57 protein-coding genes (1 of these 57 only partly in view) are annotated in these 57,671 nt (G+C 41.7%); 12 read left to right on the top strand and 45 right to left on the bottom strand.

The genetic code is table 11. The features are described 5' to 3' along the window. A protein-coding gene (locus AC4QJR_RS02045) for a proline racemase family protein (RefSeq protein ID WP_496525100.1) crosses the window boundary here: on the bottom strand, positions 1-73 show its start. It extends 965 nt beyond the left edge of the window; 73 of the gene's 1,038 nt are visible here — the first part of the coding sequence; its start codon is at positions 71-73; its stop codon lies off the left edge, out of view. Then, positions 73-1,248, bottom strand: coding sequence for an NAD(P)/FAD-dependent oxidoreductase (locus tag AC4QJR_RS02040; protein WP_098571046.1), 1,176 nt, complete (start codon positions 1,246-1,248; stop codon positions 73-75). Before AC4QJR_RS02040 ends, AC4QJR_RS02045 begins: the two co-directional genes overlap by 1 nt. Before the next feature lie 214 nt (positions 1,249-1,462). Here AC4QJR_RS02040 and AC4QJR_RS02035 point away from each other — a divergent pair, with 214 nt between their 5' ends. The 4 genes from AC4QJR_RS02035 to AC4QJR_RS02020 all read left to right on the top strand — a co-directional run bounded on the left by AC4QJR_RS02035 (position 1,463) and on the right by AC4QJR_RS02020 (position 4,989). Then, positions 1,463-3,076: a sigma-54 interaction domain-containing protein gene (locus AC4QJR_RS02035; protein ID WP_496525099.1), complete on the top strand. Its 1,614-nt coding sequence runs from the start codon at positions 1,463-1,465 to the stop codon at positions 3,074-3,076. A gap of 77 nt (positions 3,077-3,153) precedes the next feature. Beyond that, positions 3,154-3,429, top strand: coding sequence for a (2Fe-2S)-binding protein (locus AC4QJR_RS02030; RefSeq protein WP_251461294.1), 276 nt, complete (start codon positions 3,154-3,156; stop codon positions 3,427-3,429). Beyond that, positions 3,422-3,754: a (2Fe-2S)-binding protein gene (locus AC4QJR_RS02025; protein WP_375377283.1), complete on the top strand. Its 333-nt coding sequence runs from the start codon at positions 3,422-3,424 to the stop codon at positions 3,752-3,754. Before AC4QJR_RS02030 ends, AC4QJR_RS02025 begins: the two co-directional genes overlap by 8 nt. Continuing rightward, positions 3,751-4,989, top strand: a complete 1,239-nt coding sequence (locus AC4QJR_RS02020; protein ID WP_496525098.1) for an NAD(P)/FAD-dependent oxidoreductase — start codon at positions 3,751-3,753, stop codon at positions 4,987-4,989. The genes AC4QJR_RS02025 and AC4QJR_RS02020 overlap by 4 nt, the downstream gene beginning before the upstream one ends. A gap of 173 nt (positions 4,990-5,162) precedes the next feature. Here the strand turns inward: AC4QJR_RS02020 and AC4QJR_RS02015 are convergent, their stop codons facing one another. From AC4QJR_RS02015 to AC4QJR_RS01985, 7 genes are all read right to left on the bottom strand, one after another. Then, on the bottom strand, positions 5,163-6,050 hold the full coding sequence (locus AC4QJR_RS02015; RefSeq protein WP_496525097.1) for a cysteine hydrolase family protein: 888 nt from the start codon (positions 6,048-6,050) through the stop codon (positions 5,163-5,165). Positions 6,051-6,254: 204 nt separating this feature from the next. Further along, positions 6,255-7,196 (bottom strand): diacylglycerol kinase, encoded by a 942-nt coding sequence (locus AC4QJR_RS02010; protein WP_098571052.1) that lies wholly within the window; start codon positions 7,194-7,196, stop codon positions 6,255-6,257. 183 nt (positions 7,197-7,379) lie between these two features. Beyond that, a complete protein-coding gene (locus AC4QJR_RS02005) occupies positions 7,380-8,300 on the bottom strand; it encodes a hypothetical protein (RefSeq protein WP_098571053.1) in 921 nt (306 codons plus the stop codon). Positions 8,301-8,384: 84 nt separating this feature from the next. Next, a complete protein-coding gene (locus tag AC4QJR_RS02000; protein ID WP_496525096.1) occupies positions 8,385-9,464 on the bottom strand; it encodes a hypothetical protein in 1,080 nt (359 codons plus the stop codon). After that, entirely contained in the window at positions 9,461-9,970 is a 510-nt protein-coding gene (locus tag AC4QJR_RS01995; protein ID WP_496525095.1) for an anti-sigma factor, read from the bottom strand. Before AC4QJR_RS01995 ends, AC4QJR_RS02000 begins: the two co-directional genes overlap by 4 nt. Continuing rightward, positions 9,967-10,617, bottom strand: coding sequence for an RNA polymerase sigma factor (locus AC4QJR_RS01990; RefSeq protein ID WP_257148360.1), 651 nt, complete (start codon positions 10,615-10,617; stop codon positions 9,967-9,969). The genes AC4QJR_RS01995 and AC4QJR_RS01990 overlap by 4 nt, the downstream gene beginning before the upstream one ends. A gap of 67 nt (positions 10,618-10,684) precedes the next feature. Then, positions 10,685-11,332 carry a pentapeptide repeat-containing protein gene (locus tag AC4QJR_RS01985; protein ID WP_098571104.1) on the bottom strand — a complete coding sequence of 216 codons (648 nt, stop codon included), beginning with the start codon at positions 11,330-11,332 and terminating at the stop codon, positions 10,685-10,687. Between the two features lie 248 nt (positions 11,333-11,580). On the opposite strand from AC4QJR_RS01985, the gene plsY reads away from it, so the two are divergent. Next, a complete protein-coding gene (gene plsY, locus AC4QJR_RS01980; protein ID WP_375377289.1) occupies positions 11,581-12,207 on the top strand; it encodes a glycerol-3-phosphate 1-O-acyltransferase PlsY in 627 nt (208 codons plus the stop codon). Between the two features lie 50 nt (positions 12,208-12,257). On the opposite strand, the gene AC4QJR_RS01975 is transcribed toward plsY, so the two are convergent. Beyond that, positions 12,258-12,812, bottom strand: a complete 555-nt coding sequence (locus AC4QJR_RS01975; protein ID WP_098571057.1) for a thioredoxin family protein — start codon at positions 12,810-12,812, stop codon at positions 12,258-12,260. 226 nt (positions 12,813-13,038) lie between these two features. Here AC4QJR_RS01975 and putP point away from each other — a divergent pair, with 226 nt between their 5' ends. Next, positions 13,039-14,520, top strand: coding sequence for a sodium/proline symporter PutP (gene putP, locus AC4QJR_RS01970; protein ID WP_496525094.1), 1,482 nt, complete (start codon positions 13,039-13,041; stop codon positions 14,518-14,520). Between the two features lie 33 nt (positions 14,521-14,553). Here putP and AC4QJR_RS01965 read toward each other — a convergent pair whose 3' ends face one another. Beyond that, entirely contained in the window at positions 14,554-15,087 is a 534-nt protein-coding gene (locus AC4QJR_RS01965; RefSeq protein WP_496525093.1) for a DUF1697 domain-containing protein, read from the bottom strand. Positions 15,088-15,239: 152 nt separating this feature from the next. Here AC4QJR_RS01965 and AC4QJR_RS01960 point away from each other — a divergent pair, with 152 nt between their 5' ends. Continuing rightward, complete coding sequence (locus AC4QJR_RS01960) at positions 15,240-15,671, top strand: VOC family protein (RefSeq protein ID WP_496525092.1); 432 nt, start codon at positions 15,240-15,242, stop codon at positions 15,669-15,671. A gap of 236 nt (positions 15,672-15,907) precedes the next feature. On the opposite strand, the gene gatB is transcribed toward AC4QJR_RS01960, so the two are convergent. Genes gatB through gatC form a run of 3 tightly spaced genes read right to left on the bottom strand, consistent with a single transcriptional unit; the run spans position 15,908 to position 19,108 of the window. Then, entirely contained in the window at positions 15,908-17,335 is a 1,428-nt protein-coding gene (gatB, locus tag AC4QJR_RS01955) for an Asp-tRNA(Asn)/Glu-tRNA(Gln) amidotransferase subunit GatB (RefSeq protein WP_496525091.1), read from the bottom strand. A 12-nt stretch (positions 17,336-17,347) separates the two neighbouring features. Further along, positions 17,348-18,805 (bottom strand): Asp-tRNA(Asn)/Glu-tRNA(Gln) amidotransferase subunit GatA, encoded by a 1,458-nt coding sequence (gatA, locus tag AC4QJR_RS01950; protein ID WP_496525090.1) that lies wholly within the window; start codon positions 18,803-18,805, stop codon positions 17,348-17,350. A 3-nt stretch (positions 18,806-18,808) separates the two neighbouring features. Next, the gene (gene gatC, locus AC4QJR_RS01945; protein ID WP_026564693.1) at positions 18,809-19,108 is read right to left on the bottom strand and encodes an Asp-tRNA(Asn)/Glu-tRNA(Gln) amidotransferase subunit GatC; all 300 of its coding nucleotides are present in this window, start codon (positions 19,106-19,108) and stop codon (positions 18,809-18,811) included. A 233-nt stretch (positions 19,109-19,341) separates the two neighbouring features. Here gatC and AC4QJR_RS01940 point away from each other — a divergent pair, with 233 nt between their 5' ends. Continuing rightward, positions 19,342-19,998 carry a lysozyme family protein gene (locus AC4QJR_RS01940; RefSeq protein ID WP_098571062.1) on the top strand — a complete coding sequence of 219 codons (657 nt, stop codon included), beginning with the start codon at positions 19,342-19,344 and terminating at the stop codon, positions 19,996-19,998. An 18-nt stretch (positions 19,999-20,016) separates the two neighbouring features. Here AC4QJR_RS01940 and AC4QJR_RS01935 read toward each other — a convergent pair whose 3' ends face one another. Next, a complete protein-coding gene (locus AC4QJR_RS01935) occupies positions 20,017-20,511 on the bottom strand; it encodes a VanZ family protein (RefSeq protein ID WP_251463341.1) in 495 nt (164 codons plus the stop codon). A 91-nt stretch (positions 20,512-20,602) separates the two neighbouring features. Here AC4QJR_RS01935 and AC4QJR_RS01930 point away from each other — a divergent pair, with 91 nt between their 5' ends. After that, positions 20,603-21,055 (top strand): OsmC family protein, encoded by a 453-nt coding sequence (locus AC4QJR_RS01930; protein ID WP_098571064.1) that lies wholly within the window; start codon positions 20,603-20,605, stop codon positions 21,053-21,055. An 80-nt stretch (positions 21,056-21,135) separates the two neighbouring features. Here AC4QJR_RS01930 and AC4QJR_RS01925 read toward each other — a convergent pair whose 3' ends face one another. The 10 genes from AC4QJR_RS01925 to AC4QJR_RS01880 all read right to left on the bottom strand — a co-directional run bounded on the left by AC4QJR_RS01925 (position 21,136) and on the right by AC4QJR_RS01880 (position 31,317). Beyond that, on the bottom strand, positions 21,136-21,573 hold the full coding sequence (locus tag AC4QJR_RS01925) for a YueI family protein (protein ID WP_496525089.1): 438 nt from the start codon (positions 21,571-21,573) through the stop codon (positions 21,136-21,138). Positions 21,574-21,605: 32 nt separating this feature from the next. Continuing rightward, positions 21,606-21,857 carry a hypothetical protein gene (locus tag AC4QJR_RS01920; protein WP_496525088.1) on the bottom strand — a complete coding sequence of 84 codons (252 nt, stop codon included), beginning with the start codon at positions 21,855-21,857 and terminating at the stop codon, positions 21,606-21,608. Between the two features lie 66 nt (positions 21,858-21,923). After that, positions 21,924-23,207, bottom strand: a complete 1,284-nt coding sequence (aceA, locus tag AC4QJR_RS01915) for an isocitrate lyase (protein ID WP_098571066.1) — start codon at positions 23,205-23,207, stop codon at positions 21,924-21,926. Positions 23,208-23,249: 42 nt separating this feature from the next. Beyond that, positions 23,250-24,842 (bottom strand): malate synthase A, encoded by a 1,593-nt coding sequence (gene aceB / locus AC4QJR_RS01910; RefSeq protein ID WP_496525087.1) that lies wholly within the window; start codon positions 24,840-24,842, stop codon positions 23,250-23,252. Positions 24,843-25,021: 179 nt separating this feature from the next. Next, on the bottom strand, positions 25,022-25,663 hold the full coding sequence (locus AC4QJR_RS01905) for a precorrin-2 dehydrogenase/sirohydrochlorin ferrochelatase family protein (RefSeq protein ID WP_251463344.1): 642 nt from the start codon (positions 25,661-25,663) through the stop codon (positions 25,022-25,024). Then, positions 25,664-27,112 (bottom strand): uroporphyrinogen-III C-methyltransferase, encoded by a 1,449-nt coding sequence (cobA, locus tag AC4QJR_RS01900; RefSeq protein ID WP_496525086.1) that lies wholly within the window; start codon positions 27,110-27,112, stop codon positions 25,664-25,666. It abuts the gene before it with no gap. Between the two features lie 27 nt (positions 27,113-27,139). Beyond that, positions 27,140-27,460 (bottom strand): nitrite reductase small subunit NirD, encoded by a 321-nt coding sequence (nirD, locus tag AC4QJR_RS01895; RefSeq protein ID WP_251463345.1) that lies wholly within the window; start codon positions 27,458-27,460, stop codon positions 27,140-27,142. Positions 27,461-27,466: 6 nt separating this feature from the next. After that, complete coding sequence (gene nirB, locus AC4QJR_RS01890) at positions 27,467-29,881, bottom strand: nitrite reductase large subunit NirB (protein ID WP_496525085.1); 2,415 nt, start codon at positions 29,879-29,881, stop codon at positions 27,467-27,469. Positions 29,882-30,079: 198 nt separating this feature from the next. Beyond that, entirely contained in the window at positions 30,080-31,066 is a 987-nt protein-coding gene (locus AC4QJR_RS01885) for a hypothetical protein (protein WP_496525084.1), read from the bottom strand. 23 nt (positions 31,067-31,089) lie between these two features. Further along, the gene (locus AC4QJR_RS01880; RefSeq protein ID WP_098571072.1) at positions 31,090-31,317 is read right to left on the bottom strand and encodes a hypothetical protein; all 228 of its coding nucleotides are present in this window, start codon (positions 31,315-31,317) and stop codon (positions 31,090-31,092) included. Between the two features lie 143 nt (positions 31,318-31,460). Between AC4QJR_RS01880 and AC4QJR_RS01875 the strand changes: the two genes are divergently transcribed. Beyond that, complete coding sequence (locus AC4QJR_RS01875; RefSeq protein WP_257148364.1) at positions 31,461-32,291, top strand: DUF8832 domain-containing protein; 831 nt, start codon at positions 31,461-31,463, stop codon at positions 32,289-32,291. A 45-nt stretch (positions 32,292-32,336) separates the two neighbouring features. Here AC4QJR_RS01875 and pruA read toward each other — a convergent pair whose 3' ends face one another. From pruA to AC4QJR_RS01835, 8 genes are all read right to left on the bottom strand, one after another. Then, positions 32,337-33,884 carry an L-glutamate gamma-semialdehyde dehydrogenase gene (gene pruA / locus AC4QJR_RS01870; protein WP_375377304.1) on the bottom strand — a complete coding sequence of 516 codons (1,548 nt, stop codon included), beginning with the start codon at positions 33,882-33,884 and terminating at the stop codon, positions 32,337-32,339. A 413-nt stretch (positions 33,885-34,297) separates the two neighbouring features. Then, on the bottom strand, positions 34,298-35,455 hold the full coding sequence (locus tag AC4QJR_RS01865) for a CamS family sex pheromone protein (protein WP_496525083.1): 1,158 nt from the start codon (positions 35,453-35,455) through the stop codon (positions 34,298-34,300). Between the two features lie 13 nt (positions 35,456-35,468). Continuing rightward, positions 35,469-37,478, bottom strand: a complete 2,010-nt coding sequence (gene ligA / locus AC4QJR_RS01860; RefSeq protein ID WP_098571107.1) for an NAD-dependent DNA ligase LigA — start codon at positions 37,476-37,478, stop codon at positions 35,469-35,471. 71 nt (positions 37,479-37,549) lie between these two features. After that, entirely contained in the window at positions 37,550-39,826 is a 2,277-nt protein-coding gene (gene pcrA / locus AC4QJR_RS01855; RefSeq protein WP_496525082.1) for a DNA helicase PcrA, read from the bottom strand. A 71-nt stretch (positions 39,827-39,897) separates the two neighbouring features. Beyond that, positions 39,898-40,581 carry a heptaprenylglyceryl phosphate synthase gene (gene pcrB, locus AC4QJR_RS01850; protein ID WP_098571076.1) on the bottom strand — a complete coding sequence of 228 codons (684 nt, stop codon included), beginning with the start codon at positions 40,579-40,581 and terminating at the stop codon, positions 39,898-39,900. A 199-nt stretch (positions 40,582-40,780) separates the two neighbouring features. Then, positions 40,781-41,095 carry a YerC/YecD family TrpR-related protein gene (locus tag AC4QJR_RS01845; RefSeq protein ID WP_098571077.1) on the bottom strand — a complete coding sequence of 105 codons (315 nt, stop codon included), beginning with the start codon at positions 41,093-41,095 and terminating at the stop codon, positions 40,781-40,783. A 119-nt stretch (positions 41,096-41,214) separates the two neighbouring features. Then, positions 41,215-42,267: a DUF3048 domain-containing protein gene (locus tag AC4QJR_RS01840; RefSeq protein WP_098571108.1), complete on the bottom strand. Its 1,053-nt coding sequence runs from the start codon at positions 42,265-42,267 to the stop codon at positions 41,215-41,217. A gap of 65 nt (positions 42,268-42,332) precedes the next feature. Next, on the bottom strand, positions 42,333-44,078 hold the full coding sequence (locus AC4QJR_RS01835; protein WP_496525081.1) for an adenine deaminase C-terminal domain-containing protein: 1,746 nt from the start codon (positions 44,076-44,078) through the stop codon (positions 42,333-42,335). Positions 44,079-44,249: 171 nt separating this feature from the next. On the opposite strand from AC4QJR_RS01835, the gene AC4QJR_RS01830 reads away from it, so the two are divergent. Both AC4QJR_RS01830 and AC4QJR_RS01825 read left to right on the top strand, forming a co-directional pair. Then, positions 44,250-44,555: a YgaP family membrane protein gene (locus AC4QJR_RS01830; protein WP_496525080.1), complete on the top strand. Its 306-nt coding sequence runs from the start codon at positions 44,250-44,252 to the stop codon at positions 44,553-44,555. A 67-nt stretch (positions 44,556-44,622) separates the two neighbouring features. Then, positions 44,623-44,736, top strand: coding sequence for an EYxxD motif small membrane protein (locus AC4QJR_RS01825; protein ID WP_410895745.1), 114 nt, complete (start codon positions 44,623-44,625; stop codon positions 44,734-44,736). Here AC4QJR_RS01825 and purD read toward each other — a convergent pair. The 12 genes from purD to purE all read right to left on the bottom strand — a co-directional run bounded on the left by purD (position 44,733) and on the right by purE (position 57,545). Next, positions 44,733-46,007: a phosphoribosylamine--glycine ligase gene (purD, locus tag AC4QJR_RS01820; RefSeq protein ID WP_251463353.1), complete on the bottom strand. Its 1,275-nt coding sequence runs from the start codon at positions 46,005-46,007 to the stop codon at positions 44,733-44,735. The genes AC4QJR_RS01825 and purD overlap by 4 nt on opposite strands. Positions 46,008-46,026: 19 nt before the next feature. Further along, entirely contained in the window at positions 46,027-47,565 is a 1,539-nt protein-coding gene (gene purH / locus AC4QJR_RS01815) for a bifunctional phosphoribosylaminoimidazolecarboxamide formyltransferase/IMP cyclohydrolase (RefSeq protein WP_251463354.1), read from the bottom strand. After that, complete coding sequence (purN, locus tag AC4QJR_RS01810; protein WP_098571082.1) at positions 47,540-48,142, bottom strand: phosphoribosylglycinamide formyltransferase; 603 nt, start codon at positions 48,140-48,142, stop codon at positions 47,540-47,542. Before purN ends, purH begins: the two co-directional genes overlap by 26 nt. After that, positions 48,139-49,173 (bottom strand): phosphoribosylformylglycinamidine cyclo-ligase, encoded by a 1,035-nt coding sequence (purM, locus tag AC4QJR_RS01805; protein ID WP_098571083.1) that lies wholly within the window; start codon positions 49,171-49,173, stop codon positions 48,139-48,141. The genes purN and purM overlap by 4 nt, the downstream gene beginning before the upstream one ends. Positions 49,174-49,188: 15 nt before the next feature. After that, positions 49,189-50,592 (bottom strand): amidophosphoribosyltransferase, encoded by a 1,404-nt coding sequence (gene purF, locus AC4QJR_RS01800; protein ID WP_098571084.1) that lies wholly within the window; start codon positions 50,590-50,592, stop codon positions 49,189-49,191. Next, positions 50,568-52,793: a phosphoribosylformylglycinamidine synthase subunit PurL gene (purL, locus tag AC4QJR_RS01795; RefSeq protein ID WP_098571085.1), complete on the bottom strand. Its 2,226-nt coding sequence runs from the start codon at positions 52,791-52,793 to the stop codon at positions 50,568-50,570. Before purL ends, purF begins: the two co-directional genes overlap by 25 nt. Next, a complete protein-coding gene (gene purQ, locus AC4QJR_RS01790; protein ID WP_098571086.1) occupies positions 52,777-53,460 on the bottom strand; it encodes a phosphoribosylformylglycinamidine synthase subunit PurQ in 684 nt (227 codons plus the stop codon). The genes purL and purQ overlap by 17 nt, the downstream gene beginning before the upstream one ends. Then, positions 53,457-53,711 (bottom strand): phosphoribosylformylglycinamidine synthase subunit PurS, encoded by a 255-nt coding sequence (purS, locus tag AC4QJR_RS01785; protein WP_098571087.1) that lies wholly within the window; start codon positions 53,709-53,711, stop codon positions 53,457-53,459. The genes purQ and purS overlap by 4 nt, the downstream gene beginning before the upstream one ends. Beyond that, positions 53,704-54,417 (bottom strand): phosphoribosylaminoimidazolesuccinocarboxamide synthase, encoded by a 714-nt coding sequence (gene purC, locus AC4QJR_RS01780; RefSeq protein ID WP_098571088.1) that lies wholly within the window; start codon positions 54,415-54,417, stop codon positions 53,704-53,706. The genes purS and purC overlap by 8 nt, the downstream gene beginning before the upstream one ends. A 196-nt stretch (positions 54,418-54,613) precedes the next feature. Further along, the gene (gene purB, locus AC4QJR_RS01775) at positions 54,614-55,912 is read right to left on the bottom strand and encodes an adenylosuccinate lyase (protein WP_496525079.1); all 1,299 of its coding nucleotides are present in this window, start codon (positions 55,910-55,912) and stop codon (positions 54,614-54,616) included. Positions 55,913-55,915: 3 nt separating this feature from the next. Next, positions 55,916-57,064 carry a 5-(carboxyamino)imidazole ribonucleotide synthase gene (purK, locus tag AC4QJR_RS01770; protein WP_496525078.1) on the bottom strand — a complete coding sequence of 383 codons (1,149 nt, stop codon included), beginning with the start codon at positions 57,062-57,064 and terminating at the stop codon, positions 55,916-55,918. Next, complete coding sequence (gene purE, locus AC4QJR_RS01765) at positions 57,057-57,545, bottom strand: 5-(carboxyamino)imidazole ribonucleotide mutase (protein WP_375377319.1); 489 nt, start codon at positions 57,543-57,545, stop codon at positions 57,057-57,059. The genes purK and purE overlap by 8 nt, the downstream gene beginning before the upstream one ends. Positions 57,546-57,671 lie beyond the last annotated feature (126 nt).

Raw genomic sequence — 57,671 nt, 5'->3', positions numbered from 1 at the left:
CACTAATTAATGTCCTTGTCGGATTTCCACCCGTGTGTGTATCAATCGTTGTAAAAACTCGTTTTGCTTTCATCAGCTCAGCACCCTTTCCTTAAATCGGGAAAATTTTAGCGGTTCAATTGGGATGCAAGTCTCCTTTTTATTCAGCATTTCCTCTATGACTTTACCAGTTACAGCAGCAAGACTAATTCCGTCTCCTTCATGACCGGCTGCAATGTAATAATTTGGAACCCCTTCAACTTCTGACACAATCGGTAAATGATCCTCCGTCCAGGGGCGTAAACCTGCATAGGACCGTATAACCATCATGTCAGCCATTTTCGGATAAAATCGTATGGCACGATTGGCAATGCATTTAATAATTTCATTGTTGACTTTTGTATTAAATCCAACAAATTCACGGCTGCTTCCAATCAAGAAGTTTTGACTTTCTGTTGGTTCGAAAACAAGGGCCACGCCATATTTTTCAGTAATCGGATCCACCTGGCGCTTACCGCCAAATTTTGATATTAAATAGCCAAATTCCATCACTTTTCTTGGCCCGACAAATTCCTGGCGTGATGCGACAATGATGTGGCCTTTTCTTGGTTTAATTGGAATGGACAGATCCAGCATCTCGCCAATATATGGAGCCCATACACCTGCAGCATTAATAACATGGTTAGCGGTAAAAACTCCATTAGATGTTTCGACAGTAAATGTACCGTCCGGCTCCCTTCTCATTCCAGTAACCTCAGTTTGTTTATGGGCTTTAGCACCCATTTTCTTTGCACCATCTAGAAGGTTAAAGGCAAGAAGATATGGGTTAACTGTTGAATCTGTTGCACACTCTAAACCGCCTAATAAATCATCAGCAAAATACTTTGAATCTTGGCGGATGTCCTGACGATCCAACATCCTGAACGGCAAACCGGCCTCTTTCTGACGGTCAACCCATTTTTGCGCGGCTTCCATTTCTTCTTCTGTTTCACAGACAAGGATGCTTCCAGGCGCGCGGTAATCAAAAGGTTGTTTCAATTCTCTGCTTAATTCATCTACTAATTTCTGGCTGACAAGTGACATTTGACTGTCAAACCCAGGATCTTTATCAATTGCTAAAATATTTCCATCACAGCGGGATGAAGTCCCACTGACAAATTCTCCTTTTTCTATAACGGTTACATCTCGTCCAGATTTAGAAGTATAATAGGCAATTGCACAGCCAATGATTCCCCCGCCTATAACCAGAACATCACAATGATGTCTCACAATACCAACCTCCCTTCGTCTCTATACATGATTTTATTAATGCAAATTGCGTGCCAACTTTTGTAAATGTTTAAAAACAACAAAACCCAAGCTGTTTTTACAATTATTCGGAATATTTACTTTGTATCCGTTTGCAAATGTCAAATTTATTGATAAACTAGTGTATAAAATATTAAACAGTGTAAAAATATTTTTACACTTCAAGGAGACTGCTATGTTTGAATTACCGTCAGTCAAAGAAATAATTGAAAATCATTTTATCCATCTAAACCAAACAGATAATGAAGACGCCTTAGCGGCGGTTTATTTAAATGATCCCTTCGCTGTATTAGTTGAGGCATTCAAGCAATATCCGGCTGTTGCCGTCAAGGACTCATACGGTCAAACGCTTGGCTGTATCACAAGTGAACAAATCATTGGTTTTTTGCATGATTCCTACAATCAATTAAAGGCTTTCTATGAAACGGTGATTGACACGATGGATGCTTCTGTCACAGTGGTTGATGCTGATGAACGTGTCCGCACATGGACACAAGGAGCAGAAAAAATTTTCTCTGTTAAAAAAGATGAGATTATGGGCAAACCAATCATAGAATTCTTTGAACATAAAAATCTAGAAATCTTGGAATCCTTACACAAGGGGAAAAGAATTCGGGGAAAGTACCACCAGGCAAGATCTAATCTATTTGTTCTTATAAATGCAAACCCTGTTTACTTTAATGAAAGTATTATTGGGGCAGTTGTTTCCGAAACCGATGTGACAAGCCAAGTTGTTCTAAATGAAAAATTGTTTAATATGTCAACAGAAGTTCGCCGATTAGAACAGGAGATGGCGAAATACAAGCCTTCAGATCCCTTTAATAGCATTAAAGGGAAAAGTACTGTGATGGAGAAAACGGTGCAACTGGCGAAAAAGGTGTGCACAGTTCGGTCAACTGTATTGATCTTAGGAGAAAGCGGGGTCGGTAAGGAGGTCTTTGCTAAAGCTATTCATGAGACAACCGAAGGGGCTAACGCACCATTTATTTCTATCAACTGCGGAGCTATTCCTGAAACGTTATTTGAAAGCGAATTATTCGGCTATGAACGCGGTGCCTTTTCCGGTGCTGATCATAGAGGAAAAAAAGGAAAAATTGAACTCGCAAAAGGCGGCACTCTATTTCTTGATGAAGTTGGCGAAATGCCTTTAGACATGCAGGTCAAAATGCTTCGAGTGCTTCAGGAAAGAAAGTATTACAAAGTTGGCGGCGAAAAGGAACTGGAAGCTGATTTCCGGGTCATTGCCGCAACCAATAGGGATTTAAAGGAATCAATAAAAGAAGGTCAATTTCGCGAGGATTTATATTATCGGCTCAATGTTGTCAGCTTAAAGCTTCCTCCATTAAGAGAACGCAACGAGGATATCGTTGAACTGATTCATTATTTTTTAAAAGATTTTTCACTGCGCTATCAGCGCCCTATACATCAGTTTCCACAGGAAGTGATGAAGGAATTGTTTCAATATGATTGGCCAGGCAATGTCCGGGAGCTGCGTAATGTCGTAGAACGTCTTGTTGTTTTTGCTACAGATGGCGTCATTCGAAAAGAATATTTACCATTTCATTCGGGATTGATCCACTCGGCTGGGGCTGATAAGGACACTCAGGAAAACTCTATGGAAATGGACACAGAGATTTTGCCGCTTCAGGAGGAAATGGACCAGTATGAGAAGCAGGTGCTTGAAAAAGCATTGACATTAACCCATGGCAACAAATTAGAATGCGCGAAAAAACTGAGAATCACCCGAGCGACCCTCTACAATCGTCTAAAACGCCTCGGCTTAGGCTAATTTTAAATAAGAGCTTCAAAGTTGGTACGATTCTTGCATTATATTTTTACATATAATTAAAGAGGGGGATTTTCCAAATGACTAACAAAGAAGCACTTGTGATCTGTCGTTGTGAAGAAGTTACCTATGGTCAGCTTTTCGCAACAGCGGATGAATATCAATGCACAGCCAGGGAACTAAAGCTTAGAACAAGAGCAGGAATGGGTTTCTGCGGAGGACGTACTTGCCGAGTAACGGTCGATCGGATCATTGATAGTGTCGTACCGGATAAAAAAGAAGCCGAAATCCCACTTAAATATCAGCCTCCAATTCGCCCTGTAACTTTTGGAACAGTAGGTGAAAATAATGACTAGAATTATAGATCATCCTATTTTAGGAAAATTAGACGATAGAAAAAAGATTCCTTTATCATTTGATGGAAAAGAATATGAAGCACATGAAAATGAAACAATCGCAGCAGCCATGCTGGCAAACGGTGTGAGAACACTGCGTGTTCATGAGGAAGGCGGAACACCAAGAGGGTTCTACTGCAATATCGGTCATTGCATGGAATGCCGTGTAAATGTAAACGGTCAGGCCAATGTAAGAGCTTGTTTAACTGTTGTGAAGGAAAATATGGTTATTAACAGTGGGAAACAGCATCCTAATATTGTTAAAAGGATGGTGGAGAAGCAATGATAGATGTAATCGTAATAGGAGCTGGACCAGCTGGTTTAGCTGGTGCCATATCCTGTGCTGAAAATGGCTTAAAAGTAACCGTCATTGATGAATTTGTTAGACCAGGTGGCAGATTACTCGGCCAATTACACCAGGAACCGTCTGGTGAATGGTGGAATGGAATAAAAGAATCAGAGCGTCTGCACAATGAAGCTCAAAAACTATCAGTAGATATCCGCTGCTGCGTTTCTGTATACAACCTAGAAAAAGATGAGGTTTCATGGAATGTTCATACCAATATAGGAACACTAACAGCTCCTTATGTGCTAGTGGCAACTGGTGCAGCTGAGTTTCCAATTCCTGTGCCAGGTTGGACTCTGCCAGGCGTTATGTCCATTGGCGCTGCACAGGTCATGACCAATGTACATCGTGTCGAGGTCGGAAAAAAAGGCATCATCATTGGTGCAAACATTCTAGCATTTGCGATTTTAAACGAGCTGCAATTAGCTGGAATTAATGTGGAACGCATTGTTTTACCTGAAAAGAGCCCGCTAAGCAAAAATGCCGGAGAACCAGAGGAAGTCATGAAGTCGCTTCTAAATGCAGCCCATCTTGCTCCGTCAGCAATGTTGCGTTTTGGCAGCGGCTTTATGAAGAATGAAGGATTCCGCAAATTAGCAATGAAGTTTTTCCCTAAGAGCGGTGTTAAGGTAAATGGCACACCATTGCAACTTAGAAAAGCAGCTCTTGAAATTCTTGGCAATGAGCACGTAGAAGGCGTCCTCACTGCAGATATTGATGAGAATGGAAATGTAATCAAAGGTACAGAAAAAGTATATGAAGCCGATTTCGTATGTATCGCAGGCGGCTTGTACCCATTAGCAGAGCTTACAGCGGTTGCGGGTTGCCCATTCGAATACATTCCGGAACTAGGTGGACATGTTCCGCATCATTCTGAAAAAATGGAAACTCCACTCGAAGGATTATTTGTTGCTGGAAATATCACTGGTATCGAAAGCGGGAAAATCGCCATGGCCCAAGGAACAACAGCCGGCATTTCGATTGCTAAACACGCTGGAAAAGGTAGCACTGTTATCAACGAAAAGCTTGAACAGGCAATGAAGAACGTTCATACTGTCCGTCAAAACGCTGCCATCCAATTTAATCCTGAAATTGCAAAAGGACGCAGGAAAATCTATGAGCTTTGGGACGATCTTTATAGGAATGAACAGGATTCCTTACAGGAGATCGGATGAATAAAGTGATTCTGGAATTACGAGCATATACTTACCATTGCTTCTCTCCTGCCCGCTGACAAAACAATCTAACCGACATAGTTAAAATTAACAGAACCCACCACGCCTCTTAACAATGCGGACAAAGGTGGGTCATTTTGTTTTTAGAAGAATGTACAAGAGGATGTCTTTCTCTAATAAAACTTAAGTTCTTTTGTAGTTGTTAGTTTGATTGGGTATCTTACAGCTAATTTTTTGTATTCATCTTCTGTAACTTCTTCAAAACCTGCTATGGACGATGTACAATCTTCTAAAACATAAATTATATAATCATTGTGATTGACCTTCTCAAACTCTTCTACAATCTGTTTAACCGTCTCTAGAACACAGTGAGACTTTGCCTCCCCACCAATAACTATCCTTTTATAATTCTGCAATTGACTTAGCAAATTTTTGTCTGTTAAATCTGTTTTTGAATATTCGGGTTTCACTATTCCATACATTTCGGATATAGGATTTAACCCTTTTGTCACGTAGTGTACATCCCTCTCTTTGTATAAAGAAAAAGCAAATAACATATTAGATAATTGCGTTTCAATTGCAGCACCAAATGTACCTTGGAGACAATGGTAACTCCAAATGATTAAGGATTTCTTTCCAGTTGCCTCAAGTTCACGTAGATACTCTATACTTTCTTTTTCTTGGTAAAGGGGGCTCCAATTACCTTCCAACACATCTTGATAGGTAATAACAGTAAAGGGCTCTGGGTTCTGTCCTTTATCATTCACCCACCAAGCAGGATGAAATATTTGCTTCGGCTGATGAATATCTAAGCTCATAAATATGTCATCAATCACATCAATATATTCATAAACAAACTTGGCAAAGTTTCTTACGTCTTGATAAGAGTTTGCAACACCTAAATTCCCTTCTTCCAAGAAATCATTTTGAAAATCAATACCTATTACAGCCACTTCTTTATTAATTGTTGGATGAGACTTTAAACGTGCTAAATTCGGTTTATTTGTATTCGCTTTCCCTACTAGGTTAACATCAAATATTTCTTCAAATAAAATATTCAATTAGTTCACTCTCCTTAAAAACCCAATGTTATTAACTTCTTCACTTTGCGCCGCCCTTCAACAAATTTTTTGCCCATGATACAAAATATTCTAGGGCTCTTACACTTTTTCCTTTTTTAAAAAGCTTTGTTATAACTGTTTGTTGATTGCAATATTATAGCGTCCTTTTAAAAGAAAAAGCCCGTCCCAATGGAACGAACTTTCTTAACTATATCTTTTCCCTGCTTCCCAATCTGTTGGGCGGTCATTCGGGCGAATATCTTCAAGTGGCACAAACACCTCTAGGTGGCGATAGAGGTTTTCAAACTCAGCCGGTAACAATCCGCCAAATTCCCCATCCAAGTTTAACTGAACTTTTTCCGTCGCATGAACTTTAATCCGGTTTGCCTGTGTATAAATGACATTTGGATCATGAATATGCTCCCCTCGAAGAGCTAAGGTCGCTATCCGAATAAATTCAGCAAGATTTGTCTTCTTCAAGATCAGAAGCGAAAATAATCCATCGTTAATGGAGGCATCGGGTGCTAGTTTTTCAAAGCCGCCAATGGAATTGGTCAGCCCGACAAGAAACAGCATCGCTTCGCCTTCAAATAACTTCCCATCATACTCAATCGACACCTTCGACGGTTTAATGGAAGGAAGCATTTCCATCCCTTTTAAATAATAAGCCAATTGACCGAGCATTGTTTTTAATTTACTTGGTACTTCGTATGTAATCTCGGTGATTCTACCGCCGCCAGCAATATTAATAAAATACCGATCATTGATGCGCCCAATATCGACTGGAATCATTTCCCCTTTAGTAATGATATCTACTGCCGCTCCAATTTCTCTTGGAATTTGCAGAGCACGGGCAAAATCATTCGTCGTTCCTGCAGGAATAATCCCTAATTTTGGACGATATTCCTGCTCAGCGAGACCGTTAACCACTTCATGAATAGTTCCGTCACCGCCAGCTGCAATAACAATATCATACTTTCGCTCAACAGCTATCCGTGCTGCTTCCGTCGCATCCCCTGCACCTGTAGTCGCGTGACATGATGCTTCATATCCAGCCATTTCTAGCTTTTGAAGAATCTCTGGAAGATTCCGCTTTAGAATTTCACGTCCTGAGGTAGGATTGTAAATCAGTCTTGCTCTTTTCATCGTTTCATCATCCTATTTTTGAAATCAACATCGGTAATAGCTATCCGCTCACTTCAATATTCTACCAATTATTATTCTTACTTACAAACTTCAAGACATGCGTATATACTAAATTACCTTCAAACATCCATCTTATATCATAACGTTTTTTTATAAATTTGCAAAAATAGACTCAAGATTTTTTTACTGATTCGTTTGCAGACTAATATCATAGGCATCCGTAATACTGATGTGGTACTTTCCTTCGCCAGACTGATAAACAGCATCTTTCCGGCCGTTATCTATTCCATCAGCCGTCTTCACCTCTGACACTTTCCAGTCTCCATCTTTCCCTCTTACCTCACCCACACCCACTGCAGCAATCTTTAAATTACTTTTTGCGGGTACATCAATCGCAAGGGATGAAGCTCTCTCGATACTCCAATCGTTCACAAGAGAGCGTGGTTTTAAGATAAGTGAATTATCACTGCCGATCACTTCAAGCTTCACATCATTTGGAATCAACAGCGTCGCCGCAACCTCTCCATTTGCATGGAATGGACCAATTTCGTTAGGAAGTGACTTCATGCTTAAATAAAGTGTATCCCCCTTTTGATTAGCGGAAACCATATCCTCTGCATTTTTTAAAAGTTCTCCTTTTTTGGAGGTTTGCACCCGATAGGTGCCGAACATCGAAACCTGTTTTTCATTAGTGGACTCGACCGTCATCTGATGGTCAACCGTCCTAACCACCACTCGTTTGATACTATCATTCATTTGATAGGAAAAAGCAGGCAATTCAAACGAGCGCTCTTCCCTTGCCATCACTTCTTCTGCTTTATCCAAGATGCCTGTCGTACTGACGATAGCAAATGCAATTCCCGCCATTCCGATGACACCTACAAAGAAGATACTAAGGAAATCATACTTTAGCACCGGCTTTTCCTGTCGCGACAAAAATAGGTAAAGGAGAATCTCTATCCCGAGCACGACCAATAATAGCGGCCACCAAGCCGTCATCACTTGGACAAGTTCTAATCCCAAAAACTTTGAAAAGAAGAGAAAGAGGCCAAGAAATACAAGCGAGGCCCCCATTGAAAATGTCCCAACACGCCAAGTTCTCATGCTTCAATCCCACCCTTTCTTTTTCTAAAAAGGAACCCAATCCCCAATCCGATGATTGCTGCGCCAGCAATGGCTTTTCCCCACTTACTCATGCTTTTTTGCCTCCCGTTTTTGTTTGCTCCCAGATAAAAGCTTAATTCCCCCGCCAATCAACAAGATACAAACAAGCCCTGATTGAAGATATCCTTGTACCCAATACATTACATCGATTTTTACCAGCCTGTTAAGGAAGGATGAAAAGGCAGGCAGCAAGACGTTCATCACTAGATAGTAAAGCCCCATTAAGACTAGGCCAATCCCAACCCATTTTTGATGATTAATGAAATACGCAATAATTGGGACATCTTCAATCGTTTCTTCGCCGTACCTTGATACCTTTTGCATCGCATCAAAAAAACTATAAAACCAGATAATCGGAATTAAAAATAAGAAGATCCCAAGTCGTAACGTATCTAAAATATAAATAGAAAACAGAAACGCGGCCATTAATTGGATTCCGCGGCGCTGTAAGCCAAGATACAAATGTCCTGCTCCTGGAAAAATGGCAAGAAAGGTGGCAATCGATTTGCTCTTTTTACCATCTTCACGGCGCATCTCAAAGTCTTCAAATATTGTACGGTCAACAAGTTCCTCTCCGCGTTGTTTTTTGTTTACCTGCTGGACGGCATCAAAAAATCCATACACCCAGATAATTGGGAGAGCGGCCAGAAAGACCATAAATTCAGCTCGGTTGGATAAGGCTGTCACAAATATGACCATGACTCCTAATCCTAGGAATGTCGCCAAAAGCGTTAATCCCCTGGTCATTAATCCAATTTGGAAGTGGCCTAAGCCCGGTATAAATGATAGAACAATCGTATAAAACCGTTCTGAATCTTGGGTAGCCTGGTTCGGCTGCCCTTCTAGATTAACTGACTTCAGAGCCTTCTTATGCTTGGAAACCTGCACCCCCATATCAATAAAACTGACAAGATAAAGGAATATTCCTAACATAAAGGTCACGATAGCAACTTCCTCGTTATTTGTTAATAACCCAATAACAGTGACGAACGCCAAGCCAATCACAGTCAATAGATAAAGTACGCCGCGAAACATATTACCGAAATAAATATGGCCTAGACCCGGAAATAGGGACAAGGTCAATGCCTTTGTCGGATTTTTCATTTCTTATTTGCCTCCTTTTTTTCTAGTGAATCCATCCATGCAAAAGTTTTATTAATAACGCCCTCCGTCACCGAAGGCTTCTTTTCCTGAATTTGCGGCTTATCAATCGAATTCGCATACGCCGCTAGCGACTGAAAGACCCCTGAAAAAGTTAATAATAATGTCGCAGCCGCGGCCAATAAATAATGAAACACCGCTTGCTGATAAAAAGGTTTTTCCTTCATTTTGGTGTCAGGCACCGAAGGAACTATTGAGATAGTGTTTAGGTTTCTAACGGTGTCAGGCACCATAGTTTTCTGCTTCGAAACCTCTGCCATGACCAATTCGGTAAAGCCACTGCTGTCTGAGAGAGTTGGAAGGGATGGTTCACCGGCTTCTACAGCTAGTAAATATTGGGTAAGGCATTGATCACACGTGTATAAATGGTTTTCTAAGTCCTCTTTGGTCTTCTCATTGACTTCGTCATTAACGTATTGCAACCACTCTTCAAAACTGTAATGCTTCATGAAAAATCATCCTCCTTCCAATTCTTTCTCATCCAATGACGGGCCCGGTACAGCTTCGTTTCAATTGTTTTCACCTGTACATTTTGTTCGTCAGCCATTTGCTGATAGCTCTTTTCAGCGATGTAAAATCCGTATATCACATCACGGTAATTTTCGGGCAGTTCATCAAGCTTTTTCCTAACGAGCCTTCTCCGGTCTAGTTCGAAAATCTCTTTCTCCACACTGTCTTTCGGCGACCCTGCTGACTGCTGCTCGAGGTCTTCTGCCACTTCCTCTCGTCTTCTCACCTGTTTTCGTTTTACATCTATCGCATGATTAACCGCAATTCGCGTTATCCACGTTTTAAATCCTTGATTTTGGTATTGGGGGAGAGAAGTATAGATTTTCATAAATACTTCCTGTGCAGCATCTTCTGCTTCCTTTTGGTCACGAAGCACAGCAAAGATGGTCCGGAACACATCGTTGCTGTATTTCTCAACCAAAAGTCGAAAAGCCTGGTCACTGCCGTCCAGCACATTTTCTATTAAGGCTGTATCATTAATCGTTCTCTCCCCCTTTCTTTTTTTTGTTTCTACATAATAGACGAGAGGATCGAAACCTACCCCTACACTATTTTTAAAAAAATTTTTTTCAATTCTCTTCATCATACCATGAGATTGAACCTAAAAACCGTGCGGGCAGCGCCCGCACGGTGTTATCAAATATAAAAGGAGATTACTCCTTAATTTCCAATCCTAACAGCCTCGCAAATCCTATCGCCTGATCGGCAGAAACTTTGCAACCGGCAACACTATCCAGTGATAGATTTAAACGGTTAAACGTACAAGTACTCAGGTCCACACCAGACAATGTCGTTCCAGTAAAATTCACATCATCTAGATCGCAATCTTTAAAGTCAAGTTTATTAAATTTAGCTTCGTAGAAATCTGCACTGCGAAGGGAGCAATTCTCAAACTTCATTTCCTTCAAGTCGGCATAACCAAACGAACCCATATTCAGATTGCAGTTTTCAAACAAGACATTTCTAAGGGTAGCATCTGCAAGATTTAATCCTAATAGTTTGCAGTCACGAAACTCGACCCGATGGATGATTCCATCCGTAAAATCCACATTGGATAGATCGCATCGTTCAAAAATCACATCGGTTAATTGAACAAAGCGAAACGATCCATCGAGGAAGGTCACATTTTTAAATACCACCTCTTCGAATCTCACTTTTTCAACCTCCTCTTGGGAGATCGAACAGTCGCTAATGATCGCCATGTTAATATATGAATCTTCTCTATCGTTATAATCAAATGGAGTTAAATTGGAGGGCATTTTCGGTTTTTGAATTTTTAGCTTCTGACTCAAATCGATCATCCTTTTCATGGGTATTAAAGGTATTTCATCTCAATAGAAGAACTAGACGGCCCATTAAGGCCACCGGAATATCTGCTCAAGAACTTGCATAAGTATTAGCAACTTGGCCGAAATAAATCTATACCATCTCTCAAATGCTCCCTTTTCTTTACAGAAACTGAGAATTCAACAAAATACTACCACTGATATATGATAAAATCTATTAATAATGCAATTTTACTAAAATAATAGCCAAGGGAATGATGCATATGTTGTGGTTGTTGCTTTTGGCTTCCTATTTAATCGGAAGCGTTCCCACAGCTTTGATTGTGGGCAAGTTGATCTTTGGAGTGGATATCCGCGAACATGGCAGTAAAAATCCAGGGGCCACCAATACCCTAAGGGTTCTTGGTAAGAAATCTGCCATTTTCGTCCTGATTATTGATATTGCAAAAGGGGCTTTGGCAGCATCACTGCCCATGTACTTTAACTTAGACGCAAATCCCCTTTATTTTGGTCTAACAGCTGTTGTTGGTCATTGCTTTCCAATTTTTGCAGGCTTCAAAGGAGGAAAGGCAATCGCAACCACCGCCGGGGCTTTGTTAATCGCCAATGTCTATCTCCTGATCATCGCGTATGTTGCTTTCTTTTTAGTTATCTTTATAACTAAGTATGTATTCTTTGGCTCCATTACGGTTGGCATTAGTCTTCTCATCTATTCTTTAGTATCTTCTAAGATCGAAATGGAACTTATCTTTATATTTTTCTCGCTATTCTTGATTTATTTGCATCGCTCCAACATCCGCAATTTTATTTTGGGCATCGAGCCCAAAATAAATGATAAAAATTTGATCAATGACCGCATCCCGCCAAAGGGCGGCGGCTTTAAAATGTAATTAAAAAGATCCCCTCGAGTCAAGATACAATGACCAGGGGATCCTCTTTTTTATTTTAAAAGTGTCGCCAGGATACTATTGGCAACGGTTTGCCAAATGGAGGCATCTCTTTGATAGGTTGCTCTAAGGCTCTTAAACAATTCTGTTTGTTTCGCTTGAAAATCCTCTGCGTCCTTTTCTGGCAAGGCAGCACGCTTTTCCATTACGAAAGCCTGCAACTCAGGTGCTCTTGGCCCCCAGACACCAACCTCATTTCCTTCTTCATTAATAAAAATAAAAATAGGAATGGCTCTCGACGTGCCATTGGTTAAGTATTGGTCCATTAACTCCAAATTCGAGTCGCGGAGCACAAAACGAACTTCTATCCCAGCCGCTTCAGCTATTTTCAGCAAAATGGGGTTATTCAGCATCGCATCGCCGCACCAATCTTCTGATAGAACAATCGCACGTAAGTTTTGCGGCCTTAATGCCTCGAGCCGATTCTTATCCTCTTCCGTTAAGGTGAAGCCCTCATAGATCGTAAGCATTTCCTCTTTATTGGTAGTCATAGCATTTATGTACCCATCAACAGTCAATCCTTTTTGAAACCATTGGTTTAAATCCATTTTTTCTGCACCTCTCTCATTTTCTCCTATGATAGTCGTTTTAAGAACTTGTTACAATAGAACTGCTTATGGAAAACACCATTGTTATACTACAAGCATTTTTTCCTATTTCAAAAAAACTATATTTTTACACTAGTAATAGAAATTTATAGTTGATAGAATATTTTATATATAGGAAATATTATTATAAATATTTTCTACGATAAGACAATCAAGGAGGAAACCTATGTCTAATGAATCACTACAACTACTTTCGATTGGAATCTATATTGCCGCTATGCTTTTTATCGGTTGGTACTCTTATCGAAAGACTAGCAATCTTACAGACTACATGCTTGGGGGGCGGTCTTTAGGACCCGCTGTAACTGCTTTAAGTGCAGGGGCAGCTGATATGAGCGGATGGCTTCTAATGGGATTACCCGGTGGAATTTATGTAACCGGTTTAGCAGATGCGTGGATTGCCGTTGGCTTAACAATTGGAGCTTATCTTAACTGGCTATTGGTGGCACCTCGCTTGCGTTCTTACACACAAGTGGCCAATGATTCAATCACGATTCCAAGCTACCTAGAGAACCGTTTTAAAGACAACACAAAACTACTCCGTATTGTTTCAGGTATTGTTATTCTTATTTTCTTTACTTTCTATGTTTCATCAGGAATGGTTTCTGGAGCTGTCTTTTTTGAAAGTTCATTTGGGACAAGCTACCATACCGGACTTCTTATTGTTGGCGGTGTTACGGTTGCCTACACCTTATTTGGTGGATTCTTGGCGGTAAGCTATACAGACTTTATTCAAGGTTTAATGATGTTGATCGCCCTTGCTCTTGTTCCAGCAATTGGTATCTTCCACACAGGAGGCCCTGCTGAAACGATGGAAACGATTCGCGCGATAGACCCAACAAAACTTGATTTATTAAAAGGGACAACCTTTTTAGGCATTATTTCAGCAATGGCCTGGGGGCTTGGCTATTTTGGACAGCCTCACATCATTGTCCGCTTTATGGCAATCAAAACAATTAAAGAAACAAAAAGCGCCCGCCGGATTGGAATGGGCTGGATGATTATCTCGCTTATTGGTACGATCTTTACAGGATTTATTGGTATTGCCTTTTTCCATAATAATCCTGAGCATGTCTTAAAGAATCCAGAAGCAGTTTTCATTGAATTAAGCCAAATTTTATTCCACCCTCTATTCGCAGGATTTGCTTTAGCTGCCATTCTTGCAGCGATTATGAGTACGATTTCTTCCCAATTAATCGTCACTTCCAGTGCACTGGTAGAAGATTTATACAAAATGGTCATGAACAAAAATGCAAAAGACAAGCAACTGGTCTTCTTAGGAAGAATGGCCGTCCTTCTCGTTTCAGTCATTGCTGCGGCACTAGCATTCAAGCAAAATAGCACTATTTTAGATCTTGTCGCATATGCATGGGCAGGCTTTGGTGCTTCCTTCGGACCAGTGATCTTGCTAAGTTTATTCTGGAAAAAGATCACGAATTGGGGTGCCCTTTTCGGGATGATCGTCGGAGCGCTTACCGTTATCATTTGGAAGAATGTCGGCCTTGGTGACACGCTTTATGAAATTGTCCCTGGCTTTGTTTTCAACCTTATTGTCGCTTACATTGTGAGTTTACTGACGTATCGAAAAAATGATGAGATTGAAAAGGAATTTACGGAAAGTGTTCGCTTGTTAAAAAGCGAAAAATAATAATACGCTCGGATCCCATTGATCCGAGCGTATTTATTTTTCTATCATAGATGATAGTTTGATGACGGTTTTCCAGTTACGCACTGTCGCCGGAACCTGTAGTTTTGGGAGCTGCGCTGCTAGTTTTGAATCTAGAATACTCTGCCTTAGGTACAGATAAACTTCCCTTCCGTTAATAAAACATTCGTCCGGTTCACTTTTGAAACTTCGTAAATTATCTATTTTCTCTTGGGAAGGCTCGTCTGCCAAAAAAGCAAGTTGGATACTCTCTCCTTCTTTCAATGATTCCATAGAGTAGGGACAATCACGGATAATTTGCTCATATTCCTCAGCTGTTCTTAAAATAACAGGGACCGGAAAACCAAACTTCTTACTTATTTCCTCCTCTAATCGCTGACTAAGTCGAGCGGAATCGTCACGTGCTTCAAACAAAACATTGCCACTTTGAATATATGTTTTTACTTTTTCTAAACCAAGTGTATCTAATAGAATTTTTAAATCAGCCATTTTGATCCGATTATTCTTGCCGACATTAATACCTCTCAGCAGTGCAATATAAATCGTCATCCGTGTACCTCACCTTTTTAGATATTCTCTTTCCTAAAATCTTACCATTTATTCGTTGCTTTAAACTATCTCCTAAACGCTGATTTTGAAGGATATTTTGAGTCATTGGGAGAAAATTAGATAAATAATCTTTTTTATGGAGGGATTTATTCATGGTTCCACAAAGAGTTAGTTTGCTTACAATCGGCGCATATGATTTGCCTGTACTTAGGAAATTTTATCAAACGTTGGGATGGGAGGAAACGGAAATAAGCTCGGACCAATTTGCTGTATTTAAAACGGCGGGCGTCCTGCTTTCGTTATACCCGATTGCCGAGTTAGCAAAGGATGCCGGCATTGAATTTACACGATCTCCTGAGAGCTTTCATGGTGTGACCTTTTCCATTAACGTAGATCAGCAGGAACAAGTTGATGCAACGATAGAAACCATTCGCTCAGCAGGGGCAAAAATACTGCGGGAGCCAAGTGATGTCTTCTGGGGCGGACGAATAGCCTATTTCGCTGACCCCGAAAATAACCTCTGGGAAGTTGCTTGGAACCCTACAGCCATTTTTGATGAGCGCGGTGCGATGATTTCTTTTTAATTTCTATCATTCTACAAACTTTTCAGCGTTTATTTTGAAAAAACCCCATTATACCGGGGTTAATAGCAAAGTTAATCAAACGTTTGATTAGTAACATTCTAAACTAACCAAACGTTTGATTAGATACAGGATAAACCCTTTTAACATATAGGCTTTTTCCCGGGAAATCGAGAAAAGAATGTCGAATTCCGCTCTACATAAAAAAACTGGCAGATTGCATTCTGCCAGCTTTCGAATTAACGCTTTTGTAGTTCTTGCTGTAATAACTTATTAACAATTTGTGGGTTGGCCTGACCCTTCGTTGCTTTCATTAACTGACCTACTAAGAAGCCAACAGCTTTATTTTTCCCATTCTTAAAGTCTTCAATGGATTGCGGATTCGCATCCAGCACCTCTGAAATAACTTTAAGAAGGGTGCCTTCATCGGAAATCTGGACAAGGCCTTTGTCCTTCACAATTTGCTCTGCATCGCCGCCGTTTTCAATTAATTCTTTAAAAACAGTTTTAGCAATTTTCGAAGAAATTGTTCCGTTCTCGATCAACTTAATCATGCTTGCTAGACCTTCTGGAGTTAAAGCTACTTGGTGAAGTTCCTTTTGCTCCGCGTTCAAGTAGGCAGAAACATCTCCCATGATCCAGTTCGAAGCAAGCTTTGCATCCGCTCCGCCATTAACCGTCGCTTCAAAGAAGTCGGCCATTTCTTTTGTAACGGTCAGCACTTTTGCGTCGTAAACAGGAAGTCCAAGTTCGTCTATATAACGCTTTTGACGTTGATCCGGCAGCTCTGGAATTTCCGCACGAATGCGGGCTTTCCAGTCCTCATCAATGTACAAATCCATTAAATCCGGCTCAGGGAAGTAACGATAATCATCCGAACCTTCTTTAACCCTCATCAACAGAGTAGCCCCCGTTGCTTCATCAAAACGGCGTGTTTCCTGCTCGATCGTCCCACCTGCAGAAACTACTTCTCGTTGACGCTTCTCTTCAAATTCAAGACCTTTGCGGACAAAATTGAAGGAGTTAAGGTTTTTCAGTTCTGTTTTCGTTCCGAATTCTTTTTGTCCCACGGGACGAATCGAAATATTCGCATCACAGCGGAGTGAACCCTCTTCCATTTTACAATCGGAAACACCTGTATATTGAATAATCGATTTTAATTTTTCAAGATACGCATAAGCTTCATCAGGTGTGCGGATATCCGGTTCGGAAACAATCTCTACAAGCGGAGTGCCCTGACGGTTGTAATCACATAGTGAATATCCTTTGCCATGGTTCAGCTTCCCGGCATCTTCTTCCAAGTGGATGCGCGTAATGCCAATTCGTTTGGTATAGCCATTTACCTCGATATCAATATAGCCATGTTCCCCAATTGGCTTATCAAATTGGGAAATCTGATAGGCTTTAGGATTGTCCGGATAAAAGTAGTTCTTCCGGTCAAACTTCGTATGAGTAGCAACCTCGCAATTAATCGCCATCGCTGCTTTGATCCCGAACTCTACGGCTTTTTTATTAAGGACTGGTAATACACCAGGGTAGCCAAGGTCGATCACGCTTGTATTTGTATTCGGTTCAGCCCCAAAATGATTTGGGCTCGCCGAGAAAATCTTAGATTCTGTTTTTAACTCTACATGGACCTCAAGTCCAATCACTGTTTCAAATTCCATTTTCTTCACCCCCTATAATTCCGGCTTTTCTTTATGAAAGTCTGTTGCCTGTTCAAATGCATGTGCTGTACGATAAATCGTTGTTTCATCAAAATACTTGCCGATGATTTGTAATCCTAGCGGTAACCCGCCATCAAAGCCGCATGGAACTGATATTCCCGGTAAGCCTGCAAGATTAAGAGGAATGGTTAAAATATCATTAATGTACATCGTTAATGGGTCTTCAATATTTTCACCAATTTTAAAAGCAGGTGTTGGTGTCGTAGGTCCGACGATCACATCATATTTTGCAAAGATATTTTCAAAGTCTTGCTTGATCAATGTCCGTACCTGCTGTGCTTTTTTGTAATAAGCATCATAGTACCCTGAGCTTAATGCAAATGTACCAAGCATAATCCGGCGTTTTACTTCATCACCAAAGCCTTCTGCACGGGATTTTTTATATAAATCGATTAATGTTTCAGCATCCTTTGAGCGGTAGCCGTAACGGACTCCGTCGAAACGAGCAAGGTTGGCTGATGCTTCTGAGGAAGACAGCAAATAGTAAGCAGCCAGTGCATACTTCGAGTGCGGCAAGGAAACCTCTTCCCATGTTGCACCAAGACCCTCGAGTACTTTTAAGGCATTTAAGACGGACTGTTTTACTGATTCGCTGACACCTTCACCAAGATACTCTTTTGGTACAGCAATTTTGAGGCCCTTCACATCACCAGTTAAACCACTCGCAAAGTTTGGTACATCCACATTTGCAGAGGTCGAATCCATCGGATCAAGGCCGGAAATGGCTTGAAGCAGGTAGGCATTGTCCTCCACAGTTCTAGTAATTGGTCCAATTTGATCAAGGGATGAAGCAAAGGCAACGAGACCAAACCGGGAAACACGTCCATAGGTTGGTTTCAATCCTACGACACCACAAAAAGAAGCTGGCTGACGGATCGAACCGCCCGTATCAGAACCAAGCGAAAATAGGACCTCTCCTGCTGCTACAGCTGCCGCTGAACCGCCTGAAGAGCCGCCTGGAACTGTCTCAAGATTCCATGGATTACGTGTCGTTTGGTAATGGGAATTTTCGTTGGAAGACCCCATGGCAAACTCATCCATATTTAACTTCCCAATCGTTACTGTTTCTGCTTGTTGCAGTTTCTGAACAACGGTCGCATCATAAATCGGATCAAAGTTTTCAAGGATTTTACTCGCACAAGTTGTCCGAAGTCCCTTTGTAACTAAGTTATCTTTTAAGCCAATCGGCATCCCAAATAGCAAACCTTTGGCAGCCTCACTATTGATTTTCTCATCTAATGCTTTCGCTGATAGACGTGCCCGCTCTTCATCTAATGTTAAAAACGCCTGAACTTTATCTTCAACTTGTCCAATTCTCTTATAGGATTCATCGACAAGATCGGAAACTTTTAGTTCCTTCTTTGTAAAAAGTTCATGTAGATCTGAAACTTTATAATCAAATAAACTCACCTTTTAATCCTCCTTCCCCATAATCGATGGTACTTTAATTTGTCCGTCCTGATGCAGAGGTGCATTTTTTAGTACCTCTTCACGTGATAATCCAGGTTTGGATTTATCTTCACGCAAGACATTTTTCATATCCAGCACATGGTATGTAGGCTCCACATTTTCCGTGTCCAATTCATTTAACTGCTCAGCAAAGGTAATAATCGCATCCAGTTGCTTCGTAAACATGTCTGTTTCTTCTTCGGTTATGGCCAATCGTGCCAGATTGGCTACATGCTTTACCTGATCCTTTGAAATTCGTGACATAGTATAACCCCCTATCCCTTCAATCTTGTCATATCAATACTAATGATGATACCAAACTTTTCCGCTTCACCGCAATGATTCCTTCATCAGTATGGGCAAGGGAATGAATTTTTGTTCATAATTCTTGAAATTTCAGTCTATTTTTCTCTTAATAATGCAAATTTTTTCTAAAAAGTTTATCACAGACTTTCTTGGCAACTTCCCTTATAATGGTCATGTGGGAGGGCTTCTGAATGAAAAAACGTAAACGAAAGAAATTCAAAACCTTTTTTGTGCTGTTCATCCTTTTTTGCGCGTTAGCTTGGTTCCAAAATTATTTTCAACAACAAGGCTCCCTTGATATAGTGAATAACGATCCATTTGCTGATGTAAAAAAATATCAACCCCTCATACATGATGAATTAGCGAAATATCATCTCGAAAATCATACAACAGTTGTTGTCGCTCTAATGCAGCAGGAAAGCCGCGGCAAAGGCGGGGACCCTATGCAGGCGTCCGAATCGGCAGGGTTGGCAAGAAATACAATAACAGATCCGCAAAAAAGTATTCAGGTTGGTGTGAAACATTTTCAGCGCGTCCTCAGTTATGGGAATAAGAAAAAAGTAGATTTCCAGGCCATTATCCAGTCCTATAACATGGGAATTGGCTACATTGACTTTGTAGCCCAGCATGGAGGGAAGCATAGTGAGACGTTAGCGAAGGAATTTTCTCTCCAGCAGGTAAAAGAAAAGCCGACCATTTATACATGTGGCGGCAATAAAAATAATTTCCGCTACCCGTACTGTTATGGTGATTTCACCTATAGCACAAAGGTAACCAAAAATATTCAACTGTTAGCAGACAGCATTCCTGTTACGGGTGAAGAAAAAACCACGGGTGAATCGTTTTAAGGATTCATCAGTGGTTTTTTAATTGATATTTTCGGTCATATTCTTCTTTTTAAAGCGGCTGAACAGAAGAACAAGTTTAATTGGAAAAAGCCCTAGGATTCCACCTAGTGTATTTAATATTAAATCGTCTACATCAAAGCTGCCGAATTCAAATATCAGCTGCAGGAGTTCAAATGCCAGACTTAAGCCGAAGGTGGCAAGCATGACGGCGCTAAGTTTTTGAAACCTCTTCGCCAGCAATGGTAGGATAAATCCAAACGGCATAAAACCAATGATATTCCCTGCCAGGTTTTCAATCCGAATAATTAAATTGATGTCCGCTAAGAAAAGGTAAAAATTAATCGTTTTAAAAGGGACGAAATTATTCGACCGCCAATGATATTCATCATAAGTAAAGTTGAAATGATTTATAATCTCAGATAACGGTATGTATTTAAACAAAATTAATTTCGAAAGAATCGCTAAATATAAACAAAGAATTAGGAAAAGGGTCATTTTATAAATAATTTTCATTCATCACTGCTCCATTTATTACATATCAAAAATAACCTTACCATATTTTTTATGCGTCGTGGGGTCAAAACTGGAATTGGAGGAATTTAGAATGGCAGAGCATATATTTCACTTAAAGGCGAACTGGCCAGGTTTACGGAACGATGTTGGAGAGATTGAGGCAGGGAATTTGGTCACAAAGATTTCCATACCGCCAGAAATGGATGGACCTGGTATTGGCACAAATCCAGATGAGATGCTGCTGGGGGCTGCCGCGACCTGCTATATTATCACCCTTGCTGCGATGCTGGAACGGAGCAGTTTAATGAAGGAAAGCCTAACAATGGAGTCGGAGGGCATCGTCGATGTTACCAAGGGGGTTTTTACCTACAAAAAGATTATTCATCGTCCGTATCTTGTCCTGAAATCAGGTGCAGCGAAGAAAGATGTCGAGATGGCTGTGAGGCTCGCCAAAAAGGCGGAGACATCCTGCATGATCAGCCGCGCGATTCAGGGGAATGTGGAGATTGAGCTGCAGGCTGCGGTGGATGTGGCAGTTGAGTGAAAAAAGTGAAGTGATAAAAATAGTTTGTTCTCTAGGACGTGGCTTTTGGTCCCCATGACTACCACATGAGGACCATCGTTTCAGCGGTTAAATAATTTTGAAAAGAATCCCTTGCTCTTTTTACCTTCATCCTTGATTATTTTTGGTTCCTTGTTAGTAATATATATATCTTCCTTATCAATCGCGTGGTCCATGGCTAATACTAAGCCGATTTCCGAGTCGTGGTCTTTATTGGTCACCAGAGTATGTTCAACTTTATATTTTGTGGCTAGCTTTACGTATTTCGAAAGGGTTTCATAGCTCATATTTCCATTTAAGAAAAGGCGGGACTGCGGTTTTTCCTTCATCTGCTTCTCAACTTGGGGATATACGTTTGCTTCTGCTACTTGGCTTTTTGTCAGAGCTAAGACAATCCGCTCTCGGAGTGTACCTAAGAATTTCCGCCGCTCATCTGGTTTTGTTTGTAGCGGTCCATAGATTCCCTGCTGTAAAACCTCGTCAACGGTTGGCTTTTTCAAATAAATCAACTCCATATAAATACTATTATTAACTATGATGATACCCTAAAAAACGTTCCATACCAAAAAGGGGGGGTTCGAGGCAGGCGAATTAGTCTATTCGAGAGTAAACTTGGCTTATCCGACAGTAAACCCACCCCATCCGCTAGTAAACTTGGCTTATCCGACAGTAAACCGAACCCATCCGACAGTAAACTTGGCTTATCCGACAGTAAACCCACCTTATCCGACAGTAAACCGACCCCATCCGCTAGTAACCACTCCTTATCCGACAGTAAGCTCATCCATCCCCGCTAAAGTGAACCCAGCAAAAAATCCTTCCCCCCCAAAAAGGAGAGAAGGATCGACTCTTAGTTTTTGCCCGTAAACTGTTCGGCTTCCGTTGAGCCTTTTAATGCGGTTGTTGATGAAGTCCCGCCTGTAATAACCATGGAAACTTGGTCAAAGTATCCTGTACCTACCTCACGTTGGTGACGTGTGGCCGTGTAGCCGTATTTTTCGCTGTCAAATTCAGCTTGCTGCAATTCGGAGTATGCTGCCATGCCGCGCTCTTTATAACCGCGGGCCAACTCAAACATGCCGTGGTTTAGAGCATGGAAGCCGGCAAGAGTAACGAACTGGAACTTGTAGCCCATTTTACCAAGCTCGACTTGGAATTTTGCAATTGTTTCTTGATCGAGTTTCTTTTTCCAGTTGAAGGATGGTGAACAGTTATATGCCAGCAGCTTACCTGGGAACTGTTCATGAATGGCTTCTGCAAATTGTCTTGCTTCCTCAAGATTCGGCTCTGACGTTTCGCACCAAACAAGATCTGCATATGGCGCATAAGCCAGCCCACGGGAGATCGCTTGGTCAATCCCCGCTTTCACGCGGAAAAAACCTTCGCCTGTACGTTCACCCGTAATAAACGGAGCATCATTCATATCAATATCACTGGTGATTAAGTCGGCTGCGTTAGCGTCTGTCCGGGCAACGAGTACGGTCGGAACCCCCATAACATCAGCAGCGAGACGAGCGGCAATCAGGTTGCGAACCGCTGTTTGTGTTGGCAGCAATACCTTACCGCCTAAGTGACCACATTTTTTCTCAGAAGAAAGCTGGTCTTCAAAATGGACGCCTGATGCACCTGCTTCAATCATGCCTTTCATTAACTCGAAACAGTTTAATTGGCCCCCAAAACCTGCTTCTGCATCAGCGACAATCGGGGCGAACCAATCGACTGAGTGATCGCCTTCTGCATGGTGGATTTGATCTGCACGCTGCAAGGCCTGGTTAATTTTTTTGACCACATTTGGTACACTGTTGGCTGGGTATAAGCTTTGGTCAGGGTACATGTGTCCAGAGAGATTGGCATCAGCAGCTACCTGCCAGCCGCTTAAGTAGATGGCTTTTAGCCCAGCTTTTACTTGCTGAACCGCTTGATTACCGGTTAACGCACCTAGGGCATTTACATAGTCTTCCTCATTTAATAGCTTCCAAAGCTTTTCGGACCCTTTTCGAGCCAATGTGTGCTCAATATCAATCGACCCTCTGAGTTTGATAACATCCTCAGCAGTGTAAGGCCTCGTAATCCCTTTCCACCGGCTATCCATTTCCCAGCTTTCTTGTAATTGCGCAGCTCTTGAATTTGTCATTTTCATATTCCCCCTATTAATCTATTAAGTATATTTTTAAAACTAGATAAGCTTATACCCAGACAAAGTTAAAAATTCAGCAAACTCCTCATTCAGAATCAACCGATCAAACAATTCAACAGCTTCGTCGAATCGGCCGGCCTCAAATGCCGGTTCACCCATTTCCTGTTTAATTTTTTCTAATTCCTCCAGTTTATATTTCTCATACATTTCCACTGTGACTTTCCGTCCGTCGTTCAGAATCCCTTTGGCGTGGCGAATCCACTGCCACAGCTGGGCCCTTGAAATCTCAGCGGTTGCGGCATCCTCCATCAAGTTGTGAATCGGGGCTGCACCATTGCCTCTAAGCCACGAAGCTACATATTGAATCCCGACATTGATGTTCAAACGAACTCCCTCTTCTGTAATCGTCCCGCCTGGTGACTCAAGCAAATCTTGAGCGGTCACGGTAATCTTCTGTTGTTTACTCGTATGGATTTGGTTGGCCATCGGCATTTCGCGGTTAAATACCTCCAGAGCAACTGGGACCAGGCCTGGATGCGCAACCCATGTACCATCATGACCGTCACGGGCTTCGCGCTCTTTATCAGCACGAACCTTAGCAAAGGCTTCTTCATTAGCAGCCGGGTTATTGCGAATTGGAATTTGGGCAGCCATCCCGCCAATTGCTGGTGCATTGCGGCGGTGACAGGTTTGAATCGTTAGTAACGAATACGAACGCATAAACGGGACGGTCATCGTTACCTGTGAGCGATCGGGTAAAATAATATCCTTGTGTTGACGCAGTTTTTTCAGGTAACTGAAAATATAATCCCATCTTCCGCAATTCAAGCCTGCGGAGTGGTCTTTTAGCTCAAATAAAATCTCATTCATCTCAAAGGCACCCATGATGGTTTCTAGTAATACTGTTGCTTTAATGGTTCCATTCGGAATCCCCAGTTTCTCTTGTGCAAAAACAAATACATCATTCCAGAGCTTTGCTTCCAAGTGACTTTCCAGCTTTGGCAGGTAAAAATACGGACCTGTTCCCCTCGCAAGCAGTTGGTTCACATTATGGAAAAAGTACATGCCAAAATCGAAGAAACTTCCTGAAATGGGCTTGCTATCTAGCAAAATATGTTTTTCTTCTAAATGAAGGCCGCGTGGTCTCACAAACAGTACGGCTGTCTCGCCCTTTAGTTCATACTTCTTGCCATTGGCATTTTCAAAAGATATCGTCCGATTTACTGCATCTCTTAAGTTGATTTGTCCTTCGACGATGTTTTCCCAGGTTGGTGAAGTAGCGTCCTCACAATCGGCCATAAATACTTTTGCGCCGGAGTTCAAAGCGTTGATTACCATTTTCCGTTCGGTCGGTCCGGTAATTTCTACCCGGCGATCTTGGAGATCATCAGGCAAAGGAGCAATCGTCCAGTCCCCGTTTCGTATATGCTTCGTTTCCGGGAGGAAATCAGGCAATGTTCCATTATTTATTTCCGCTTGGCGTTTTTGCCTGTACTGTAACAGTTCAACTCTTCGTCCGCCAAACTTTCGCTCCAACTCTTCAATAAAATTTAATGCCTCAGCTGTTAAAATCTCTTCGTACTGGGCTTTCATTGCCCCTACCACTTCAATACCTGTTGTTTGCGTCGACATGAACTACATCACCTCTTTGTTATAATACAGAAACAATCTACGTTTTGTATTATATAACACAACTTTCAAAAATGGAACTACTTTTCTGATAATTTTTATAAAAATAGGTAAAAACTACCTAAGGCTTGTACCAAAAGGATAAAAGCCTATAAAAAAAAAGAACGTCCGCAGACATTCTTTTAATTGCTATTATGCGTTTCTTTACAACATGCTTCATATAATCGGATAAAATCCTCTTCCCGATGAACACTAGTTAAGAACTCCGGGCTCACTATAGATTTTAAGAGCTCTCTCTTCAAAGATGGATTAGCTACTTCCTTCAAAATCCATTTTCGTTTCGAGGCGAGAAAGTCAAGATAGCCCTCATAGGAAGCATCAAACTGCTGCTCGAGCTGGTCTCGAATTTGGCTCGCCAGGGTTGGACTCGCCCCGCCTGTTGAGATAGCAATGCTCAAAGACCCTCGTTGAACGTGTGCGGGGACATGAAAATTGGAGCCAGCTGGATCATCAGCAATAGTTACCAATTGATGGGTACCTGCTGACTCCTGAATCGACTGATTGATCTCCCGACTATTTGTTGCCGCAAAAATTAGGAAGGCATTGGCAATGTCACTGGCCGAGAAGGTCTTTTGTTTCCATATGATTCTTCCCTCATGACTAAGCCTTTGGATTTCATCTGTTGCATCCGGGCTGATAACAACCACTTCAGCACCTGTTCCTAGCAGGCCAACCACTTTCCGTTCGGCTACTTTCCCGCCTCCTGCCACCACTACGCTTTTCCCTTCTAATCTTAAGATCACTGGATAGCCTGTTTTCACCATTTACACTTCCCCAACAGGTCGTTCGGCTAAATATTCAACCAAAGCTTCCTTCGTTGCGAATGCCGGCATGCCGTGTGAAGGAAGGCCTGAACTGACAACGGCTTTTTCCGTTTGTCTTCCCATACTGACCACCTGCAGCCCTTTCAATAGTTCAAAGGCTTTCAAATCACACTCTCGTAACGCGTTTATAAACAATTCAACCGAGGCACTGCTCGGGAATATCATCGTATTCAACTCTGCTTCATCTAACATTCTTTTAAAAAGAGGCAAAAACTGCTCATCTAGCTCTTTTTTGCTAGTCACCATGACGTCTCTCGCATCCGTCTTTTTTTTCAAAATGCTATCATCTCCGACAATAAGCAATGAGCTGGATTCTTGCATCTCCTCTGCATGGGCGGCTATAAAGCCATGCTTCTTAAGTGCATTTTTCGATTTAAGAGAAGCTCCATAGAAGTCCGCACGAATGGTTCGGATATCAACTCCATGATTGACTACCGCAGTAAAAAATTCATCGACACTTTCTGGAGAAGTGAAGAGAATTTTTTCGTAAGAAGCCACCTTGGTTAAATCAACCGGCAGCACGGTTTTTTTCCATTTTGGAAACTCTATTACATCAGCTCCACCATCCATTAATGCTTTTGCTAATTCACTAGAGCCCTCACTTGTACGGGCCAGCAGAATTTGCCTGCCATACAGGGGCAATTTTTCAAACCAACTGATTTTTTCACGGAGGGATATGACTTCACCTACCAGAATAATCGACGGATTACTAAACTTAGCCTCTACGACCTTTTCAGAAATATCAGCCAGCGTCCCTTGCAATGTTTTTTGCCGGCCAAATGTACCCCATTGAATCAAAATAACAGGGGTCGACGATGGTTTCCCGTACGTGATGAGATTTTCGCAAATAAATGGTAAGTTGCCGACGCCCATATAAAATGCGATCGTATCGACACCACGGGCCAGTCCTTCCCAGTCGAGCACTGGTTTTCCCTCTTTCGATTTATCATGGGCAGTGACGACTGCAAATGATTCCGCATATTCACGGTGGGTAACAGGAATGCCTGCATAAAGAGGGGCAGCAATCCCCGATGTAATACCAGGAATGATTTCAAAAGGAATCTCATGTTGGGCCAGGGCAGCTGCTTCTTCGCCCACTCTGCCAAACACACCAGGGTCTCCGCCTTTTAAGCGGACCACCCGCTTTCCTTCCAGCGCCTTCTCCACCAATAGTTCATTGATATTTCCTTGGCGGATAATATGGCGATTCGGTAATTTTCCGCAGTAAATCAGTTCGCAATCGGCTGGAGCATATTCCAACAATTTTGGATTGGCAAGCCGATCATATAATATGACCTCTGCTTGTTTAATGGCCTCCATGCCTTTTAAAGTGATTAAACGTACGTCCCCTGGCCCTGCTCCTACTAAAAATACTTTTCCTGTCTTCATCCTGCAGCAATCCTTCCCATTTCCTTCTTATCTGACAATAAACACGATATCGTCCTCTAATTCTACCTTAAATGTCCGCACTTGACCTTCATCCGGTGCCTGTACTTTACCATCTTTTAAAGAAATTTTCCAATCATACACGGGGCAATATACATATTCGCCGCTAATAAGCCCTTCTGAAAGAACGCCGCCTTTCGGATGTGGACTGCGATTTTCAATCGCATATACTTCTCCGCTCGTTACTTTAAAAAGCGCAATATTGGTTTCATCGATTTTAAGTGTATAGCCTGACCGAACTTTTAAATTTGAATAGTTTGCTACTGGAATCCGAGTAATTGTTTGAAGCATAATGAATCACTCCCCCACCTTGATTGTATGTTGTGCATAATATTTATCTTGGATTTCCTCACTTTGAATCGCTTCATTCCAAGGCTCAATATATTTTTTCAATGTTTTATCCATGCGCTCGTTTAAAGCCCTTCGCGTTTCTTCGTTAGCGAGCACTTCTCTGACATGTTCTAAACCAACACGTTCTACCCATTTTGACGTACGCTCCAAGTAATTGGCCGTTTCACGGTAATATTGAATATAAGCACCTGTCATTTCCATCACTTCGTCCTGTGTTTTCACCGTACATAACAGGTCACCTGCACGGAGGTCGACGCCGCCGTTACCTGCCACATAAATCTCCCAGCCGCCGTCAATACCGACAAAACCAATGTCTTTAATGCCTGCTTCGGAGCAGTTTCGCGGACAGGCAGATACGCCCATTTTAACTTTATGCGGGGTATCAAGGCGCTCAAATTTCTTTTCTAATTCAATTCCAAGGGCCATCGAATCTTGTGTGCCATAGCGGCAGAATTGTGCACCAACACACGTTTTCACCGTACGAAGTGTTTTACCATAGGCATAACCTGATGGCATGTCCAACTCTTCCCACATGGCTGGCAGGTCTTCTTTTTTCACCCCGAACAAGCCAATTCGCTGCCCGCCTGTCAATTTCACGAGTGGTACTTCATACTTTTCGGCAATCTCAGCAATTTTCTTCAAATCAGCTGCCGTTGTTACCCCGCCATACATCCTTGGGACAACAGAATAAGTTCCATCTTTTTGGATGTTAGCATGCATTTTTTCATTGACGAGACGAGAGTCACGATCATCTTTGTATTCATCCATATGAATCATACCTAAGTAGTAGTTAATGGCAGGACGGCATTTGGTACAGCCCTCCTCATTGTTCCACTCAAGTACGTGCATGACTTCCTTCACACTTGTTAAGCCTTTTTCTTTGATTTCAGCCAACAATTCTTCACGGCTTATTGTAGTGCAGCCACAGATACTTGTTTTTTGAGCTGCCGCTGCATCAAATTGATCTCCAAGTGTGTATGCGAGAATACTGCTAACCATTGGCTTACAGCGACCGCAAGAACGGCCGGCATTCGTGCAATGGCTCACTTGGTCTAAAGTAGTTAATCCCTGTGTTTTAATCGCTTCAACAATGGCACCTTTTGTGACTCCGTTACAGCCACAAACCAATTCGTCATTTGGCATAGAGGCCACATCATCAGTCCCGCCTTCACCAGTGCATTCGGTATGGAATATTGATACACCGCTGATGTCCTCTTTTTTAGTCAGCATTCGATATAATCTAGTACTGTCTTTTGTGTCACCATATAGGACGATCCCTACAATCAAGTTGTTTCTAGTAAGCACTCGTTTATAGAGACCTTCGTACTCATTGTAGATCATGATCGATTTGGTTGTACCATCCTCAAAGATTTCTCCAGCAGAGAAAAGATCAACGCCCGCTACCTTTAACTGAGTACCTGTAACAGAGCCTTCATATGGGTTCGTTTCGGTACCACAAATGCGGCTGGCAAGGATTTTTCCTTGTTCATATAAAGGCGCAACCAAACCATAAACAATTTCCCGATGCTCCGCACATTCTCCGACTGCATACACATGTGGGACACTCGTTTCCATAAAGTCATTGACGACAATGCCGCGATTTACATAGATGCCGCTGTTTTTTGCCACTTCCGTATTCGACTTAATTCCAATCGCCATGACAACCAAGTCTGCTTCCACTTGTGAGCCATCCTTAAAGCGGAGGCCAGTAACACGCTCGTCACCGAGAATTTCCACCGTTTCCTTTTCCATTAAGAAATTCATGCCTTGTCCTTCAAGTTCCGCCTTAAGTAGTGAGGATGCAACTGGGTCCAACTGGCGCTCCATTAGATGCGGCATTAGATGAACTACATCAACGGTCATTCCTAAGTTCAGCAAGCCTCTTGCAGCTTCTAGTCCGAGTAGTCCTCCGCCGATGACGACAGCCTTTTTATATTGCTGCGCTGCTTTGATCATCATTTCGCAATCATGGATATCACGAAACCCTGTCACACCTTGTTTGTCTGCGCCTGCAATTGGCAGAATAAAAGAATTCGAGCCAGTAGCAATGATCAAATCATCATACTCGACTTTCCGGCCAAGATGACTATTTACTCGTTTTGTGTCCACATCAATGCTAACAATGGATTCGCCAGTGTATAATTGAATATTATTTTCTTTATACCAATCTATTGGATTAATAATGATATCTTCAAAGTTTATATCCCCTTGAAGGATATTTGATAGTTTGATCCGATTATAGTTTGGATACGGCTCTTGGCCAAAAATTGTGATCTCTAAGGGTTCAGCAGATACTTTTAGAATCTCCTCAATTGTTCTAACTCCTGCCATCCCGTTCCCGATCATCACTAGTTTTTTCATTTTTGGATCGCTCCTTATATGTTAAATCTATATTTTTAAATATTATAAGATTTTCTTTATAGTTACATTGTAAAGGCTAGTGTTGATAAAAATTGTGAAGTACGTCACATTCTAACTTTAACTTGTGAATAAATTCACATAACTGTCAAAATCTCGCTGTAAACAAAAAAAAATAGCACACATTGTATGCTATTTTGGTTAAACAACTTTTTTCTCTGTTTTTTGTAAAGGGTATGGTTTAACCCATAAATTTATTGATGGTACCAGTACTCCAATGACAGCGACCGGAACAAGTTCCCATAATTCCAGCGGCGGTGTGATGAGTATTCCTGAGATATGAATCAGATACAGGGCGATAAAGTAAGCGATGCTGCCCACAACCCCGGCTAATCGAGAGTATTTTCTAATTAATAAGAAGCTTAATGGAATGAATAATAGCGTGATTGGAACATAGGAGGTAGGGTAACCAACGGAGTAAAAAATGGCTTTTCCGACAAATCGAAATAAGATATATAGTGCTGTCGCCATAACTGGGATCGTATAATCCCGGCAAAAGCGAATAATTAAAATCGTTAGGAGAGCAACCATTAGGATGGAATAGATCGGATATACCCATTCTGGAATGCCGCCAAAAATCTGGGAGGCCGGGTCTGAGATTAATTCAAGGATTTCTTTTGAAGCAATTGACCTTCCATGAATGTATTGATCATAGGAGATCGCACCATTTTCCTGCTGCATATTCGGAAACATTAAGCATTCAAGGAGATACATCGCAAACCAAGTATGAAGGGACTTCCATGACGGTTGAATTTCTCTCGTATGGATAAAATACCCGCGCCATACGCTGATGATCATCATACTCGTTCCGATATAATAAATAAAATGAGTCGGACTCCAGGTAGTTAAATCAATTCCATACGCAATATGGTACGTAAAATCTAAGGGAATGCCAATTAGAAATAAAACATATCCAATTGTAATAAGATTCCTTGAAAATCGGTCCATAAAGTGTGGACTCCGCCACTCTTGTAATAACAAAAAGGCCCCTAAGATAAATCCAATCGTATTGACAATATGGGGAATAGAGTATTCCTCAAATAAATATCTAAAATGATAGGAAGCATCCCATGCAGATCCTATGAATTTCAATAGAAAGGCAAGTACCCACAAACGGTAATATTTCAATGATAACATCTCCCCTCTTTCCCTCATCCAAGCAGGTCGAATATATCCCCAAAGATGGCAATTAGGATATAATTGATGGCTAAAGCAATTGCAAACGTTATTCCCGAGGCTCGAACAGGCTTCTGTCGAAATAATTTATAAATAAATACAATCCCTGCTGTAACAACAAAAACATTACAGAGTAAAAAGGTCCACAGTAAACTTTCACTGTGTTCGACGGTTGTGACGTGAAATAGATACAATGGAATCAATTCTATAATCCCCCATACTTTACTTCCTTTTGCCTACTCCTATTTTATCATTATTTATATGCTAAGGAACTTACTAATTACATAAAATTCTTGCAATGGTTGAATTAGGTAATGTATTTTATAGAAAGTAAGTTTGTTTATGAATGGAGGAATTCCAACTGAAAAAGTCCATAATCGTTATTTCCCTTTTGTACATGGCACTTTTATCTGCTTGTAATCCGATTAGAGTCCCGAAGTCGTCGGGGATGGACCATGGAATGAGTGCCACTCCAACTGATGTCATTCCCACAAAGTCTGAATGGAAAATCGAGGATCATCCCAACGCAAACAAGGAAATACCCATTTCAGTGTTCATTAAGGATGAATCAAATAAACCAATTCAATCGTTTGATACGGTTCATGAGAAAAAAATGCATCTCTTTATTTTTAGTAAGGATTTAGCTTATTTTTCTCACATCCATCCAAATTATAAGGGGAAAGGCGAATTTGCTTTTACCACAAAGTTCCCTGCCGGCGGAGATTATATGCTTCTGTCTGAATTTACTCCTAAGGGTGGAGGGGACCCTAGCGTAGAAAGTCATTGGGTCGAAATTGAGGGGAAGACCACAAAAGAGCAGCCCCTCGTCCCGGATCAGAAGCTGACCAAAGTCGTCGATGGAAAAAAAGTGGCGCTTTCCTTTGACCATTTGATGGCAGGAATGACGGTTCACATGAATTTTACAATAAGTGACGCTGCCAGCGGCCAACCGATTAAAAACTTACAGCCTTATTTAGGCGCCTTGGGGCATGCCGTTGCCATAAGTGATGATGTGGAAAAATATTTGCACATCCATCCGATGACAACGGAAGGAAACGGTCCAAAGGTCACCTTTATGACCGTGTTTCCTGAAAAGGGGATCTATAAGGTGTGGGGCCAGTTTCAACAGGATGGGAAAGTATTTACCGTTCCGTTTGTGATAGATGTGGCAAAGTAAAAACAAACCCCTTCTCGTTCTCGAGAAGGGGTTTCACTTTTATTATTAATACATTTCAGAAGTTGTTTTTGCCTGCATATGAAGCAATAAGTAGTCAGGACCGCCTGCTTTGGAGTCAGTTCCGGACATATTAAAGCCGCCAAATGGCTGATAACCAACAATCGCTCCAGTACAAGAACGGTTGAAGTAAAGATTACCAACATGGAAGTCTTCACGAGCTTGTTCTAGGTGTTCACGATTCGTCGTGATTACCGCACCCGTTAAGCCATACTCTGTGTTGTTGGCAATTTCAATAGCATGAGTGAAATCTTTCGCTTTTGTAAATCCAACAACTGGACCAAAGATTTCTTCCTGCATGATGCGCGCATCTGGAGCAAGGTCAGCAATTACAGTTGGCTTGATGAAGTAACCCTTAGAATTATCTCCTTCGCCTCCAGCCATTAACTTACCTTCTTGCTTGCCGATTTCAACGTATTCCATGATTTTTTTGAACGCATTATTGTCGTTTACTGGACCCATGTATGTTCCTTGTTCTGCAGGGTCACCCACCGTTAATTGGTTCGTTAATTCAACCACGCGGTTTAAGACTGTATCATAAACATCCTCAACGATGACTGCCCGTGAACATGCTGAACATTTTTGACCTGAGAAGCCAAATGCACCGGCAACAATAGATTGTGCTGCAAGTTCAAGATCTGCCTCACTGTCAACGACAATCGTATCTTTTCCGCCCATTTCAGCGATTAAACGCTTCATCCATACTTGACCTGGGTTCACTTTTGAAGAACGTTCGAAAATGCGAAGTCCAACATCACGTGAACCAGTAAAGCTGATAAAGCGAGTATCTTTGTGGTCAACTAAATAATCGCCCACTTCAGCACCACTGCCTGGTACAAAGTTTAAGACGCCCTTAGGAAGACCCGCCTCTTCCATAACTTCCACAAACTTCGCTGCAACTACTGGAGTTGTAGAAGCTGGTTTTAATAGAACCGTGTTCCCAGCTACAATCGCTGCCACAGTCGTACCAGCCATAATCGCTAATGGGAAGTTCCAAGGTGAAATGATAATTCCCACGCCTAGCGGAATATAATTGTAACGGTTAAATTCGTTTGGACGGCTATTTACTGGCACACCATCTTTAATGGCCAGCATTTGGCGTCCATAATATTCAAGGAAGTCAATCGCTTCTGCTGTATCTGCATCAGCTTCTCTCCATGGCTTACCTGCTTCTTTTGTTAAAAGAGCAGAAAACTCATGCTTGCGGCGGCGAATGATCGTTGCTGCTTTAAAAAGTACATCAGCACGAACTTCTGCCTTTGTTTTTTTCCAAGTTTTAAATGCTTCAACGGCTGCTTGCATCGCTTTTTCAGCTAGATCTTGGCTGGCTTTTGACACGCTGCCAATGATTTCTTGCGTATTGGAAGGGTTATAGGAAACGATTTTATCTTCAGTTTTAATTCTTTCTCCGCCAATAACTAGATCGTAATCCTGACCTAAATAACTTTCAACTGTTTCTAATCCTTTTAGATAGGCCTGGCGGTTTTCCTCAATTGTAAAATCTGTAAAGGGTTCGTGTTTGTAAGGTTGGACCATTTCTTAAACCTCCTATGTATTAAAAACGTTTACAATCCACTTTTCATTCTAACATGTTTCTTTTCTTTGTAGCAATTGATAGTCAATTCTAAAAATAGAAGGCTTTCCTTGCACAAAAGGCAGTGGATTTTCCTCAAATTTTGTTATTTTTCCATGTACATCTCCTTCTAATTACTCTGAAATTGTAGAGAAATAGGTTCTATCGGCGAATTTCTGTATTCAATCAGCGAATATTTAGGTTTAATCAGCGAATTTCCATGTTCAATCAGCGAATCGAAATTGGTGCCTCAATTATTGGGGTTGGTGCTAAAAAAATCAGCTGTACCATGGCCCCATGTACATTTAATCAATCGTTTGATTAGTTTCTTTATCATGCTTGGAAATAAAAAAAAGAACCAGCATAATGCCGGATCTTATTGATAAATATGGACAAATGGTTCGGTTTCATTCGCCTTGCGTACAATCAAGGCTTCTGGTCCGTCTACTGATGTAACACTTACCGTAACGGATAAATACTTAGGAAAATGTTCCATGACAAGTCCGGTGACATATTGAGCAAAGCCAATCCCTTCCGTTTTTCCATAGAATTGAATCGGGATATTAATATTCAAATCCTGCAGTTGATCTCCGATATAAAAGGCCCTTCCGATTACGCCATTATAATTAGGAAAGTACTCTTCCACATCCTGCTTAAAGTTTAAAAATGCAGTCAGGTCATCACGGTGTGCATTCTTTGCTTCGTTGGAGGGAAAAAGAAAGTACTTTTCATTTACCTTTTCCCAGCTGTTTAAGGTCGCACTGCCTTCGTCGATAGTGGCATAAGTAATGAAGTTACCAGGAACAACAGATGATTTGCTTGCCTGTTCAAACAGGGCAATCGTAATCGGAACATTCTTTAAGTTTTTCATGTTCCTCATGCGCTTTACTACTTCTGCTGCAATTTTCTTTCCTTCCCTGACGAGTTCTGAATGAGGAATTTTTTGCTCAAAGGTATCCCCGTCTGCTGTTTTTTTATAATAATAAACGGAATTTAAGGCAAGACCAATCGTAACACCACCGAGCGTTACATTCCCTTTATCATTTTTTATTAAATAGTCGTGCTCTAATATATGAGCTAAATAAATCGGCGAGCTCGGTTCACCTTTTTTACCTGTGTCAACAGGGTTTAGGCCGGTATTTTTGGCCTCTTTAATTTTCTTGTCTGTTAACTGTGCTTTTGTATATTTACGGTTTAACCAACGTCGTATTTCATCTTCCTTGATTTCCTGTCCTTCTCGAAATAAATATTTTTCCGTATCAAACGAATTTTGGGCAATTCGCATGAGGCCCATTTCAAACTCGTTTAAGTCATATCTTGTATTTATATTATTTACGACCAATCCGCGCGCTTCCCCTGGTTCAAACGGCAATATTGTCCGATAATAGCTGTCTGAAATATTATATTTTGGAATAATTGCCTTCCCTTCCACTTTCTCCTTTGTTTGCACCGTTTCATTTTGCTTCTCAAAATTTGGTGCACAGGCACTCAGAAAAAAGACAAGGGAGAGAGCGAGCAATGAGAATTTTCTCACGTTGATACACCTCTTATTTATTTAATTCAGCTAGGAGTTTCTCCTCGTCCCACACTTCAATTCCTAGTTCTTGTGCTTTGGTTAATTTAGATCCTGCATCCTCACCTGCAATAACCAGATGTGTCTTTTTGCTGACACTGCCAGCCACATTTCCACCAAGCGCTTCGATTTTATCCTTCGCTTCATTTCTGGATAATTGTTCGAGCTTTCCAGTGAGAACCACTGTCTTACCTGCAAAAATGGAATCAGACTCATCCGCAGCAACGGGCCTTGCACCCTTATATTCCATATTGACACCGGCTGCGGCTAATTCGTTGATTAACTCGACTGCTTCTTCTTTTTCAAAATAGGCAACAATCGAATCCGCCATTTTATCACCGATTTCATTAATGGCCAGTAAATCATCTTTAGATGCCTGTGCAAGTTTGTCCATTGTACCAAATTGCTGCGCGAGCGTCTTTGCAGCTTTGGCCCCTACATGACGAATCCCTAATCCAAATAAAAGTTTTTCTAGTGAATTTGCTTTTGAAATTTCGATCGCTTTGATTAGATTCGTTGCAGATTTCTCCCCCATTCTTTCAAGGGCTAACAGCTGTTCACGGGTCAGTTTATAAATGTCAGCAACATCTTCAACTAATTTTTCGGCAAAAAGCTGGCTAATTACTTTTTCACCAAGGCCATCGATGTTCATAGCGACTCTTGAAACAAAATGAATTAAGCCTTCCCGAAGTTGTGCCGGGCACTTAGGATTGATACAACGCAAGGCTACTTCGCCTTCCAAACGGACCAGTTCACTTTCACACTCCGGACAATGCGTTGGCATGTGGAATTCCACTTCTTCGCCCGTACGCTGATCTGCCAAAACATTGACCACCTCTGGTATAATATCGCCTGCTTTTTTAACAACGACTTTGTCACCTAGTTTAATATCTTTTTCACGGATTAAATCTTCGTTATGCAGAGAGGCACGTTGAACGGTTGTTCCTGCCACTTTAACAGGCTCAAGAATCGCCGTTGGAGTAATCACACCGGTTCTGCCTACACTTAACTCGATATTTAAAAGGGTGGTGACCACTTCTTCTGCAGGGAATTTATATGCAATTGCCCAACGCGGGCTTTTTGCAGTCGTTCCGAGTGCTGTTTGATGGGCATAGGAATCTACTTTAATAACAATCCCGTCTATTTCATAAGCAAGATGCGGACGCTTCTCCACCCAGCTGTTTACATATTCAATGACTTCATCAATGGAAGCACATTTTTTTCGCTCTTGATTGGTTTTAAACCCGAGACGATCTAGGTAATCTAGACCTTCGCTATGTGAATCGATTCCACTGCTTTCACTAATATTACCGATTCCATATAAAAAGACATCCAGCCTTCTAGATGCTGCTATTTTAGGATCCAGTTGTCTCAGCGACCCTGCCGCTGCGTTCCTTGGATTCGCAAACAACTCCTCACCGCGTTCTGCTCGCGCCTGATTCAAGGCCTCAAACGAACGTTTTGGCATAAAGGCTTCCCCGCGTACTTCCATGGACACATTTTCACGCAAACGCAGCGGGACAGACTTAATCGTTTTTATATTAGCCGTGATATCTTCACCAATGGTCCCATCTCCACGGGTTGCACCTTGGATAAAGAGCCCATCCTCATACCGTAAAGAGACAGCAAGACCGTCTATTTTCAACTCACATACATAGGAAGAATCCTCACCGACCGCTTGACGTGTACGGCGGTCAAAATCCTTTAAGTCTTGTTCATTAAAGGCATTGCCGAGACTAAGCATCGGGGTACGGTGCTCGACTTTTTCAAACAAATCGAGTACGGCACCGCCAACCCGTACTGACGGGGAATCAGCTGTTTTTAATTGTGGGAACTTTTCCTCAAGCTCCAATAACTCTTGCATTAATTGGTCATATTCAGCATCTGGTACGGAAGGTTTGTCTAACACATAATATTCATAGCCATAGTGGTTTAGCAGGCTGCTTATTTCTGCAATTCTCTTTTCTGCAGTTTGAAGGTCCATATATCCAGTCCTTTCTAAAAGGATTTTCATGAGCAGCTCCCGAGCGGCTCATGAAATTTTTCTCTAGGTATTTATGCTTTCGTAATCGGAGCAAATTTAGCTAACAGACGTTTGATTCCAACCGGACTCGGAAAAGCAATATCGAGCTCCGTTCCCTCCCCTTGTCCTTTTACACTGACAACGGTTCCTGTGCCCCATTTTCCGTGCTGGGCTTTATCGCCCACCTTCCAGCCGAGTTCCTCTCCTCCAGCAGACGCAGCGGAAACAGGCCGCATAACTGGTTTTCTTGCCGAAGCCGGTGTACTAAATGAGGTCTTCGGCATTCCGAATGAGGCGCTTCGCGCAGAACCAAATGATTTACCAGTTGATCCAAATGGCGAACTCAGCTTTTTCTCTGCCGGTTCAACTCCCTCTATCAGGTCCGCAGGGATTTCCTTAATAAAGCGGGAAGGCGGGTTCATATTGGTCCGTCCAAATAATGTCCGCATTTGGGCATTGGTCAGGAACAGTGTTTGCTCCGCTCTAGTGATTCCTACATAGGCAAGACGGCGCTCCTCTTCCATTTCTACTTCTTCCATCAACGAACGGCTATGCGGGAAGACTCCTTCTTCCATTCCGATTAAGAAGACTACTGGGAATTCAAGACCTTTTGCCGAGTGAAGGGTCATCAGCGTAATCGAATCAACCTTTTCTTGGGTATCTTCATCAAGGGCATCAATATCAGCAACAAGGGCCAAATCAGTTAAAAAGGCGACTAGACTCTTGTCTTCACTTGCATCTTCAAAGCTTTTTGTTACTGACAATAATTCCTCAAGGTTTTCAAGACGGCTTTGTGCTTCCAGCGATTTTTCCGCCTTCAGCATTTCACGGTACCCTGTTTTATCTAGAACTTCTTCAACGAGTTCTGTAACAGAAAGATACTCTTGCATGTTCGTATAATTACCAATTAAATCACGAAATTCCCGTGCTGCCTTCGTGATTTTCGGGCTTAGTCCTAACAATTCAACAGATTCAAGTGCTTGATAAATGGATATATCATGCATATCAGCAAAATTGGCGATTTTATCGAGTGAGCTTGATCCTATTCCGCGTTTTGGCACATTGATAATTCTGCGTAAACTGATATCATCATCAGGATTCGAAATTAACCGTAAATAAGCAAGCATGTCCTTAATTTCTTTTCTGTCATAGAACTTTGTTCCGCCGACGATGGAGTATTCGATATTTGATTTAAGCAGTACTTCCTCCATCACACGGGACTGAGCATTCGTACGATAAAGAATGGCAATGTCGGTTAATTTGTGCTCATTATTCCGAGTTAATTCTTTAATTTTCCCAGCAACAAATTGCGCTTCACTCTGCTCGCTGTCGGCTCGGTAATAAACCAGCTTATTCCCTTCAGGGTTTTCGGTCCAAAGATTCTTCGCTTTTCGGTTCAGGTTGTTTTCGATCACTTTGTTGGCAGCTAGAAGGATTCTTTTTGTAGAGCGATAGTTTTGCTCTAGTAAAATAACTGTGGCATTCGGGTAGTCTTTTTCGAAAGAAAGGATATTGGCAATATCCGCCCCGCGCCAACGGTAAATGGATTGGTCTGAATCCCCGACCACGCATAAATTTTTAAAACGGCTTGCCAGCTGCTTTACGAGCAGATACTGGGCTTTGTTGGTATCTTGATACTCATCGACATGGATATATTGAAACTTGCGCTGATAGTATTCGAGAACATCTGGAACGCGTTTGAATAATTGAATGGTCATCATAATGAGGTCATCAAAGTCGAGTGCCTGATTTTTTCGCAATCTCTTTTGGTATTCTTCGTACACCTTAGCGACGACATCCTCAAAATAGCCTCCGCCTGCTTTCTTATATTCTTCCGGGTCAATCAACTCATTTTTAGCTGAACTGATTGATCCTAGAATCGCACGGGGATCAAATTTCTTCGGATCAATATTTTTTTCCTTTAGGATTGTCTTCACCACGGATTGCTGATCGGTAGAATCAAGAATCGTAAAATTCCGGTTGAAACCAATTCGGTCGATATCCCTGCGTAAAATTCTTACACACATCGAGTGAAAAGTGGAAATCCATATTTCTTCGGCAGCTCCGCCCATCATTTTTCCAATCCGTTCTCTCATCTCTCGAGCGGCTTTATTTGTAAATGTAATTGCCAAAATATTATAAGGATTCACCCGTTTTTCTACGATTAAATATCCAATTCGATGAGTAAGCACCCTAGTCTTGCCACTTCCGGCTCCAGCCATTAGTAACAGCGGCCCATCGGTTGTTTTCACAGCACTTTGCTGTTCTGGATTCAGTCCGTTTAATAGCTTATCACTTAAATATTGCATATTATCCACCACCAATACAAACATTTGTTCTTATTTTTATCATAACTTTTTTCAGCTATATAAGCAATGATCTATCGATTGACCTTTACGGTTTCTAGCGCTAGATCAAAATTTTCATAAATTACATTACCCACGACAATCACGTCTGCATGTTTGGCCATTTCTGCAGCCTGTTCAATCGTTGTTATTCCGCCTCCATAAAAAAGAACCGTCTTTTCAAGCGACTTTTTCACGTCAGCAATCAAGTTAACATCCCCATATTTGCCGCTATATTCGATATAAAAAATGGGCAGATGAAACATTTTTTCTGCCATAATGGCGTAGGCATTTACCTCTTCATTAGTTAAGTTGGCATTCGCATTTGTCAGTTTTGCAGCTTTGCAGTCATCGTTCAATATGCAATAACCTTCCATGACAATTTCTTCCCAATCCATAATCTCACCAAATTCACTAACTGCTTGATGGTGTAGTCCCGTAATCCATTTAGCATCCCTGCTATTTAATATGGTTGGAATAAAATAAAGGTCGAACCCTGGTGTAACTGTCTCAATTGTTGAAACCTCAAGGACACACGGCACTGAATATCTACGAATTCTCGCCATTAAATCGAGGACATTTTCAAGTGTAATCCCATCTGTCCCCCCTACAATTATTGCGTCCGTTCCAGACTCACAGATGATTTCTAGATGATCATCCGATAGTTCTTTATTTGGGTCGAGTTTGAACACATGCCGCCACTCGCGAAAATCATACATCAAAAAAATCCTCCCACACTCATCAATTCCATTACACCATTATAGCACTAGCCGAATCGATAAAAAAACAATACATTAAATCTAAATTTAACCAAATTAAAAAGCGGAAGCGCCTTGACCAGGGGCTTATGACCCGAGCCCCTGGCGCTGTAGCTAGATTCCAAAAAAGAAAAACCGAAGAGCATTCTCTCCGGCTTGTTTATTCTTGTTCAGTTTGTACTTTTTCATTTTTCACACGTTCTAGCACCATTTCGTAGGTATCATTTCCATAGTTTAAACACCGCTTTACCCTAGAAATGGTAGCTGTGCTTGCTCCAGTTTCTGTTTCAATTTTATGATACGTATTCCCTTCGCGAAGCATTCTTGCCACATCCAGACGCTGTGCTAATGATTGTATTTCATTTATCGTGCACAAATCATCAAAAAAACGATAGCATTCTTCTAGATCTTTTAATGAAAGAACTGCCTGAAATAACTGGTCAAGTTCTTTTCCACGTAATTTATTAATTTGCATTTTATTACTCCTTTAGTTGTTGACTGTGTTTTAAATGTCTGTTGATTTTCACTCCAGGAGCTTCGCTTTTCGCAAAAATCAACATGTTTATAAAATTAGAAAAGTTCTTATATTTAGTTCTAATCAAGCGAGATGCTTTTCTCTAGACCTGGATTGGTTGGAATTACGTTGATCCATGTTTTTCCTTGTACCAGTGGAACATCTGCGCCATTTTTGACGGGAACAATTTCTCCGTTCTTATTCTTCCATTCCACTTGGTTAACCTTCCCCTTTTGCAGCAGATAGGCTTTGCCGCCAGACTCAAGATCAATTTCCCTACGCCCATACGAATCGATAAATCGATGCTTAGCTTCAACAATAAAGATATTATCCACTAACACAGGCTCTTTTGTTTCTAAATCGATCGTTTGCTCATCTCCTGAAAACCGCTTATATTTGCCAGTGGCTGCATCAAATTCAAACTTGGAGTTAGAAATGCCGCCATTTGAATATTTAATTTTCACAGATTTTGCATCGGAACCTGTGATATTCTTCAATTCATCCTCTGTCAAAAAAGTAAATGGGGCTGGACCTTTTTCCATGGAATATTTCTTCTGCTTTGCACCTTTTAAAATATTTTCATACGTAATATAGGAATTATGAGGTGCTTTACGGGTCTTCGAACGTTTAAAGAGCGTACCGTCATAGACGATTCCATTTAGGTTATCAATATAGTTCCTATTAAGGAGTTTCTTTGCCTCCGGGCTATATCCATGAGCAATGTAGAGAGCGTTAAGTCCCTTGGCCAAGAAAATATAATAGTCCCTCGCACTCCTTACAGGACCGATATTCTTAGGTTTTTCACTCTGAAAGACGGCTAGGAAGCGTGTAATATCCCCTTCTGCAAGAATTTCATAAATGAGATCTGCTTTGGTTAGACCTGATTGCGGTCTTGCTTTTGGGTGATTATTAATCATAACAGCTACAGCTCTTGTATCAGTACTTGTTTCAGATCCTACCCCGGTTAATGGATAGGAATAGGGGGCAACTGGTTTCTCTTCTGGCTGCTCTTTCTCTGTTTCTGTTTGTGTCACTGTTTTTTCCTTCTCAACAGGTTTCTTTTCCTTTTCCTTGTTACTACATCCAGAAAGTAGTAACAGGAAAACTAACATGAAAACAGTCCATTTTTTCATTTTCATGAACACCCCTATTTACTTTCTTTTCACTTTCACACTTTAACCCTTTACTCACTTACAGTTTAACGCATTATTGACGGAAAGAGTACTGTTTTATTCATTACATCGTACATTCCCTGTGGAGTAATCCGAATGTACGGCAAATGTGTCGCAGAAAAGAAGGCAAGACTATAAATAGGATCAGAAAATCCATAGCCCCGCTCTCTTAACTCAATCAGCAGCTGCTTTTCTTGGCAGATTAGCTCTTCAATCGGAACGTTTGACATAATTCCATGTAAAGTTAATGGCAGCTCGCAAACTACGTGACTATTCTCAACCATCACAATACCGCCGCCTAATTCTTTTATTCTATTAAAAGCATGAAGCATATCTTGTTTATTTTTACCTATTAAAATAATATCCCCTGTGTTGGAATAGGAACTTGCCAAAGCCGATAAATTGTTAGCAAATCCTTTTAATAAAGTATTAATTCTCCACTTCCCATTTCGGTCCATCAAGGTAAAATAGCATTCATCATGATTCGATGATAATTCATCTCCTGAAGCATCGATTGAAATCGAATAGGGCTTTGTGATGACCGCATTTTCCATCTTGATTCCAAAGGGCATTGAAAATTGCAAATCATCTAACGTCAAGTCCCAATCCACTTCCAATGGTTTTAGTCCATATTCGTCCCATGTAATTGGAGGATAGGCATCCAAAATTGAATTTCCATCCCTTTTCACCCATTTCCCTTTTGCGAGAACGGATTTAGGTGTTGGATCCTCAATACTCGTTAAAAAGTTAATATTGGCTACCCGGCCAGTCGCAATTGTACCATGGAGATGCTCAATCTTGTAATATCGAGCAATATTAACCGTGGCCATATTATAGGCATCAATGACTGGAACACCTTTTTCAATGGCAATACGAATCGTCATATCGGTGACTCCCTGCTCGTAAAAAGTCGAGGAAGCACCGTCTGTATTTAGCATTAATCGATCATAAGCATCAATACCCATACGCTTCATATCGTCTAATATATTTGGTAAATCCGGTCGAATCGAGGAATGCCTTAAGGACACCATATACCCCTGCATTAAGCGATTGTATACCTCTTCACCCGTCATCGCTTCGTGGTCACTGTCTGCCCCAAGCAGCATCATTTTTGCCAATGTTTTTTCCGAAGCTCCAGGGAAATGTCCTTCAATTTGCTTGCGCATCCGTTTCGCTTCTTGAATCCAATGGAGCATCATATCATCGCCATCAAGCAGTTTCGGCCAGCCTGTCAATTCCCCGCCCTGCAGGACCGCATCGTGCTCGAGCCATGATTTAACATTACTATGTGAAAAGATTTCTTCTTCATTCAAAATTTCAGTTTGAGAATCAAAACGGCTCCACCAAAACATCGTTGTTGGAATTGAACGAAGATCCTTCAGTAATGAAAACGCTTTCGTTTTATTTAAATGTAAAATAAGAGCCATATTATCATTGATTAATGTTGTCGTCCCAAACTGGGATGCATATGCTGCAAGCGTTAGGGGATTATATAATTGAAACGGATGAGCGTGTGGTTCGATATAACCGGGAACAAGAATCTCATTGGTACAATCAATGATTTCACAGTTATCAAGTTGAGCTGGTAAGTTTTCGCCCACATAAATAATCCGATCTTCATATATCCAAATATTCGCTCTCAACCACTTTCGAAACGTCTGATTTAAGTACAAGGCGTTTTTCAATAAAATGGTTGGAGACGCTTTTCCATCTAAAATGGAAACTTGCATGCGTAAGTGTTTATTTTTCCAGCGGTAGCGTTGTTCTAGCATACGTCTTCCTCCCTTTTCAAAAAACTTTCTAATCTATATAAGAATAAGTTGAATTAACACTAAAGAAAGCCCTTACAAAAAATTCTTTAGATACTATACTATCATATTTTGCTGTTTAACGCATTAAAGAATTGCTAAGAATGGTAAATATTTTGTGAAGGAGTGAACAAAATGAATGTGAGACCAAATATTAGTATTATTAATGCTTTAATTCGTATCACCCTTGGATTAACAATTCTTTCTTGGACTACCTCCAAGCTTGTCAAACACCCTTGGCGCGATTCTTATTTATTTGTTGCTATGTGCGGGGCTATGAAGGTGGCGGAAGGAATTGTCCGTTTTTGTCCCCTTATTGCCTTATTTGAAAAATGCCAATGCATGATTTCTGAGCATGATCAGGCAATGGATTCAATGGATGGGATGGAAGGATTAACTAGCCAAAATGGCGATGAAATGTTGCCTTATAATCCAACTTAAAGTGAATTAGCGGTTATTCTAAAGGGCTGACCCTCAGTGGTCAGCCCTTCATAGGAGTTGAGTATTCATGTTTTGGGAGTATCTAACGGATATGTCGTTCGTTTTAATTGCCATAATTGGCAGCATCGTGGCACTTCTTTATACATTTATCCGGCGAACTAGTAAAAGACGAGCTCGTTAACTCTTCACGGGGTGAATTGCTTTTGCCCCGATATCTTTTCTATAAAAAACATCCTGTGACGTTAACTTTTCAAGTTCATGATACACTTTTTCACGTGCTTCCACTAAGCTTTCAGCCTTAGCCCCAACTAGAAGCACCCTGCCTCCTGCAGTTACAAACTCACCTTCTTCATTTCTGGCGGTTCCAGCATGAAAAGTAAACACCTCAGCGGAATTGAAATCAGTCAATCCAGTTAGCACTGCCCCTTTTTCATAAGCCTCAGGGTACCCTTTTGCAGCAACTACTGTACCAATCATTGTTTGCTCATCCCATTCTAAAACCGGTGTTTTACCAGCTAATAATTCTAAGATGACTTGAACAAGATCCGATTTTAATCTAGGTAAAACAACTTGTGTTTCTGGGTCACCAAAACGAGCATTAAATTCAATTACCTTTGGCCCAGATGTAGTTTTGATCAAGCCGGCATAAAGGACTCCACAAAAACTTCTTCCTTCTTCGACCATCGCTTTAGCTGCGGGAAGAAGGACCGTTTCAACCGCCGTTTGAATCGTTTCCGCACCTATCTGAGGAACAGGGGAATAGGCTCCCATTCCGCCTGTATTTGGACCAAGGTCCCCATCATAGGCCCGTTTGTGGTCCTGAGCAATTTCAAGTGGAACGACTACTTCTCCATTTACAAATGCCATCAATGAAAATTCTTCACCTGCTAAAAACTCTTCAATTACCACCCGAGAAGAGGCAGCCCCAAATTTTGCATCAACGAGCATTTCTTCTATGCTGGAAAGCGCTTCTTCTTTCGTAAGCGCAACCGTGACACCTTTTCCCGCTGCCAATCCGTCTGCCTTAATGACAATCGGTGCCCCTTTTTCTTCGATATAGTTACGGGCTTCCTCATAGTTAGTGAACACAGCATAGTCAGCGGTAGGAATTTGATATTTCTCCATTAGTTCTTTTGCAAATGACTTACTGCCTTCAATCTCGGCTGCGTTAGCACGCGGACCGAATACAGCCAAACCAGCTGCTTCAAATTTGTCCGCCAAACCTTCAAGCAAAGGAACTTCAGGTCCAATGATCGTCAAGCCGACACGGTTTTCCTTGGCAAATTGAAGCAGTAATTCATGTGCTGACTCTTCAATTGAGACAAGCTCCGCTACATCGGTCATTCCGACATTCCCCGGTGCAACAAATACTTTTTCTACATTCACACTTTCACTTACTTTTCGGCAAATTGCATGTTCTCTACCGCCGCGGCCGATAATCAGTACGTTCATTCGAAAGCCCTCCAACCGATTAATGTTTGAAATGTCTTACGCCCGTAAATACCATGGCGATTCCATATTCATCTGCTTTTTTAATTGAATCTGCATCACGGATTGATCCGCCTGGTTGAATAATTGCTGTAATACCAGCTTTTGCTGCTGCTTCAACGGTATCGTCCATTGGGAAAAAGGCGTCGGATGCAAGGGCTGCTCCCTCTGCTTTTGAACCGGCTTGCTTAAGGGCAATTTCCGCTGCTCCTACTCGGTTCATTTGCCCTGCGCCAATCCCAATTGTCATATCCTCTGCCGTCACAACAATAGCATTGGATTTCACATGTTTAACAACCTTCCAGCCAAGTTTTAATGCTGCCCATTCCGCATCTGTTGGTTGTCGTTTTGTTGCGATCGTAACATTCGCGTCTTCCAACGTGTAACGGTCCTGCTCTTGAACAAGCAATCCGCCTTCTATTGTAGTCATTTTAAACTCAGGTTTTTTGGCATCATTAAATGGAATAGTTAACAGGCGAAGGTTCTTTTTCGCTGTTAAAATCGTTAACGCTTCTTCCGAGAAAGATGGTGCAATAATAATTTCTAGGAAAATTTCATGAAGCTTTGCAGCTGTTTCGGCATCCACTTCCCGGTTAAAGGCAATAATTCCGCCAAAAATTGAAACAGGATCGGCCTCAAATGCTTTTGTGAATGCTTCAAATCCAGTTTCACCTGTTCCGACACCGCATGGATTCATATGCTTTACAGCTACTGCAGCTGGGTCTGAAAACTCTTTAACAATCTGCAGAGCTGCATCCGCATCATTAATATTGTTATAGGAAAGTTCTTTTCCATGAAGCTGAACCGCATTGGCGATCGAGAACGTCGAACCAAGTGGCTTCTTGTAAAAAGCAGCTTTTTGATGTGGATTTTCTCCGTAACGGAGTGTCTGCTTAAGGTCATAAGTAACCGTTAAGGTTTCAGGTGTCTCTTCTTGTGCTAGGTTTGTCATGTATTCAGCAATCAATGCATCATAAGCGGCTGTATGACGGAATACCTTAGCTGCCAGCTTTCTTCTTGTTTCTAGTGTGGTTGCACCATCTGCTTTTAACTCCTCAATAACCGTTGCATAATCGGCAGGATCAACGACAACTGTTAAATATTGATGGTTTTTAGCTGAAGCGCGCAGCATTGATGGGCCGCCAATATCAATGTTCTCAATCGCATCTGCTTCCGTTACATCTGGTTTAGCGATGGTTTGCTGGAAAGGATAAAGATTGACGCAAACTAGCTGTATAGGCTGAATTCCGTGCTCGTCCAGTTGTTTTAAATGATCAGGATTGTCATGCTTAGAAAGCAGGCCGCCATGGATAAATGGATTTAACGTTTTTACACGGCCTTCTAAAATTTCCGGAAAACCTGTTACATCACTAACACTCATTACAGGAATTCCCTGCTCTTGAAGAGCTTTTTTTGTACCACCGGTTGAGATTAGTTCAAACCCTAGGCTGACTAGTTCTCTCGCAAAGTCAGTAATTCCATTTTTATCAGAAACACTAATTAACGCGCGCTTTTGTGTCATTGATTACATCTCCTTGTGTCAATAGCATTTGAAGTATGGATGGATAAAGCTTATGTTCGCTTTTCTGGATTTTCTGCTGCAGACTCTCTCTTGTCTCATTTTCTTCAATACGAACCCGTTCCTGAATGATAATGGGGCCTGTATCCATTCCCTCGTCAACAAAATGGATAGTAATTCCGCTCCACTTCACTTGAGCTGCCAATGCCTGCCCGATTGCATCCTTCCCTGGAAAGGATGGAAGCAAGGATGGGTGGACATTGACGATTCTTCCCTTAAACTCGGCTAACAATTTAGGACCAATCAAACGCATGTATCCGGCTAGGACAATGAATTCTACACCATAGGACTTTAATTGAGCTAAAATTTCTTCTTCATAATGTTCTTTACTAGGATAATCCTTTGCGCTAAAAATAAAACTTGGAATTTTCGCTGTTTTGGCTCTTTCGATTGCATAAGCGCCCGGTTTGTCACAAACTAAAAGAGAAATGTCTGCATCAAGGTCGCCCGACTGGACTACATCAATAATCGCTTGAAAATTACTTCCGCTCCCTGATGCAAACACCGCGATCTTTTTCATAGGCGGCCACCCTGAGCTTTGATGCTGATTCCTTGATTACTGGTAACAATGCCAATTTCGCAGGCAGTTTCCCCAGATTGTCTAAAGTGTTCTAACACTTCAGCTGCATCTTCACGATTTACAGCAATTACCATACCAATACCCATGTTAAAAATATTATACATCTCTTGGTAATCAATTTGTCCATGGGAAGAGATTAGTTTAAAAATGGGTGGAATCTCCCAGCTTTTTTCATACAGCTCGGCTCCTAGACCTTCTGGTAACATCCGAGGAATATTTTCAATAAACCCGCCGCCTGTAATATGAGCCATTCCCTTTAACTGGAACTTTTTCAATGCGGACAAAATCGGTTTTACATAAATTTTTGTAGGCTTGAGTAACTCTTCTCCTAATGTACAGCCAAGCTCATCGACGAAATCTAATAACGACCAGTCATTAAACACTTTTCGTACCAATGAATAACCGTTGCTGTGAATGCCGCTTGAGGCTAAGCCAATCAGGACATCACCTTCTTGAATAGTTTCACCCGTGATAAGCTGTGATTTCTCACTAGCACCAACCGTAAATCCGGCAAGGTCATACTCATTTTCACTATATAATCCAGGCATTTCCGCTGTTTCACCGCCAATGAGTGCACAACCAGCCTGCTCACATCCGTCCGCAATCCCTTTAACGATTGCCTCAATTTTTTCAGGCTGTGCTTTACCACAGGCAATATAATCTAGAAAGAACAAAGGCTCAGCGCCTTGAACGACAATATCATTGACACACATGGCGACCGCATCAATCCCAATCGTATCATGCTGATCCATCCAAAAAGCAATCATTAGTTTCGTGCCCACCCCATCGGTGCCTGACACCAAAACAGGTTCTTTTAATTGCAGTGCGGATAAGTCAAACATACCGCCAAATCCGCCTAGGCTGCCAAGGACGCCAGCCCGGGCTGTTTTTTGAACATGCTTTTTCATTCTCTCTACCGCTTCATAGCCGGCTTCGATATTAACTCCTGCTTGTTTATATGCATTTGCCACGCTGCTCGCTCCTTCCTACTTCTGATAATAATATTGGAGTGTATCTGGATAAATTTCCGTTGGATAATTCCCTGTGAAACAGCCTAGGCAATAGCCATTCGTGCCTTCTTGGCCTAAGGCATGCATCATGCCCTCCACACTAATAAAGGTTAATGAATCCGCACCAATAAGTTCTCGTATTTCCTCGACACTTTTATCAGAGGCAATTAATTCTTCTTTTGTTGATGTATCTATCCCATAAAAACATGGATTCTTAATAGGCGGGGAGCTGATAACCACATGTACTTCTGTCGCCCCTGCTTCTTTCAAAAGATTAACAATTCTTCTACTCGTTGTCCCGCGTACGATTGAGTCATCAACCATGATAACTCGTTTCCCTTCCACAACTCCACGAACAGCTGAGAGTTTCATCTTAACCCCTTGCTCCCGTAACGATTGAGAAGGTTGAATGAAGGTTCTACCGACATAACGGTTTTTGATTAAGCCCATTTCATAAGGAATTCCTGCTTCTTCAGCATAGCCAATCGCGGCTGAAATACTTGAATCAGGAACACCCGTAACAACATCGGCTTCGATTGGTACTTCTATTGCTAATCTTTTACCCATATTTTTGCGGGCGGTGTGGACATTGATTCCTTGAATATTGCTGTCCGGTCTTGAGAAATAAATATATTCCATCGTACAAATCGCTTTTGTTGAACTTACCGCAAATTGTTCAGACACTAGCCCCTGATCATTGATTATTAATAGTTCTCCTGGTCGAATATCGCGAATATATTCCGCACCCACGACATCAAAGGCACAGGTTTCCGAAGCAACAACATAGGCATCACCTAGGGAACCAAGTGAAAGAGGTCTTAATCCGTGCGGATCTAATGCCACCATTAATTCGTTTTCAGTCATAATTAGGTATGCATAGGCGCCTTTTAACATAGAAAGCGCGTTTTTAGCACGGTCTTTTGAATCAGTGTAGCCGCTTCTTTTCATTAGATGTGCTAAAACCTCGGTATCTGAGCTTGTTTGAAAAATGCTCCCTTGAGCTTCCAACTGATGTTTTAATGAATTAACATTCACTAAGTTTCCATTATGGGCAAGCGCAAGGCTGCCAGTTTGTGAATGGAACAAGAGCGGCTGAACATTCTCATAACCGCCGCCTCCTGCCGTTGCATAACGAACGTGACCGATGGCTGATGTGCCTGTCAGTTCCTTCATCGCTTCCGTGGTAAAGATCTCAGCAACTAACCCTTCACCTTTTACCCCTTTAAGCTGTTTGCCATCTGAGACCACAATTCCGGTCCCTTCCTGGCCGCGATGCTGCAGGCTGTGAAGTCCGTAATAGGTTAACTGGGCTGCATCCTGGTGCCCCCAGACACCAAAGATGCCACACTCTTCATTTAATCCCTTGATTTCAGGTAACATGGGATCGCCCCTTTCCAGGCCGCTTTTAATTCTTCAATCGAAGCTTCAAGTACAGTTGACTCACCATTTGTAATCTGCAGTTTTGCTGTCTCGTTCACTGTTCCAATTTGTACTGCATCTACTAAACTTTCAAACTCATCTTTATGTTCAGGTTTAACAGTCAATAAGAAACGAGATTGTGTTTCACTGAATAAAGCTGAAACTGAATTTCCAGCGATGGTTACTTCTGCACCAAGTTGTTCATTTGTGAATAGACATTCAGCTACCGCAACGGCTAAACCGCCTTCTGATAAATCATGCGCGGATTCTACTACTCCAGCACGAATCGCAGCAAGAACCTGGTTTTGTCTCTCTTTTTCGATTGTTACATTTAATTCAGGGGCTTTACCGAATACTTTTCCGTTCAGAAGCTTTTGCAGCTCACTGCCGCCAAATTCGTCCTTCGTTTCCCCTACTAAATAAATAAGGTCACCGTTCTGTTTGAAGTGCTGTGTTGTAATATGATCAAGATCCGTTACTAAACCAACCATTCCTACTACAGGTGTTGGATAGATCGCTGTGCCGCTAGTTTCGTTATATAAAGAAACGTTTCCGCCGATAACTGGTGTCTCAAGGACGCGGCAGGCTTCGCTCATGCCATCGGCAGCTTTTTCAATCTGCCAGAACACCTCAGGCTTTTCTGGGTTACCGAAATTTAGGTTATCTGTAATCGCTAAAGGCTCTGCACCAGAACATACAATATTACGCGCAGCTTCAGCTACGGCGATTTTCCCGCCTACTTCAGGATCCAAATAGACATAACGTGAATTACAATCCGTTGTCATTGCCAGTGCTTTTCGTGTGCCGCGGATTCTTACAACCGCTGCATCAGAACCTGGTGAAACGACCGTGTTTGTACGCACCATATAGTCATACTGCTCATAAACCCATTCCTTGCTCGCCACCGTTGACTGGCTTAACAGACTTACTAACGTTCCTTTTAAATCGTCCACCTGAGGAACTTCATTTTCCATCGCTTGGAATTCAGCGTAATAGCTTGGTTCTTTTGATGGCTTATGGTAAACTGGTGCTTCTTCCGCTAGGGCATCAGCTGGAACATCCGCCACGATTTCTCCTTTATGGAAAAGGCGCATCTGTTTATCGCTAGTAACCGTTCCAATCCCTACAGCCTCAAGACCGTATTTTTCAAAAAGCTCAACGATTTCTTGTTCTCTACCCTTTTTAACAACGATAAGCATCCGTTCTTGGGACTCAGACAGCATCATTTCGTAGGCAGTCATGCCTGTTTCACGCTGTGGCACCAAGTCCAAATTCATCTCAATACCCATTCCAGCTTTGCTGGCCATTTCTGCAGATGAACTAATAAGTCCGGCTGCACCCATATCTTGAATACCAACGAGGGCATCACAATGAATCAGTTCTAAGCAAGCTTCTAACAACAGCTTCTCCATGAATGGATCGCCAACCTGAACCGCTGGACGGTCTTCGCTTGATTGCTCTGTCAATTCTTCAGAAGCGAATGTTGCACCATGGATACCGTCACGGCCGGTTTTTGCCCCCACATACATCACCGTATTTCCTTCACCATGTGCCTGCCCTTTTTTGATGTCTTTATGGTCTATTAACCCAACGCACATCGCATTAACTAGAGGATTTCCATCATAGCAAGGATCGAACTGGATTTCGCCGCCAACCGTCGGAATACCAATACAGTTTCCATAGCCGGCGATACCAGCAACAACCTCTTTGAATAAATAGCGTACGCGGGCAGAATCTAGTTCACCGAAACGCAGTGAGTTCAACATGGCAATTGGACGTGCTCCCATCGAGAAAACATCACGGATAATTCCGCCTACACCTGTTGCTGCGCCTTGATAAGGCTCAATTGCGGATGGATGGTTATGACTCTCAATTTTAAAAACAACCGCCTGCTCATCACCGATATCAACGATACCAGCACCTTCCCCTGGCCCTTGAAGAACCTTTTCACCTGTAATCGGGAATTTTTTTAGGATAGGCTTTGAATTTTTATAGCTGCAGTGTTCCGACCACATAACCGAGAAAAGACCTGTTTCGGTATAGTTTGGTGTGCGGCCAAGAATGTTTTCAATCATTGCAAATTCTTCATCGGACAAACCCATTTGCTGATATATTTTTTCTGCTTTGATCTGAGTAGGATTTGGTTCAAGCGTTGACAACATGTGCTTCCCTCCAAGCTTTTACAATCGATTGGAACATCTTTAAACCATCGGCGCTGCCTAGTAATTCATCTACGGCTCTTTCCGGGTGTGGCATCATTCCAAGGACATTTCCTTTTTCATTGGTAATTCCTGCGATATCTGCAAGACTTCCGTTCGGGTTCTGGTTATAAGTAAAGACAATTTGATTATTTTGTTTCAGCTTCGCAAGAGTTTCCTCGTCACAATAGTAATTTCCTTCACCATGGGCGACAGGGATGACAATTGATTCGCCTTTGCTGTATTCAGTCGTAAACATCGACTGATTGTTTTCTACCTTCAACTCCACTGGCTTGCAAATAAACGATAGGCTTTCATTTCGTCTCATTGCACCTGGCAGTAAGCCTGCTTCGAGCAGAATTTGAAATCCGTTACAAACGCCAAGAACCGGCTTTCCTGCTTCTGCTGCTTTAATGACTTCCTTCATGACATTACTAAATCTAGCAATAGCCCCCGTACGCAAATAGTCACCATAGGAGAAACCGCCTGGAAGCAGAATTCCATCAAATTCTTCTAAACTCTCAGAATCATGCCAAACATATTCAACCTGCTCTCCGAGTTCATCTTGAATGGCATGGAACATATCAATGTCACAATTCGATCCAGGGAAGACGATTACTGCAAATTTCACAGTGTAACACACTCCTCTACTTCGTAACGGTAGTCTTCGATAACCGGATTAGCTAAAAGGTTTGAACAGATCTCATTGATCACTTCATTAATATCGCGCTCGGATTTTTCAATTGTTAATTCCATATATTTACCGATTCGGACATCGGCTACTTCCTTATAGTTCAAAGAGTGTAAAGAGTTGGTTACAGCTTTTCCTTGCGGGTCTAAAACACTTTCTCTTAATGTGACAAATACCTTTACTTTATACATGCTGACGTCCTCCCAATCTCGCTAAAATATTTTCATAAGCATCTGTTAAGCTTCCTAAATCACGTCGGAATACATCCTTGTCGAGCTTTTCATTTGTTTCTTTATCCCACAGCCTGCAGGTGTCAGGCGAGATTTCATCGGCTAATAATATTGTGCCTTCAGCGTCTTTACCAAACTCAAGTTTGAAATCGATGAGACGTATGCCAAGGTCATTGAAAAAGCTTGATAAAACTGTATTAATTTGGAGTGCCTTTTCTCGTAAAATTGCTGTCTCCTGAGTAGTTGCCACTTGCAATTCAAGGATGTGATCAATTGTTAGGAGTGGATCACCTAGTTCGTCGTTTTTCAGGTAAAACTCGACGATTGGAGTTGATAACTGACGTCCCTCTTCAATTCCCAATCGCTTTGCAAGGCTTCCTGCCGCAATATTTCGTACAACTACTTCAAGTGGAATGATCGATACTTTTTTCACTAGTTGTTCCGTTTCAGAAACACGCTCGATAAAGTGAGACTCAATTCCCTGTTCTTTAAGTTTTAAAAATAACAAACTAGTAATCTCGTTATTTAAACGCCCTTTTCCAGTTATATCAGCCTTCTTTTCTCCGTTAAAGGCCGTTGCTGAATCCTTATACTCAACCAAAACAATCTGTTCATCGTCTGTTGCGTAAATTCGTTTTGCTTTTCCTTCGTATAAAGGTTTTTTCATGGGAAACGCCTCCTATTTTGCAATATTGGGAATCTTCAGGATAGTTAAGGTGTCAGAAGCCCTAAATAAGTGAACTATTTTTTTGAGAATGACTATTGGCTTTCTAACTGATCCATTATTATCGAGTTTGGCAGCCAATAACCCTTATTGGCCACCATAACTCTGCCTTTTTTGCTTGCTCGGTCGTCAATAGACCTTATTCATTCAACCCTAAGCGATCAAAAATCGTATCTACATGTTGCAGATGGTAGTTATAATTAAAGCAATCAGCAATTTCAGCTTCTGACAGCAGTGAAGTAATCTTTTCCTCTGCTTCAATCAAGCTGCGGAAAGGAACTTGCTTTTCCCATGCTTCCATCGCTTTTGGCTGAACAGTATCATACGCTTCTTCACGAGATAAACCTTTATCAATTAACGCAAGTAATACACGTTGAGAATAAATTAAGCCAAGTGTCCGGTCCATATTACGCTTCATATTCTCTGGGTAAACCGTCAAGTTCTTCACGATATTACCAAAACGATTCAGCATATAATTCAAACCAATCGTTGCATCAGGCAGGATGATCCGTTCCGCTGATGAATGTGAAATATCGCGCTCATGCCAAAGCGGTACATTTTCATAGGCAGTAAGCATATATCCTCGGATTACACGTGCAATTCCCGTCATATTCTCGGAACCAATCGGATTCCGCTTATGAGGCATTGCTGAGGATCCTTTCTGACCTTTTGCAAAGAATTCCTCTACTTCACGTGTTTCACTCTTCTGCAGCCCGCGAACCTCCACTGCAAACTTCTCAATGGAAGTAGCAATCAACGCAATCGTTGACATATAGTGGGCATGACGGTCACGCTGTAAAGTCTGCGTAGAGATTGGTGCTCTTTGCAGTCCTAATTTTTCACAAACATACTGTTCCACAAACGGATTAATATTTGCATAAGTTCCGACCGCACCAGAGATTTTTCCAAACTCGATTCCTTCTGCTGCCTGCTTAAATCGCTCTAGGTTCCGTTTCATTTCTTCATACCATAGAGCAAGCTTTAAGCCAAAAGTTGTCGGCTCAGCATGGACCCCATGCGTCCGTCCCATCATGACAGTAAGCTTATGTTCAATTGCTTTATTTCTTAAAATCTCAATGAAGTTTTCCAAGTCCTTTTGTAAAATTGCATTGGCTTGCTTTAGGATATAAGATAGGGCCGTATCAACAACATCCGTTGACGTTAAACCGTAATGCACCCACTTCTTCTCTTCTCCTAATGTTTCAGATACCGCGCGGGTAAAAGCAACTACATCGTGCCGTGTTTCTTCTTCAATCTCTTTAATGCGGTCAATATTGAAGGAAGCATTTTCACGTAATTTCTTCACATCTTCCTTTGGGATGTCACCTAGTTCTGCCCATGCTTCACAGGCTAGTATTTCAACCTCAAGCCAAGCATTAAAACGGTTTTCCTCTGTCCAAATTGCTCCCATTTCCGGTCGTGTATAACGATCAATCATGTTTTATCCCCCGATCTTTTCTTTTACTGGTTTCCAGATGCTGCTCTCGTTCATTTCTGCAAGGGCCGCCTCAACACTTTCGCGCAAAATAGTCACATGGCCCATTTTCCGCTTGATTTTCGCCTCTTTTTTTCCATATAAATGAATCTTCCAGTCATTCAAGGACGGAATTTCCTTATACAGTTGTTCAAGATGCTCTCCTAATAGGTTGACCATAACAGCCGGTTTTAATAGCCCCGTTCTTCCTAACGGCCAATTACAAATGGCTCGGATATGCTGCTCGAACTGTGACGTTTCGCAAGCCTCGATGGAGAAGTGCCCAGAATTATGCGGTCGTGGTGCTAATTCATTAATATAAATGGTTCCATTACTAGTCAAGAACATCTCAACAGCCAGCGTCCCGACTAATTGTAACGAATCAGCCAGCCTATTTGCCAGTTGAACAGCTTCACTTTGTAAAACTTCTGAAATTCTAGCTGGAACAATCGTTGTATCTAAAATATTATCTTTATGAATGTTTTCAGCCACTGGTAAAAATGTTGTTTCACCATCAAGCTTCCGTGTTACAATCACTGAAATTTCTTTTTCAAAAGGAATCCACTTTTCTAATACACAGGCACCGTGTTTTAAAAGGGGTTCACCCTTAGATAAATCCTGCTGGTCCCGAATCACAAGTTGACCTTTTCCATCATATCCACCTCTTGCCGTTTTCAAGACAGCCGGATATCCGATGGTATTTATCTTTAATAATAATTCCTCAATGTTATTAATCACTTCATATGGAGCAACCTCCACACCCGCTTGTTGGATTGCTGCCTTTTCCTTAATCCTGTCCTGTGTGATGGTTAATAACCGTGGACCTTGCGGGACATTTGCTTGATTACATAGCCACTCCAGTGTATCTGCATCAATGTTTTCAAATTCATAGGTTATGACATCACTAACTTCCGCTAATTTACTAATAGCTTGGCGATCATCATAGGCACCAATGACCTCAATATCGGCAACCTGTCCACACGGAGAGTCTGTCGTTGGTTCTAATACCGCAATCCGAAAGCCTTGAGCCTTTGCTGCTAGAGCCATCATTCTGCCAAGTTGACCGCCGCCGATAATTCCAATCGTTGATCCTGGTAAAATCGTTTGGTTAGACAAGTTGATCACTACTTTCTAGTACTTCTTGTTTAGTGGCTTCTCTTCTTGCTGCTAATTTTCCAGCTAATTCAGTGTCACCCGTTGCTAAGATTTGTGCTGCTAGTAAACCAGCATTCGTTGCACCTGCTTTGCCTATTGCCACAGTTGCTACGGGAACACCACCCGGCATTTGGACGATAGACAGCAATGAGTCTAACCCCTTTAAGGCCTGTGTTTGGACAGGAACCCCGATTACTGGCAAAGTGGTTTGGGCTGCTACCATCCCAGGAAGATGGGCCGCTCCTCCAGCTCCGGCAATAATCACCTTTAAGCCTCTTTCTCTGGCCTCCTTTGCATATGTAAACATCAAATCAGGTGTCCGATGAGCAGATACCACCTTTTTTTCATAAGCAATTTCAAACTGGTCGAGAACCTCACACGTATGTTTCATTGTTTCCCAATCCGATTTACTTCCCATGATTACTCCAACAAGAATGGACATCGCAAATCCCCCTTTTTTTCCCAAATAAAAAACCCGAAACAAATAGCTTCTCATGTAAGAGAAAGCCATTTGTTCGGGCATAGTGGCAGTGGATACCAAATTAAGGGCCCTGCCCTTAATTATACC

This window comes from Neobacillus sp. BP17 (assembly GCF_059579525.1).
The sequence above is the reverse complement of the archived record's forward strand: the minus strand, read 5'-3'. Positions and strand labels throughout refer to the sequence as shown.

Bases quoted from the DNA above. Each gene is read 5' to 3' on its own strand.
- AC4QJR_RS02035 (WP_496525099.1), top strand. From the start codon at position 1,463: ATGTTTGAATTACCGTCAGTCAAAGAAATAATTGAAAATCATTTTATC.
- AC4QJR_RS02030 (WP_251461294.1), top strand. From the start codon at position 3,154: ATGACTAACAAAGAAGCACTTGTGATCTGTCGTTGTGAAGAAGTTACC.
- AC4QJR_RS02025 (WP_375377283.1), top strand. From the start codon at position 3,422: ATGACTAGAATTATAGATCATCCTATTTTAGGAAAATTAGACGATAGA.
- AC4QJR_RS02020 (WP_496525098.1), top strand. From the start codon at position 3,751: ATGATAGATGTAATCGTAATAGGAGCTGGACCAGCTGGTTTAGCTGGT.
- AC4QJR_RS02010 (WP_098571052.1), bottom strand. From the start codon at position 7,196: ATGAAAAGAGCAAGACTGATTTACAATCCTACCTCAGGACGTGAAATT.
- AC4QJR_RS02005 (WP_098571053.1), bottom strand. From the start codon at position 8,300: ATGAGAACTTGGCGTGTTGGGACATTTTCAATGGGGGCCTCGCTTGTA.
- AC4QJR_RS02000 (WP_496525096.1), bottom strand. From the start codon at position 9,464: ATGAAAAATCCGACAAAGGCATTGACCTTGTCCCTATTTCCGGGTCTA.
- AC4QJR_RS01995 (WP_496525095.1), bottom strand. From the start codon at position 9,970: ATGAAGCATTACAGTTTTGAAGAGTGGTTGCAATACGTTAATGACGAA.
- AC4QJR_RS01990 (WP_257148360.1), bottom strand. From the start codon at position 10,617: ATGATGAAGAGAATTGAAAAAAATTTTTTTAAAAATAGTGTAGGGGTA.
- AC4QJR_RS01985 (WP_098571104.1), bottom strand. From the start codon at position 11,332: ATGATCGATTTGAGTCAGAAGCTAAAAATTCAAAAACCGAAAATGCCC.
- plsY (WP_375377289.1), top strand. From the start codon at position 11,581: ATGTTGTGGTTGTTGCTTTTGGCTTCCTATTTAATCGGAAGCGTTCCC.
- AC4QJR_RS01975 (WP_098571057.1), bottom strand. From the start codon at position 12,812: ATGGATTTAAACCAATGGTTTCAAAAAGGATTGACTGTTGATGGGTAC.
- putP (WP_496525094.1), top strand. From the start codon at position 13,039: ATGTCTAATGAATCACTACAACTACTTTCGATTGGAATCTATATTGCC.
- AC4QJR_RS01965 (WP_496525093.1), bottom strand. From the start codon at position 15,087: ATGACGATTTATATTGCACTGCTGAGAGGTATTAATGTCGGCAAGAAT.
- AC4QJR_RS01960 (WP_496525092.1), top strand. From the start codon at position 15,240: ATGGTTCCACAAAGAGTTAGTTTGCTTACAATCGGCGCATATGATTTG.
- gatB (WP_496525091.1), bottom strand. From the start codon at position 17,335: ATGGAATTTGAAACAGTGATTGGACTTGAGGTCCATGTAGAGTTAAAA.
- gatC (WP_026564693.1), bottom strand. From the start codon at position 19,108: ATGTCACGAATTTCAAAGGATCAGGTAAAGCATGTAGCCAATCTGGCA.
- AC4QJR_RS01940 (WP_098571062.1), top strand. From the start codon at position 19,342: ATGAAAAAACGTAAACGAAAGAAATTCAAAACCTTTTTTGTGCTGTTC.
- AC4QJR_RS01935 (WP_251463341.1), bottom strand. From the start codon at position 20,511: ATGAAAATTATTTATAAAATGACCCTTTTCCTAATTCTTTGTTTATAT.
- AC4QJR_RS01930 (WP_098571064.1), top strand. From the start codon at position 20,603: ATGGCAGAGCATATATTTCACTTAAAGGCGAACTGGCCAGGTTTACGG.
- AC4QJR_RS01920 (WP_496525088.1), bottom strand. From the start codon at position 21,857: ATGAGCTTACTGTCGGATAAGGAGTGGTTACTAGCGGATGGGGTCGGT.
- aceA (WP_098571066.1), bottom strand. From the start codon at position 23,207: ATGACAAATTCAAGAGCTGCGCAATTACAAGAAAGCTGGGAAATGGAT.
- aceB (WP_496525087.1), bottom strand. From the start codon at position 24,842: ATGTCGACGCAAACAACAGGTATTGAAGTGGTAGGGGCAATGAAAGCC.
- AC4QJR_RS01905 (WP_251463344.1), bottom strand. From the start codon at position 25,663: ATGGTGAAAACAGGCTATCCAGTGATCTTAAGATTAGAAGGGAAAAGC.
- cobA (WP_496525086.1), bottom strand. From the start codon at position 27,112: ATGAAGACAGGAAAAGTATTTTTAGTAGGAGCAGGGCCAGGGGACGTA.
- nirD (WP_251463345.1), bottom strand. From the start codon at position 27,460: ATGCTTCAAACAATTACTCGGATTCCAGTAGCAAACTATTCAAATTTA.
- nirB (WP_496525085.1), bottom strand. From the start codon at position 29,881: ATGAAAAAACTAGTGATGATCGGGAACGGGATGGCAGGAGTTAGAACA.
- AC4QJR_RS01875 (WP_257148364.1), top strand. From the start codon at position 31,461: ATGGAGGAATTCCAACTGAAAAAGTCCATAATCGTTATTTCCCTTTTG.
- pruA (WP_375377304.1), bottom strand. From the start codon at position 33,884: ATGGTCCAACCTTACAAACACGAACCCTTTACAGATTTTACAATTGAG.
- ligA (WP_098571107.1), bottom strand. From the start codon at position 37,478: ATGGACCTTCAAACTGCAGAAAAGAGAATTGCAGAAATAAGCAGCCTG.
- pcrA (WP_496525082.1), bottom strand. From the start codon at position 39,826: ATGCAATATTTAAGTGATAAGCTATTAAACGGACTGAATCCAGAACAG.
- pcrB (WP_098571076.1), bottom strand. From the start codon at position 40,581: ATGTATGATTTTCGCGAGTGGCGGCATGTGTTCAAACTCGACCCAAAT.
- AC4QJR_RS01845 (WP_098571077.1), bottom strand. From the start codon at position 41,095: ATGCAAATTAATAAATTACGTGGAAAAGAACTTGACCAGTTATTTCAG.
- AC4QJR_RS01840 (WP_098571108.1), bottom strand. From the start codon at position 42,267: ATGAAAAAATGGACTGTTTTCATGTTAGTTTTCCTGTTACTACTTTCT.
- AC4QJR_RS01835 (WP_496525081.1), bottom strand. From the start codon at position 44,078: ATGCTAGAACAACGCTACCGCTGGAAAAATAAACACTTACGCATGCAA.
- AC4QJR_RS01830 (WP_496525080.1), top strand. From the start codon at position 44,250: ATGAATGTGAGACCAAATATTAGTATTATTAATGCTTTAATTCGTATC.
- AC4QJR_RS01825 (WP_410895745.1), top strand. From the start codon at position 44,623: ATGTTTTGGGAGTATCTAACGGATATGTCGTTCGTTTTAATTGCCATA.
- purD (WP_251463353.1), bottom strand. From the start codon at position 46,007: ATGAACGTACTGATTATCGGCCGCGGCGGTAGAGAACATGCAATTTGC.
- purH (WP_251463354.1), bottom strand. From the start codon at position 47,565: ATGACACAAAAGCGCGCGTTAATTAGTGTTTCTGATAAAAATGGAATT.
- purN (WP_098571082.1), bottom strand. From the start codon at position 48,142: ATGAAAAAGATCGCGGTGTTTGCATCAGGGAGCGGAAGTAATTTTCAA.
- purF (WP_098571084.1), bottom strand. From the start codon at position 50,592: ATGTTACCTGAAATCAAGGGATTAAATGAAGAGTGTGGCATCTTTGGT.
- purL (WP_098571085.1), bottom strand. From the start codon at position 52,793: ATGTTGTCAACGCTTGAACCAAATCCTACTCAGATCAAAGCAGAAAAA.
- purS (WP_098571087.1), bottom strand. From the start codon at position 53,711: ATGTATAAAGTAAAGGTATTTGTCACATTAAGAGAAAGTGTTTTAGAC.
- purC (WP_098571088.1), bottom strand. From the start codon at position 54,417: ATGAAAAAACCTTTATACGAAGGAAAAGCAAAACGAATTTACGCAACA.
- purB (WP_496525079.1), bottom strand. From the start codon at position 55,912: ATGATTGATCGTTATACACGACCGGAAATGGGAGCAATTTGGACAGAG.
- purE (WP_375377319.1), bottom strand. From the start codon at position 57,545: ATGTCCATTCTTGTTGGAGTAATCATGGGAAGTAAATCGGATTGGGAA.